Genomic DNA, 57,671 nt, shown 5'->3' with positions numbered 1-57,671 from the left:
AATACGAAACAGTTGGTGATGTACGTGGGCTTGGAGCAATGGTGGCAATAGAATTTGTGAAGGATTCTGAGACAAAAGAGCCGAATAAAGAATTAACAGCGGCAATTTTGCAAGAATGCCATCAACGCGGTGTCATTGTCATGAGCGCTGGCATATACAGCAACGTCATTCGTCTATTAACACCGCTTGTGATTACAGATGAGCAGTTAGAGGAAGCGTTGGATGTGATGGAGGAAGTTATTAGTGAATTGGCATGATGTTCTAAGGTAAAAAAGTATGAAGAAAGAGGGGGAAACGATGAAAACAGCGCTGGACAAAAAGAAACTCTATATTAACGGTGAATGGGTGGAAGCGAAATCGTATACAACGCTGACATCCCCGTACTCCGGCGAGGCGCTGGCGGAAATCCCTGTAGCGACGGAGGAAGAAGTCGAGCAGGCCATCGCCGCGGCTTATGAAGCAAGAAAAACGATGGCAAGCATGCCGGCGTACAAGCGGGCGGAGATTTTAGAAAAAGTCGTCTCGCAGCTGCAAGAGCGCGCAGAAGAAGCGGCGCGAATCATTGCGCTCGAAGCAGCCAAACCGATTACAACGGCAAAAGGAGAAGTGGCGCGGACGATTCAAACGTACAAATTTGCCGCTGAAGAAGCAAAACGGATTCATGGCGAAACGATTCCACTTGACGCGGCCCCAGGCGGGGAAAATCGCGTCGCGTTTACTGTAAGAGAACCGATCGGCGTCATCGGTGCGATTACGCCGTTTAACTTTCCAATGAACTTGGTGGCGCATAAACTTGGCCCGGCCATTGCTTCGGGCAATACGGTCGTGTTAAAGCCGGCAAGCCAAACTCCGCTTTCTGCATACTTTATCGCTGAGCTATTTGAAAACGCAGGGCTACCAAAAGGAGCGCTAAACGTTGTAACAGGAAGTGGCAGAACGGTCGGCGATAAAATTGTCACCGATCCGCGCATCAGCATGATCACCTTTACTGGCAGTCCGGAAGTCGGAATCGGCATCCGCAACAAAGCGGGCTTGAAACGAGTCACGCTCGAACTTGGTTCGAACTCGGCCGTCATTATCGATGAACAGGTGGATATTGACCGCATTATTCCACGATGCGTTTTTGGTGCGTTTTCGTTCCAAGGTCAAGTATGTATCTCGCTTCAGCGCATTTACGTGCATGAGAAGCGGTACGATGAGTTTGTTGAAAAATTTATTGCCGCTGCGAAACAACTAAAAGTAGGAGATCCATTGGATGCAAACACGGATGTTTCCGCGTTAATCACGCCAAAAGACGTCGACCGGGCATTGCAATGGATTGAAGAAGCCAAACAAGGTGGAGCAACGGTTGCCCTCGGCGGCGAACGAGAAGGAAATGTGCTGCTTCCAACCGTTATTTTGGACGCAAAACCGACGATGAAAGTATCGTGTCAAGAAGTGTTCGCCCCAATCGTTCTCATTAACCGCGTTCGTTCGATCGAAGAGGCGATTGAGCTTATCAACGACTCACGCTACGGATTGCAAGCGGGCGTATATACGGATAACGTACATGTCGCCTGGGAAGCGGCAGAAAAATTGCATGTTGGGGGCGTGCTCATTAACGACATCCCGACTTTCCGTGTCGATCATATGCCATACGGCGGCGTGAAAGAAAGCGGATTCGGTCGCGAAGGGCTTCGCTATGCGATTGAAGAGATGACAGAATTGAAACTCGTTATTTTCAATCGCAATCGGTAATCATGAAGAGGCTGTCTCAAAAGGTCGTTAAACCGACCTTTTGGGGACAGCCTCTGTTTCTTTTCTTTACTATTTGGTTATTTATTCCTTTTTTGAAGCAGGAATTTCTCCTTATTTCTGAATTTTATCCTGTTTTTTCTTTGTTAGATCAGTTGTTTTTCTTTTCTTAGAAAAAAGAATAGGGTGGCTGGTTAATTCAGAAGTGAATTTTTTTAATTCTAAAATGAATTAAAAATGGTCATCTCAGTGATTGATATAAAAATGAATAACAAATAACACGGAAGGCAGATTAGATGAAGTACGCACAAGTGGAATATGGAGGCGAGAAAATTAGCTGCTCTCTATCTTCTCTAAAATGATTCTGAAATTTTAGAGAATAGAAAATAGGTTGTTATGAGAATAAAACGGCGCTAGAAAAATTCATAAAATTTTTAATTATATAAATGTTGGTATGAAATTTGCATTTTATTTTTATGGGCAAACTGATTTGCTAAAGGGGAGAATGTACATGACAGAGAACAACTGGATACACCTCTTTCACAAAATGTCGGATTTACTTGCGCCAACGATGGCCAAAGACCATCCGAACTTGCCAGTGGTGAAAGAAGAAGGATGCTACTACTATGGATTGGATGGAAAAAAATATCTTGATTTTACTTCCGGTATTGCAGTGGCCAACACAGGACATCGCCATCCGAAAGTAGTACAAGCAATCAAAGATGCTGCAGACCGCCTTATGCATGGGCCGAGCGGAGTAATCATGTATGAATCGATCCTTCGTTTGGCTGAAGAGTTAACACATATTCTACCTAAAGGGTTGAATTGTTTCTTTTTTGCGAACAGCGGAACGGAGGCGATCGAAGGAGCTATTAAATTGGCAAAACATGTGACGAGAAGGCCATATGTCATTTCGTTTACGGGATGTTTTCATGGTCGTTCTTTAGGGGCGCTGAGTGTAAGTACGTCCAAAAGCAAATACCGAAAATATTTACAGCCAAACGGATTGACGTATCAACTGCCATATGCCAATTCAAAAGATTGTCCGGACGGGGAAGATCCGGATGTGTATTTTGCGAATAAGCTTGAAAAAGACGCGGCTTCTTTGTTTGCTCACCAAGTCACTCCGGAAGAAGTGGCGTGCATGATTTTGGAACCGGTGCTTGGAGAAGGCGGGTATATTGTGCCTCCTAAAGGCTGGCTGCGCAAAATAAGAGAAATTTGTGACCGTCACGGAATTTTACTCATTTTCGATGAGGTGCAGACAGGTTTTGGACGCACTGGTGAATGGTTTGCGGCACAAACATTTGGTGTCACTCCGGACATTATGGCGATCGCCAAAGGAATTGCTTCCGGCCTTCCGCTAAGCGCGACGGTTGCCTCGAAAGAGTTGATGCAGCAATGGCCGCTAGGGAGTCATGGTACGACATTTGGAGGCAATCCAATCGCATGTGCGGCAGCGCTTGCCACATTAGAAGTATTTAAAGAAGAAAATTTGCTGGAAAATTGTCGGGTAGTTGGGAAATATGCTCGCGAAAAGCTGGAAACGTTAAAAGCGAAGCATCCAGTGATTGGAGACGTACGATCAATTGGGCTCATGATCGGTATTGAGATTGTTCATCCACATACTGGCGAACCGAACGGAGAGGGAGTGATGAATATTTTGAACCGCTGCCTGCAAAAAGGAGTTCTTTTCTATCTATGCGGAAATAAAGGAGAGGTCATTCGCATGATCCCGCCGCTGACTGTGACGAAAGAGCAGATTGACGAAGGATTAAACATGCTAGACGAAGCATTGACAGAATATGAAATAGAAATTGGCGCACATCCACTGGTGACGAAAATGACTGGGAAATAACAGCAGTTCATTTGTTTAAAAATAAGAGGATGGGGGGAATTTTCATGAACATACTTGATACAGGGGTTATTCTATTTTATTTTCTTCTTTTAATTATCGTGGGTATTTTTGGAGTGAAAAAAGCGAAAACGGTAGAAGACTACGCGCTTGCAGGCAGAAATCTCGGATTGTTTATCTATCTTGGTTGTCTGTCTGCGGTCATTCTTGGCGGCGCCTCGACGATTGGAACAGCTAAATTAGGGTATCAATTCGGGCTTTCAGGTATGTGGTTTGTATTTATGATAGGTCTTGGAATTACCGTACTCGGTTTATTTTTTACGAATCAAATTTATGGTGCGAATGTTACTACGATTAGTGAATTGCTTGGACGTCGGTACAATAAAGAAACACGTTTGATTAGTGCGCTTGTAGCAGCCATTTACACGATGATGGTCTCTGTTACGCAAGTAATAGGAATGGGCACCATTATTCATGCCGTGCTAGGTTGGAATATGGCTGTTTCGATGTTAGTCGGTGGGGGAATCGTGCTGTTTTATACGATTCTCGGGGGAATGTGGAGCGTTACCATGACAGATATTATTCAGTTTATCATCATGACAGTCGGCATTTTTTTCGTTATGCTGCCGATGAGTTTGTCCTATGTTGGCGGATGGAAATCGCTCTCTGAACAATTGCCTGCCACGCATTTTGATCTGACGTCAATGGGATGGACGAATATTTTTCAGTACTTTTTGCTATATACTTTAGGAATGGTTGTATCGCAGGATATTTGGCAGCGGGTGTTTACGGCACGTACAACAAAAATTGCCCGAAGCGGTGCGGTATACGCTGGTCTATACAGCTTTGCCTATGCATTAGCATTAAGTATTATTGGTATGTGTGCGGTAATTGTTTTCCCAACCATTAATGATCCGCAAAATGTATTTGCAAAAATGTCGCTAACGATCTTGCCGCACGGTTTGTTAGGACTCATTTTGGCAAGTGTTTGTTCTGCGCTCATGTCTACTGCTTCTGGGACATTACTCGCTTCTTCAACTCTTTTATCACATGATATTTTGAAGCAATATTGGCTAAAAGACATTAGTGATCAAAAGTTTGTTTTTCTGTCAAGAATGATCACTTTAGCCATTGGAGTTATCGCAATTACGTTTGCCATCTGGATTCAAGATGTGCTCGTCGCATTGGATGTGGCTTATGCGATTTTATCTGGCGCAATTTTTGTTCCTGTGGTTCTCGGTTTCTTCTGGAAAAGGGCGACAGCGAAAGCCGGTTTCTATTCAATTATTATTAGTTCGTTGGTCGTGCTTATCGGTTTGGCGATGGAAGGATTAAGTTCTACTAATCCGATTATGTATGGGATTGCAGCTAGCATTATTTCTATGATTATCTTTTCTTATCTGCAACCATCTTCCAACATACAAAAAGGTGACATCGTATTGGAAGAGTTGGAAGATGAACAAAGCGCGTTTTAACGTATTTTATTTGGAAATCCGTATCTCCTTTTAGGTGATACGGTTTTTTTCTTGAAAAATTAAAGGAGTTTTACAATAAAATGAGGAATTTAATATAAGAAATTTGGACAAGCAAGGGGGATAAACATGGAAACGGTCGTCCTATCATTTTCAGGGAATGTGGCGGTATTGGAGCTGAACCGCCCAGATTCGCTCAACGCGATGGATGTGCAAATGCTCAACGAACTGGTCGAAGCGTTGCGGCAAATTGAACAAAGCGATGCATCCATCGTCGTGATCCGCGGCAGAGGAAGAGGATTTTCCGCCGGCGGCGATATTAAGACGATGCTCAGCGTCGATGATCCAGGCCAATTTCACGGTGTGATGAATACGATCAAGGAAATGATCATGGCGTTGTACACGATGCCGAAAGTCGTTGTCTCGGTCGTTCACGGACCGGCAGCGGGACTCGGGCTAAGCTTTGCTTTAGCGAGCGATTATGTCATCGCCACGAAAGAAGCGCGTTTGGCGATGAACTTTATCGGCATCGGCCTGATTCCAGACGGCGGGGGCCATTTCTTGTTAGCGAAACGGGTCGGCGAAGTGAAAGCAAAGCATATCATTTGGGAAGGAAAACCGATGAACGCTGACGAAGCGTATGAACTTGGCATTGTTGATTTCGTCGTCGAAGACGAACAGCAAGTTGAACAAAAAATCGCCGAATGGCAGACAAAACCGCTGCAAGCAATGATCGCAACGAAGACGTTATACGCCAAGTTGACAAAAGACGAATTGTTAAAAGTGCTTCAGCTCGAAACAGAAGCGCAGCAAAAAATGCGGCAAACGGAAGACCATCGTGAAGGCGTCCGCGCCTTTTTAGAAAAACGGAAGCCGAAGTTTCAAGGGAAATAAACGAAAATGCTGAACGGCTCTTGCCTAAAAAAGTTTTTAGGTAAGAGTTGTTTTTGTGGAAAAAATTATTTTATTAATTAGCACGGAAGAAAGAACGGCAAATAAAAAACTTTTATTTAACAGGATTTAAACCATTTTTAGAAATCCCGATCAATCCAACCGAATCCATCGTCAAAAATTTGGATAGCGAAAAAATTAGAAACTATTAAATTTACGAGCGTCTGCTTCCCATTGACTTCTTTCAGTTTTCGGCTGTATGTATCGAATATGTAGAGCAAATTCAGCCAGATGTGGTTATATCGCTTGATCTTGCAGTAGGGAGTACAAAAATTAAGCCTAAACGGGTCGCAATCAATGTAAAGACGGCAGGACTGATAACCTGGAGTACGGGTACAAGATGAGATGATTACACACGACAGGACTGCTGCCTATTTCCTGACATTGCTGATTCGGTGCTTCATCAATGTGCTAAATGAAAAAATATTGAAAAAATAATAAAAAGAGATTGAAAAAAAGTGGAAAAAGGATTACACTTTTAAATAAAATAGAGCAAGCGCTTTCTCACTATTTAAAATACTGACAAGCGAAAGACTGGTGAAATATGAAAGTAACAATTTATGATGTAGCAAAACAAGCAGGTGTATCTATATCAACTGTATCCAGAGTTATCAATAATACAGGACGCATTAGTGAAAAAACGAGAAAAAAAGTATTGCAAGTAATGGAAGAGTTACATTATCAGCCCAGTATGGTAGCGTCTGCATTGACTGGAAAACGGACACGTACGATTGGTCTTATTATTCCGGACGTAGCGAATCCGTTTTTTTCTGAAATTGCCAGAAAAGTAGAAGATCGCGGGAGAGAACTGGGTTTTAATGTGTTAATGTGCAATACTGATAATAATGCAGAGACAGAAGAAATGTATCTTTCTCTCCTAAAACAAAAAAGTGTAGACGGTATTATTATCGGGACAACCACAAAAAACTATACTGTTTTAAATCAATTATTACAAGAAAAATTCCCATTGGCGTTTATTGCTCAAGATATCCCTGAGTTAGCTATTAACGTTGTTAGAGTTGATGATTTCTTAGGCGGATATCAAGCTGTATCCCATTTAGTATCTTTAGGTCATAAAAAGATTGCCATCATGTTAGGTAACTTAAGCAGAACAAGTGATAAATACCGCTTGCAAGCTTACCGTCAGGTGATGGAAGAGAACGGATTAAAGTATGATGAAAAATGGATTGTGTGTACGGATTATTCACTAAAAGATGGAAAAAGAGCGGCATTAGAATTACTTGAATCCTCGCCGAGACCAACCGCTATTTTTGCATGCTTTGATTCGTTGGCCATTGGCGTTTACCAGGCTGCAAAGGAGTTGGGGCTTAACATTCCAAATGATTTATCCATCGTAGGATTTGATAATACTATACTGTCTACCATTGTAGATCCGCCGTTAACGACAGTAGCGCAACCGATTGATGAAATGGGACGGCAAGTGGTGGATTTGCTAATTGATGAGATAGAAGGAAATAATGGTACAAAGCAGCGAATAATTTTACCACCTGAATTAATCATACGACAGTCTACAAAATCGCTATAAATTATATTAGTAATCGGGGAGCTGATGATAAATTGCTCCTTTTTTTTATTTTGTTAATGAATATTCGTTTTATAACAAAAATTTTATAAATTCAGAAAAAAATAGTTGATATGATGAGATGTTACAGATAAAATAAAAGTAAATGAGAAAGCGCTTGCTCAAAAAATGATCTTTTATTCATTAATAAAAACTAAATATAGTAGTTTTGCTTAGCAAATTCAAATAAAAAAGCTGAAGTATTCGGGAAAGCGCTTCCTTTGATAAGTTGGCATGTGTTTTTGGACTGAATCTACAAGAAAGGAGAAAAGCAAGTTATGACACAAGTAAAGGTAGGGATCTTAGGTGCAGGAGGAATCGCTAAGGTACATACGTCAATTCTCAAAAGAGATGAGCGAGTTCAGATTGTTGGAGTAGCAGATATTGTAGAGGAACGGGCGGCGGCACTGGCAAAAGAAGCTGGAAGTGCGAAGCCAGTTAAAAGTTTAGAAGACTTGTTCGAACTTGGTGTGGATGCGGTTTATGTGACAACTCCAAACACATTGCATGTGGAACCTGTGTTGAAATGTTTACAACAAAATGTTCATGTGTTTTCCGAAAAACCAATGGCTACTTCCTTAGAAGAGGCGGAACAAATAAAAAAAGCGACCAAGACATCAAAAGCAATATACAATTTAGGAATGAATCGCCGATACGCGTCTGTTTATAAAAAGGTAAAAGAGCTCATTGCTTCGGGAGAAGTAACTCCATATTTAGCAAACGTCAAAATGAATCGTGGTGAATTATTAAATCCTGCGTGGACAGCGGATCCAAAAGTTACAGGTGGATTTTTATATGAAACTCCTTTTCATTTAATGGATCTGTGTCGGTATTTATTTGGGGAAGTACAAACGGTTTATTGTGAAGCTAGACAGAATATTTCCAAGGCGGAGTTAGATACATTTGCAATTATGATCACTTTTGCATCAGGAACTCTTGTTAACTTTGTGACTTATGCTCATGCCGGATGGAGTTTCCCATTTGAGAGTCTAGAAGTTTACGGAAAATATTGTACGATCGCGACACAAGAGCTCGAAAAGGTCATGTATGCGCCAGGTTTGCACCAACCAGCACAAATCAGTGATTTTTATCAATTGTCCATTGAAGAAAAATGGGGATATGCGGAGGAAGATCGTTTATTTATCGATGCCATTATTCACGGAACGAAGCCTCCGGTCACAGCTGAAGATGGCTTCCGATCCATTCAACTGTTAGAAGCAATATATGAAAGTGCAAAGACTGGAAAAATGATTGATTTCCGTCAAACGACTTCTACTCCGTAAACAAGTAGGTGATGATATGGGGAAAAAACAAGTTCGGATTGGAATGGTAGGTTATAAATTTATGGGGAAGGCTCATAGCCATGCTTTTCGCGATATTCCCTTTTTCTTTGATACTGAAGTTGTTCCGGTTTTACAGGCAATTGCCGGAAGAAACGAACAAGGGGTAAAACAGGCAGCTGAAAAGATGGGATGGGCCTCTTATGAAACCGATTGGCGACGCCTCATTGAACGTGATGATATTGACGTCATTGATATCGTTACACCGAACAATACGCATGCTGAGATTGCTATTGCTGCTGCGAGAGCAGGAAAACATATTATTTGTGAAAAACCGCTGGCGTTAACTTTGGAACAATCTTTAGAAATGCTTGAGGCCGTGAAAAAAGCTGGTGTCGTCCATATGATTTGTCACAATTACCGATTTGCCCCGGCTGTCCGGTTTGCCAAACAACTAATTAAACAAGGCCGGTTAGGGAAAATCTATCATATTCGTGCGACATTCTTGCAAGATTGGCTGATGGACCCTAATTTCCCATTAATATGGCGACTGAAAAAAGAAGTATCCGGCTCAGGCACGCACGGGGATCTCGGGGCACATATTATTGATTTAGCACGTTTCCTGGTAGGGGAATTTAGCGAAGTAGTCGGAATGATGGAAACGTTCATTAAAAAGCGTCCATTAGGCGATATGGACATTCATCTAAAAGGACAAGCGGAAAGTGGCGAATGGGGAGAAGTTGACGTGGACGATGCCTCTGCATTTTTAGCTCGCTTTGAAAATGGAGCGTTAGGTGTATTCGAAGTGACCCGTTTTAGCAGAGGAAACCGTGCCGGAAATCGCTTCGAAATTAATGGAGAGCGCGGTTCGATTCGCTGGGATATGGAAAATATGAACAACCTGCAAGTCTATTTAGAAGAGGACGAACGTGGTTTACAAGGATTTCGCACAATTAACTGTACGGAAGTAGAACATCCATACGCATCAGCTTATTGGCCGGCTGGTCACATTATCGGTTATGAGCACACATTTATCAACCTATTGGCTGAAATGATGAACGGGATTGCAAACGGGTATAGTCCTGCCCCTAATTTCGAAGATGGTGTTCGCAATCAGGCAGTATTAGAAGCTGTCGAACGTTCTGTGCAAACAGGCAAATGGGTCAAAGTATCTGAATTATTAAAATCGGCACAATTACAAACGAATTGACGTGAAGGAATGTTGTTAGTAGATAATTCAGGATCTTCTTTACTATGTTAAGAAAGCGATTACATTTATTTGAAAGGTGTGTTGTTTGATGACAGTTCGGTGTGCTGTTCTCGGCTTAGGCCGGTTAGGTCATCATCATGCCAAAAATTTAGCTACCCATCAGATTAGCGGTGCGCAATTAGTCAGCGTTGTAGATCCGATGGAAGACCGTGCTGAACAGTTTGCCAAAGAATTTGGAATTGAACATTGGACGAAAAATCCAGATGAAGTTTTTGAAGACCCACACATTGATGCGGTCATTATTGTGACTCCGACAAGCACCCATGCGGATATGATTCAACGCGCAGCGAGAAATGGAAAAGCGATCTTTGTTGAAAAGCCACTTACCCAAAGTTTAGAAGAAGCAGATGAAATTATTCAAACTATTAAACAATATAATGTCATTTGCCAAGTTGGTTTTATGAGAAGATTTGATCCTGCTTATGCCGAAGCAAAGCGAAGAATTGAAGCAGGAGATATTGGAAAACCTATCTATTTTAAAGGAATTACTCGCGATGCTGGTTCGCCGCCTGCGGAATTTATTAAACATAGCGGGCGTGTGTTTTTAGACGTCTCTATTCATGACTACGATATTGCGAGATATTTGATGGGAGCCGAAATTACGTCCGTTTCTGCGCATGGAAGAGTGTTATTGCATCCATTTATGGAAGAGTTTAAAGATGTCGATCAAGCGATTACGTATGTACATTTTGATTCTGGTGCAGCAGGCGATATTGAAGCAAGCCGCAACTCTCCTTACGGTCACGATATCCGCACTGAAATTATTGGTACAGAAGGGTCGCTTTTTATCGGGACGCTTCGCAACCAAAATGTGACGTTGTTAAATTCGAAAGGCAGCACATATGAGATTATCCCGGACTTTCAAACGAGATTTAACGATGCTTACCGCTTAGAACTTGTTCATTTTATTGAATGTGTTCAAAATAATCAAATGCCAAAAGTAACAGAAATAGATGGCAAAGTAAATTTAAAAATCGCTATTGCAGCGACGGAGTCTTTTGATAGTGGCAAAACGGTTTATATCAAGGGAGAATGTCTAGAAAAAAGTTATTAATTCAGAGAAGGTAACGATGCTGTCACAAGCTCGTTTACCATATAAAAAACAAGGGGGAGAAGGATAAAATGAAGGTCCAAAAGAAGTGGGTTTCGTTTATGCTTTTATTACTGCTTAGTTTTACTTTGTTAGTCGGGTGTAGCGGAAAGCAGGAAACTGCCCAAACATCAGGGGATAAGTCAGGGAAAATTGTAATTGGGGCTGCTCTTCCGGATTTTGATGACAAATGGCTAAGCTATTTGCAAGATGGAATGAAAGAATATGCCAAAACGCAAAAAGATGTCGAAGTAATCTATGTCGATGCAATGAATGATGCTAGTAAACAGTTATCTCAAGTCGAAAATTTCATTCAGCAAAAAGTCGATGCGATTGTATTAATACCGGTAGACACGGTTTCTGCGCCGGAAATGGTCGATAGAGCGAATCAAGCTAATATCCCGATTGTGGTCGTTAATAGAATTTTTGATGGTGTAGATAAAGCTACTGCTTATGTTGGTTCAGAGTCCATTAAAGCAGGTATCATGCAAATGGAAGAAGTGGCGAAATTACTTAACGGAAAAGGCAATATTGCGATTATGAACGGACAGATGGGGCATGAGGCACAAATAAAAAGAACAGAAGGAAATAAACAAGTTATTAAAAAATATCCGGATATGAAAGTTGTACTGGAAGGAACTGCAGAATGGGATAGAGCGAAAGGTATGTCTTTAATGGAAAACTGGCTTCAGTCTGGAAAGAAAATTGATGCAGTGGTGTCCAATAATGATGAGATGGCGATCGGGGCTATTATGGCATTGGAAGACGCAGGGAAGCTCGATGACGTCATTGTAGCAGGAGTTGATGCTACGCCAGACGCGTTAGAATACGTAAAAGAAGGAAAATTAAAAGTTACTGTTTTCCAAAACGCCAAAGGGCAAGGACAAGGTGGACTAGAAATTGCGATTAAAGCGGCAAAAGGAGAAAAAGTAGAAAAGTTCAATTGGATTCCGTACGAATTAGTAACGAAAGATAATGTAGAAGAGTACATCAAGAAGTGGCAATAATATCATTTTTATAGTTAAGGGGAAGGATATTGCTGCGGTCAATATCCTTCCTAAAAAGAGATAATCTTAGCGAAAATGAGGGAAAGCCTATGAGCAAAGATTATGTGTTAGAAATGATTGATATTACAAAAGAGTTTCCAGGAGTTAAGGCATTAGATGGTGTGCAACTTAAAGTGAGAAAAGGAACTGTTCATGCGCTAATGGGGGAAAACGGTGCGGGGAAATCGACATTAATGAAGATACTGATAGGAATTTATACTCCAGATAAAGGAAAAATGATATTTGATGGAGAGGAATTAAAATTTGCCAATATTAAGCAAGCTCTTGATAAAGGTATTTCTATGATTCATCAAGAACTTAGCCCGATCCCAAATATGACAGTAGCAGAAAACATTTTTTTAGGAAGAGAACCTAGTTATCGCTTTACAGGATGGGTGAAAACGAAAGAGTTGGAAGAAAAAACAAGAAAGTTATTTGAAAGACTTGGAATTCATATTGATCCAAATACTAAAATGTCGGACCTTAGTATTGCTAATACACAAATGGTAGAAATCGCGAAAGCTATTTCTTATAACTCTAAGCTAATTATTATGGATGAACCTACATCCGCTATTACGGAGAAGGAAGTTCACCATCTGTTTAACATTATTCGTGCCTTGAAAAAAGAAGGCGTGTCAATTATTTATATTACCCATAAGATGGATGAGGTAGAGCAGATTACAGATGAAGTAACTGTATTAAGAGATGGAAAGTATATAGGAACGAGACCAAGCAATCAGATTTCGAAAGATGAATTGATTCAAATGATGGTGGGAAGAGAATTAAATCAAATTTTTCATAAACAACCTGCCCAAATAGGAGAAGTGGCATTATCAGTAAAAGGACTAACGAAAAAAGGAAAGTTTGAGGATATTAGTTTTGAAGTACGGAAAGGGGAAATTGTAGGATTTGCCGGTTTGATGGGGTCAGGGAGGACAGAAGTGTTAGAGAGCATCTTTGGAATTACCCGGCTTGATTCTGGCGAAATTTACATTAATGGCAATAAAGTAAACATTCGCTCCACAAGAGATGCGATCAAATATGGAATGGGATTATTGACAGAAGATCGAAAGTTGACGGGATTATTTTTACCATTATCCGTTCAAGACAATATGATTACTGTAACTGTCGATCAATATGCAAAAGCAGGATTTTTACAACAAAGAAAAATTCATGATGACTGTCAGAGACTGGCTGAACAACTTGCTATTAAAACACCTAGCTTGCAACAACTTATTAAATATTTAAGTGGAGGAAATCAGCAAAAAGCGTTAATTGCTAGATGGCTGCTTCATGACCCTGACATTTTGTTCCTCGACGAACCAACAAGGGGAATTGACGTTGGTGCAAAATCAGAAATTTATAATTTGATTTTTGAGCTAGCGAGGAAGGGAAAAGCGATTGTTGTTGTTTCTTCAGAACTGCCAGAAATATTAGGATTAAGTGATCGGGTTATCGTAATGCATGAGGGAAGAAAAACAGGTGAATTAACTAGAGAAGAAGCAACACAAGAACGCATTATGCAGTTAGCAACGGGGGAATTGGCAGAAAACAAGCTATAACGATTGGGGGAATGAACATGGAAAGTCAAATTTCTGTTACCAATAAACGAGAAAAATCGAGTGTATCTTCTACCTCTAAAGAAAAAGTCTATCGATTTTTAAATCGATATGGCATGTTAATGATCCTTGTTGCGTTGATCATTTTGATGTCAATCCTTTCACCGACTTTTTTCACAACAGGAAATTTATTAAACATCGTTAGACAGATGTCTGTCGTAGGGATCGTCGCTATCGGCGTGACAATCGTTATTATTACCACTGGAATAGATTTATCGTCAGGATCTGTAATTGCTCTTGTTTCTGTTGTCGCGGCTAGTTTCGCACATCCAGATACGTACCCGGTTGTCGTCCCGATTATCATTGGGCTAGGCTTGGGACTTCTTACAGGTATTATCAATGGAACCATTATTTCCAAAGCTAACATTGCTCCGTTTATTGTCACGTTAGGAATGATGACGGCTGCACGAGGAGCGGCATTATTGTTCAGCGATGGGAGACCAATCGGAAATTTATCAGATTCTTTTAAATTTATTGGCCAAGGAACGTTGGCGGGGATTCCTGTTCCAATTATTATCTTTGGGTTAGTAGGGTTTATTTCATATATTCTCTTAAATAAAACAAAATTTGGCAAATATGTATATGCTATCGGTGGCAACGAACAAGCCGCTATTATTGCTGGCGTTAATGTAGATAAGTATAAGATTTTCGTATATGGATATGCCGGTTTGTTGTCAGGGCTTGCTGGAATTATTTTAACATCACGTATATCATCTGGTCAGCCGACAGCAGGGTTGATGTATGAATTAGACGCAATCGCAGCGGCTGTTATTGGCGGTACAAGTCTCTCTGGTGGGATTGGCACGATTGGCGGTACGATTATTGGTGCGCTTATTATTGGTGTGATGAATAACGGACTAGATTTGTTAAATGTTTCTCCATATTGGCAACAAATTTTAAAAGGAGTCATTATTACTGTTGCTGTATTTATTGATTCTCGTAAAAATCGCAAATCGTAGGGTGGGGAAATCATAATGAAAATCGCGTTTAACGAAGCGACTACGCTGAAAAATTCCACATTAAAAAAGAACTTAGAACTTTGCGAAAAATATGGATATGACTTGATCGAAATCCGACTTGATAAGTTAAGAGAGTTTCTCGTTGACCATACCGTAGAAGACTTAAAAACATTTTTTGAACATCATCGAATCAAACCGTATGCATTTAATGCATTAGAGTTTATTACATTCAGAGATCAAGAAGGATATGAACAAATACGAAACGATTTGCAATTTTTATGTCAGATTGGCGAAGTAATTAATTGTAAAACGGTGATTGCTGTTCCGACCTTTGACATTGGTGATTATACAAAATTGGAAATAAAAAAAGAAACGGTTCGAGTGTTACACGAGCTAGCACAATTAGCAGAACCATATGGAATACGGTTGGCATTGGAATTTTGTGGGTACCCGAATTGTTCAGTCAATACTTTTGCTCAAGCGTATGATATCGTCCAAGAAGTGAATCGAGATAATGTTGGTATTGTGCTAGATTGTTTCCATTTTCACGCAATGAATTCCCGTATCGAAGATTTACAAGTGGCAGACCCGTCGAAAATTTTCGTATTTCATATTGATGATTGTGAAGATTTACCGGTTGGAGCGCTGCGCGACCATCACCGTGTATGGCCGGGAGATGGGGCTATTGATTTAAATCGAATTTTGCATGCTTTAAAGGAGATTGGTTATGACGAAATGGCTTCAGTAGAACTGTTTCGACCGGAGTATTGGGAATGGGATATAGAAAAAACGATTAAAACAGCTAAAGAGAAAACGGAAAAAATATTAAGCAGCTATTTTGAATTAAGCAAAACGTGAGAAAGGTGGGAAGAAAAATTATGGGGACAGTTCGGATGACGACAGCACAGGCGTTGATTAAGTTTTTGAAACAGCAATATGTCGAATTCGATGGGAAAGAACAAAAATTTGTCAAAGGAATTTTTACAATTTTCGGACATGGGAATGTACTTGGAATTGGCCAAGCGCTTGAAGAAGATCCTGGGGAATTAGAAGTATACCAAGGTCGCAATGAACAAGGGATGGCCCACGCTGCAATTGCTTTTGCAAAACAAAAACACCGAAAGCAAATTATGGCATGTACTTCTTCGGTAGGACCAGGATCAGCAAATATGGTAACAGCTGCAGCAACTGCTTCGGCCAATAATATTCCAGTTTTGTTACTTCCAGGGGACACGTTTGCAACAAGACAGCCTGATCCAGTTCTTCAGCAAATTGAGCATTATCACGATTTAACGATTTCTACAAATGATGCATTCCGTGCGGTCAGTAAGTATTGGGATCGAATCAGCCGTCCGGAACAACTCATGACAGCAATGATTCATGCGATGAGGGTACTGACGGACCCGGCCGACACTGGTGCAGTCACTATTGCCCTGCCGCAGGATGTCCAAGGTGAAGTCTATGATTTTCCAGAATACTTCTTCCGAAAACGTGTCCATCGCATCGAGCGTCGGGTGCCGACCGCATCGGATATAAAAGATGCAGTAGATCTCATTTGTAAAAAGAAAAAGCCGATTATTATCTGCGGCGGCGGTGTCCGATACTCGGAAGCAGCCGAAACATTAAAAAGATTTTCTGAAAAGTTTCATATCCCTTATGGTGAAACACAGGCCGGCAAAAGCGCCATTGAAAGCACCCATCCTTACAATCTCGGAGGAATCGGGGTAACCGGCAATCTGGCCGCGAATATGATTGCCAAAGAGGCAGACCTTGTTATTGGTATTGGTACACGGTATTCCGATTTTACAACCGGTTCAAAACTGTTGTTCCAAAATCCAAACGTAGAGTTTTTAACCATTAACGTATCGGAATATCATGCGTATAAGCTAGATGCGGTGAAAATCGTGGCAGATGCCAAACTAGCGCTTCTTGCCCTTGAGCGGGAACTGGAGAAGGTCGGTTATCGCTCAGGATATCAAAATGAAATAGAAATAGCAAAATCAAAATGGGACGCTGAATTAAAACGCTTGTATGAAGTAAGATACACCGGGAAGGATTTTGTACCAGAAATCGCCGGGCATCTTGATGAAGCTTTACCAGAGTTTTCCGAAACATTCGAATCCCGTTTAACGCAAACCGAAGTAATAGGTGTGATCAATGAACTTATTGATGAAGATGCGATTATCATCGGAGCATCAGGAAGCTTACCTGGCGATTTACAACGAATGTGGGTATCGCGTAAACCGAATACGTATCACATGGAATACGGCTATTCGTGCATGGGGTACGAAATCTCTGGGGCTCTTGGAGTAAAAATGGCAGAGCCGGATAAAGAGGTATACGCGTTTGTAGGCGACGGTAGTTATTTAATGCTTCATTCAGAGTTGATTACGAGTATTCAAGAACAGAGAAAAATCAATGTTGTACTATTTGATAATGCTGGTTTTGGATGCATTAACAACCTACAAATGGAAAATGGAATGGGCAGCTTCGCCACAGAATTCCGCTATCGTAATACGGAAACGGGACGGTTGGACGGAAAGTTCATCGCCATCGATTTTGCGCAAAGTGCTGCGGGCTATGGCGTGAAAACGTATAAGGTACACACGCTTGAACAGCTAAAGGAAGCAATCGAGGATGCGAAAAAACAAACTGTATCAACGTTAATTGATATTAAGGTTCTACCAAAGACGATGACACATGGCTATGAATCGTGGTGGCATGTTGGAATTGCAGGGACCTCCCGTAATCCAAAAGTAAGGGAAGCCTATATGAGAAAAGAGAATGAGCTGAAAAAGGCACGGAAATACTGACAAAACGAGGTGTACAAAAATGGAACCAAAAAAGCAAATAACCAATCCATTTCGAATCGGTATCGCCCCAATCAGCTGGGTTAACGATGATATCCCTGGTCTTGGCGACCATTATACGCAGGATCAAGTATTATCGGAGATGGCGTCGCTGGGGTATATTGCAACTGAAATGGGGAGGCTTTTTTCACAAGATCCTCCATCATTAAAATCGAAGCTAGAAAAATACGGAATTCAACTAGCAAGCAAATTTATAGGTGTATTATTTTCTGATGAAACGCGTTTGGAAGAGGAGCTGCAGTCGTTTCAGACATGGGTGAATTATTTGCATGAAATGGGTTGTAAGTACGTTATTGTGTGTGAAATGGGAGGATCGATGCACTGGGATCCTCGCCGTTCCTCAGAGGATAAAACGATCAAAAAATTAACGGATAACGAATGGAAATCATTGGTAGAAGGATTACATAGGGCAGCTCAACTATGCCAGACTTTAGGAATGAAGTTGGTTTATCATTTCCATGCTGGTACTGTAGTAGAAACAGCAGATGAGATTGATCGTTTAATGGAGTCAACAGACCCGAACCTTGTCCATCTGCTGTATGACACGGGTCACGCTTTATACGGAGGCTATAATCCGCTAGAGTTATTGCGTAAATATGAAGATCGTATTCAATATGTCCACTTAAAAGATGTTAGACTTAACGTCCTGGAGCAAGTGCGAAAGGAAAAGCTTGATTTTCGTAGCGCTGTATTACGCGGGATGTTCACTGTGCCGGGAGATGGTTGCATTGATTTTGCTCCAATTTTGGAAAGATTAATGGAAACCAAATACGATGGTTGGATTATTGTTGAAGCGGAACAGGATCCTGCTGTTGCGCACCCATATAAGTATGCAAAAATGGCAAAGGATTATATTGATTCGACCGTTCAGGCTTTGATGGCTGCTAGACAACAATGAAGGGGTGAGAAAATAAATGAGTCGGTTAGTTATTTCGAGTCACACGCCGAATGGAGAAGGGAATGTAGTGCGGGTGACACCAGAATCTGCCGGATGGAAATACATTGGATTTGAAGTGTACGTTTTGCAAAAAGGGCAAAAATTACGGAGAGAAACGAAAAATCAAGAAGCTTGCCTTGTTCTTCTCGGCGGAAAAGCAAATGTATTGACCTGGCATGAACAGTGGGAAAACATCGGTGAACGAATGAACGTTTTTGAAAAAATCCCTCCTTATTCTGTATATGTTCCATCGGGAGATTTCTATGAAGTAGAAGCGGTTACTGATCTCGAATTAGCTGTCTGTTTAGCGCCAGGGAAAGGCACCCATTCTGCGCGGCTAATTCACCCAAGTGAAGTGGAAGTAGAAGTAAGAGGTGCGGGAAATATTGAACGGAGGGTGCACAATATCCTTCCGGAACAAAAACAGGCTGATAGTTTACTAGTAGTGGAAGTATTTACACCAGAAGGCAACTGGTCAAGCTATCCTCCACATAAGCATGATCAAGATAATCTACCTCATGAGTCATATTTAGAAGAGACATACTATCATAAAATTAATCCGGAACATGGATTTGCTATACAAAGAGTGTATACTGACGATCGTTCGTTGGATGAAACAATGGTAGTCAAAAACGGGGATGTTGTTTTAGTGCCGAAAGGATATCATCCTGTTGCAGCACCGCCGGGATATGAAGTGTATTACTTAAATGTCATGGCGGGACCAGTTCGAACATGGAAATTCCACAATGATCCAGACCATGAATGGGTAATGGAAAGCAAGTTAGCAGCCAAACATTCATCATCCATATAAAGAAAAGAGAGGCGGTTTGATGAAATATTTAACATTTGATCCGCAGAAACCGATAGATTTTATCGCAATCGGCAGGTTATGTATTGATTTAAACGCCAATGAAATTAACCGTCCGATGGAAGAAACGATAACATTTACGAAATATGTAGGAGGTTCTCCTGCTAATATCGCGATTGGAATGTCTCGACTTGGAATGAAAACAGGATTTATTGGTCGTGTGGCAGACGATCAGATGGGGAGATTCATTATCAATTATTTGAAAAAAAATAATATTGATACATCAAACGTTATTACTGATAAATCAGGAAGTGTGACGGGACTTGCGTTCACTGAAATTAAAAGCCCAACTGATTGCAGCATTCTCATGTATCGGGATAATGTCGCTGATTTAAAACTAGAACCAAAGGATGTTAAAGAGGACTATATTAAACAAGCAAAAGCTCTCTTAATTTCGGGAACGGCTTTGGCGAAAAGCCCATCAAGGGAAGCGGTATTCTTAGCGCTCGACTATGCAAGAAAACATGGTGTTGTCGTCTTCTTTGATCTCGATTATCGTCCTTATACGTGGAATTCACAGGAGGAAACTGCTATTTATTATAATCTAGCGGCAGAAAAATGCGATGTCATCATCGGAACACGAGAAGAATTCGATATGATGGAGCAATTTGAGAGCAATCGAAATGATGATGAGAAAACGGCGAAAAGATGGTTTAATTATCAGGCAAAAATCGTCGTTATCAAACATGGGAAAGACGGTTCGATTGCGTATACAAAAGAAGGCGAGAAATTCAAGGGCCCGATTTTCCCAGCGAATGTTATCAAAACGTTCGGAGCGGGAGACTCGTATGCAGCCGCCTTTATTTACGGATTAATGCAAGGATGGGATATTCCTAAAGCAATGGAATATGGGGCAGCAGCTGCTTCCATTGTTATTTCTAGCCATAGCTGCTCAGACGCGATGCCGACATTACAGCAAATTGAAGAATTTATTCAGAAATATAAGAATGATCAAATAGTAGTGAAATAAAACAAGGAGGAAGAATAGCATGACAACAACGGCTGGAGTACAAACATTAAAAAACTATATTGGTGGACAGTGGGTGGAAGCAACTTCCGGAAAAACGGAAGTGGTTCCGAATCCAGCTACAGGAGAGGTTCTAGCTTATGTTCCTATTTCCAGTAAAGAGGATTTAAATAAAGCTGTCGCAGCGGCGAAAGAAGCATTTAAAACTTGGAGTAAAACGCCCGTACCACGTCGAGCTCGGATTTTATTTAAGTACCAACAACTGCTTGTTGAACATTGGGAAGAGCTTGCTCGCTTAGTAACGTTAGAGAACGGAAAAAGCTATAACGAAGCATATGGGGAAGTCCAACGCGGTATCGAATGTGTCGAGTTTGCGGCGGGAGTGCCTACGCTGATGATGGGGAGACAGCTCCCTGATATTGCAACAGGTATTGAATCAGGGATGTACCGTTATCCAATTGGAGTAGTTGGCGGAATTACTCCGTTTAACTTTCCGATGATGGTGCCGTGCTGGATGTTTCCATTAGCCATTGCCTGCGGAAATACGTTTGTCTTAAAACCATCGGAACGTACGCCAATGCTTGCCAATCGTTTAGCTGAACTGTTTAAGGAAGCAGGGCTTCCAGATGGTGTTTTGAATATTGTTCACGGGGCACATGAGGTGGTGAACGGATTATTAGAGCATCCTGATGTGAAGGCCATTTCCTTTGTTGGTTCCCAACCTGTCGGCGAGTATGTGTATAAGACAGCAGCTGCATATGGAAAACGTGTTCAAGCTCTCACTGGGGCGAAAAATCACTCCATTGTGATGCCAGATGCAGACTTAGATTTAGCGGTTCAACAAATTATAAATGCAGCGTTTGGATCGGCTGGCGAAAGATGTATGGCTGCTTCGGTTGTTGTGACCGTTGGAGACATCGCTGACACATTTGCAGAGAAATTAGTAAAAGCGGCGAATGAGATTAAAATTGGAAATGGATTAGATGAGGATGTATTTCTAGGACCAGTCATTCGCGAATCGCATAAAGAACGGACAGTAAAATATATTGAGCTTGGGGAAAAAGAAGGGGCACTTTTAGTGAGAGACGGCCGCAAAGATGCTGCAACAAATGCTAATGGTTATTATATCGGTCCAACGATTTTTGATCGGGTCACAACGGATATGACAATTTGGAAAGATGAGATTTTTGCTCCTGTTTTATCCATTGTGCGAGTAAATACATTGGACGAAGCAATTGAGGTGGCTAATAAATCTCCATTTGCTAATGGAGCCTGCATATATACGAGAGATGGCAGCAATGTTCGCAAATTCCGCGATGAAATTGATGCGGGGATGTTAGGAGTAAACTTAGGCGTGCCGGCACCGATGGCGTTTTTCCCATTCTCTGGATGGAAAAATTCGTTTTATGGTGACCTTCATGCAAACGGAATGGATGGGGTCGAATTTTATACACGTAAGAAGATGGTTACAGCACGTTGGTAATTGTATAGAGTATCAAGCGTTTTGAGCTTGATACTCTTTCCTTATTGTTGACAATGGTGTTTTCGACAGAAATAACACTCTCTATTATTTATTCAAAATGGAAAACTTCTAATAGAAACAGACGTTTGTCAGAAAGGGGAAAGAGAGATGCCATTAGTATCGATGACAGGTATGTTACGTAAAGCGTTGGAGGGCAAATATGCGATTGGCCATTTTAATATTAATAATTTAGAATTTGCCCAAGCTATTCTTTTGGCGGCTGAAGAAGAAAAGGCTCCAGTGATTTTGGCCGTAAGCCCAGGGTATATTCCTCATTTAGGCGGACTGCGAGTAGCCGCAGCAATGGTGAGAGAATTAATAAAGGAGTATAACATTACGGTTCCGGTCGCTCTTCATTTGGATCACGGATCGTCGTATGAACAATGTTTGCAGGCGATGGATGCAGGGTTTACTTCTGTCATGATTGATGCTTCACATCATCCTTTAGAGATGAACATTGCGGAGACAAAAAAAGTAGTGGAAGCCGCACGGGTTTTCGGTGTTTCTGTAGAGGCAGAGGTAGGAAGAATTGGGGGACAAGAAGACGATATGATTGTTGATGAGGCAGAGGCGATGTATGCAGTTCCAGAAGAATGTGAACGATTTGTCAAAGAAACTGGTGTGGATTGTCTAGCTCCTGCATTAGGATCTGTTCACGGCCCGTATAAGGGGAAGCCAAAGCTAGGATTTTCACAAATGGAGCAAATTCAGCGATTGACAGGCGTCCCACTTGTTTTGCATGGCGGAACGGGAATTCCCCTTCATGATATTCGCAAGGCAATCGCGCTAGGGACGGCCAAAATTAATGTAAATACAGAAAACCAATTAGCATTTACTCGTGCCATTCGCAGTGCATTGAGTGAAAATGATGCTTTATATGATCCAAGAAAATATCTTGGTTTGGGAAGAGAAGAAGTAAAAAATACCGTAAAGCAAAAAATACGTGAATTTGGTTCATCAGGGAAAGCAGGAGAAATTATGCATTGTTTAATTAACGTTTAACCAAGGATAATGAGGGGGAGAAGGGTGCATAAATATTCGTCTAGGATAGACCGCATTATATTTCTGGCAGTTTCGTTTTTCTTTTGGCTTTCTCTTTTTATTTATATGCCTATCTTATCACCGTATATTGAGTTATTGGGAGGAACATATATATTTGTTGGGGCAGTTTTAGGCAGCTATGGTCTGATGCAATTTTTATTTCGTATTCCTATAGGCGTAGCTTCTGATTTTGTAAAAAGAAGAAAGCCGTTTATTATCCTTGGTATGTTGATGGCAATGATGAGCGGTTTAATGTTTGCATTAACGGATAGTTTAGGATGGGCACTTATTTCGCGGTCGTTTGCTGGAATTGCTGCTGCAACATGGGTTGCTTTTACGGTATTGTATTCCAGTTATTTTCGATTTGAGGAAGTACATCAGGCAATGAGCAAAATTTCCTTTATAGTTGTTTTGGCCCAACTAATAGGTATGACATGCAGCGGCTATATTGTGGATAAATGGGGATGGCATGCCCCGTTTTGGATAGGAGGAGCCTTAGGGATTATTGGCACACTCTTTTCCTTTTTCATTTATGAACCGCGAAAGGCAGGCAATCAACAATCATCTATCCAAATAAGGGATCTTTTAGTAGTAATGAAGGAACCGTTGCTATTAAAGGTTTCCATACTTTCTATTTTAGCTCATAGCATCATTTTTACTACCATGTTTGGATTTATACCAGCATACGCATTAAAGATAGGACTTCAAGAGCGCGATTTAAGTATCATTGTGTTTTCTTTTATGATTCCTCATGCGCTAGCAACGTTTTTTATAGGGAAGGTGATTGTACCGCTATTAGGCAAATGGAAATCATTAACGTTGGCGTTTTTCTGCAGTGCCATTTTTACTCTTATTACTCCTATTATTGAGGAAAAAGCACTTTTATGTATTATACAAGCATGTAATGGATTTTCGCTAGGATTACTATTTCCATTATTATTAGGAATGTCTATTGAATCGATTGATGATGACAAGCGAGCAACGGCAATGGGAACGTATCAGGCAATTTACGCTATCGGGATGTTTGGAGGCCCCTATTTCGCGGGGGTGTTAAATTCAATGATGGGAATTCGCTCCAGCTTTTATTTTGCAGGCATATTGGCAATAGTAGCAATGGTCTTGATATTACTTTGGAATAATAAAGAAATGTTAGCAGTGAATGATTTTGAACTCAAAGGAAGAGAAAAAGGATGAGGAAGACGTTCTTTTTCGTTGCATGAGTCGGCTTTTAGCAGGAATTTTGCTGACATATTGCGAAATTTTATAGGAAACAAAATACAAGAAAAGAGGAGAAAAGATGTTGCACTCCCTTTCTGTTCCTATTATTCAAGCGCCAATGGCCGGTGGGGTTTCGACGCCAGCGCTAGCTGCGGCGGTATCCGAAGCTGGTGGACTTGGCTTTTTGGCCGGCGGTTATAAAACGGCGGAAGAGATGCGTCAAGAAATTGTCGCGCTTCGAGCGCTGACCGATCGGCCGTTTGGCGTTAATGTGTTTGTACCAAGCGAGAATGATGTAGACGAGAACGTGGTGCGCCGCTACAAAGAGATGTTGGAAGAAGAGGCAAAGCGGTTAGGAGTGTCCCTTGGTGAGCCTAAATGGGACGATGACGATTGGGAGGCAAAACTGACGGTTTTGTATGAGGAAAAAGTTCCTGTCGTCAGTTTTACGTTTGGCTGCCCTTCATCTGAGATCATCAGCAAATTCAAAGACAATGGCTCTTTTGTCGTTGTCACCGTTACCTCCAAAACTGAAGCGCAAATCGCGGCACAGCAAGGAGCGAACGCGCTATGTGTGCAAGGGCCGGAGGCGGGAGGACATCGCGCGACATTTCGCAATGATGAAACGGCGGATGAGAATGTAAGTTTGCTTGTTTTGCTGCAGCAAATTCGCGAGGCAGTAGACCTCCCCCTCATTGCCGCTGGCGGCATCATGCACGGGCGCGATATTGCTGCGGTGCTGGCGGTGGGGGCGTGTGCTGCCCAATTAGGGACAGCTTTCTTGCGCTGTCCGGAAAGCGGAGCGAGTCTACTGCACAAAAACGCCCTCGTCGACCCACAGTTTCAAGCAACCGCCGTCACCCGCGCGTTTACAGGCCGTCCTGCGCGCGGACTAGTCAACCGTTTTCTCGCCGAATATGACGTGCTCGCCCCTGCAGCGTATCCGCATATTCATCATATGACAAAACCCCTTCGCAGCGCCGCCGCCAAGGCCAATGACCCACAAATGATGTCCTTATGGGCAGGGCAGGGGTATCGTTTGGCAAGGAATATGCCGGCTCGGGAGCTTGTAAGGGAGTTGATGAAGGAGATGGAAGAGGCGGTACAAGGATTGATAAGAAAATTCGAGCATCTCGGAAGCGATGATGGCTGTCATTCGATCCCTCCTTTACAATGGTGAATGATTTCACCAGGCGGTGAAAACGGTCACAATGCATTTATTTCGCTGTTGCCATGATTTTTCCTTTTTAATGGTGAATTTTTTCATCATGTTTATAAGAAGATAGATACTAATTTTATTAGATAAACATGCTTTTTCAGATTGGTACGGTATTTGCATAGAAAGAAAGTGTGGAATGATGTTTGCATTATCGGTTGGAATAGTCGAAAGTGAGACCGGAAGATATCCGCTATGTTGCCGATTCTCATTTGCATTTAGACCATGCTAGATGTTTATAAATGCCCCTTCATTACGAAGATGGGACTAAAAAGTTTCGCCAATCAACGGAAGGGCATTATAAATAAGAAAGGAGCAAGAACCAAATGTCAGTCGCACGCATCGTATTTACACCGCTTAGCTATGTCGGCTGGGGAGCGTTGGAACATTTAGTCCCGGAGGTGGAACGGTTTTCGGCGAAAAAGATATTAGTTGTCACCGATCCAGTGCTAGAGAAAATCGGCCTTGTCGGGCAAGTAACAAAACCGCTTCAGGAAAAGGGCTATGATGTTCACGTTTATACGGATGTCGTACCAGAGCCGCCGTTAGAAACAGGGGAAAAAGTGGTCACTTTTACCCGGAAAGGCCAATTTGACCTCGTCATTGGCATCGGCGGCGGAAGCGCGATGGATTTGGCGAAATTGGCTGCGGTGCTTGCCGCACACGAGGGCTCGGTTGCCGATTATCTTAATTTGACAGGAACTAGAAAGATTGAAAAAAAGGGCTTGCCGAAAATATTAATCCCGACCACATCCGGAACGGGATCGGAGGTCACGAACATTTCCGTGCTATCGTTAGAGACAACGAAAGACGTTGTCACTCACGACTACTTATTGGCGGATGCCGCCATTGTCGATCCGCAATTAACCGTTTCCGTCCCGCCGCGGGTGACGGCCGCAACCGGGATTGACGCGCTAACCCACGCGGTCGAAGCGTATGTATCCGTCAATGCCAGCCCAACGTCAGACGGATTGGCGCTGCAGGCGATTCGTTTGATCGCGCGGTCGTTGCGCAAAGCGGTCGAAAACGGGGAGGACAAGCAAGCGCGCATTGATATGAGCAACGGCAGCTATTTAGCAGGATTGGCGTTCTTCAATGCGGGTGTCGCGGGAGTTCATGCGCTTGCTTATCCACTCGGCGGACAGTTTCATATTCCGCACGGCGAATCGAACGCCGTATTGCTTCCGTATGTGATGGGATACATTCGTAAAAGCTGCACGAAGCGGATGGCCGATATTTTGAATGCATTAGGGGGAAACTCGAGCTATCTTTCCGAAGAGGAAGCTTCCTACCGATGCGTCGAAGAACTGGAGCGAATCGTACGCGATGTCGGTATCCCAAGAACGCTCGGCGGCTTTAACATCCCAGAGAGCGCATTGGAAAGCTTAACGAAAGATGCTGCCCAGCAAAAACGGCTGCTGGCGCGCAGCCCGCTGCCATTGCTGGAGGACGATATACGGTCGATTTACCAATCTGCTTTTAAAGGTGTGGTGACAGAGCCGAAATAAGATAGACGAATAAGCAGGAAGAATATTGATAGAAACGGCCGCTGTGCTACGGTGAAGAAAAGGGAAGCCTGATCCGGCTTTCCTTTGCATTTTTATTTGAAACGGTTCATTTGCTGCAAAACACTATTTATCGTAATGATTGAAGTCGCTTCTTGTTTAGTTAAAATGAGCTGCATTTTAAAAACCATGGAATGGAGGATGCCAATGTTTACAACTGTCATTGTTCCAAGAGTTTCCGAAACGGACGGCGTCGGCCATATTAACAACACGACGATTCCGGTCTGGTTTGAAGCCGGGAGGGAAGAAATTTTTAAAATGTTTACTCCCGACCTTTCCTTTAAGAATTGGAGAATGGTGATTATCCATATGGAAGTCGACTATGTGAATCAAATTTATTATGGCAAGGAAGTGACCGTTTATACAGGAATCGAGCGTATCGGCAACACAAGTCTAACTATTTACGAAGAAATTCATCAAAGCGGGCGGCTTTGCGCGAAAGGAAGATCGGTTTACGTCAATTTTAATTTTGAAACGCAAAGGCCGGAGCCGATTCCAGACGAAATAAGGAAGAAATTAAACGAACATTTATGGCGCCCGCAAGAATGAGAGAAGATGTGCATGAAACAAAGTTGGGGGGATGCGATTACATACCTAGGCATATGAACCTCTCCCACCTACACTCTGTTTAGAGGTGGGAGACTTCTCGGTGGACATGTTAAATTGCAGGTTATTGGTTGGTTGAAAAACTAGGGGAGGGAGATGATTAGGATGGAAGGTCAGACGAGCTCGTTTTGGGATCAGGTGAAAGAGAAAATCGCAGCGAAAATATCTGTTCCTTCCTTTGAAACGTGGTTCAAAAACACGACCGCAACTATTGACAATGACTGGGTCATCATTGAATGCACCAATGAACTTCAGTGCGACTGGATTAAGGCCAGGTACAGCGAATTGATTCATCAAGCGATTTATCAGGTGCTTGGCAAAGAGATGCGCATTTTTCTTGCGGTAAACGGAGAACGGGAACAGCTAGAGCAGCAACTCGAACAGAAGCTCCAAACTCCTATTACCATCCGCGAATATATATTATCATTAGAAAAAAAGACCGACGAATTGGAAGAACGAGTCAAGCGCTGTGAACAGATCATCGACAAATTATTAAACCATCGTCCTGTTCATTAATCAGAGGAGCTTGTATTCATACGGTTTTTGGATGATTACTGCGGTTTGGATTATTCATAAGATGCAAAAGAACAGGAAGAACTGCAGGCAAGCAAAAAAGAAAAGGACAGCGTCCAGCTGTCCTTTTCTGCCGTTATATACGGTTTTGGACGAAACGTAGCACTTCGTAAGCGTGCTCTCCGATTAATTGAATTAATTGTTCAAACATCGCGTCGCGCTGCAAATCTAATTCGACGATCCGTCTGGCCAGCTCAAGAGCTTTTTGGTCCATGTTCATTCCCCCGCTTCTTCATTCGCATTCCGTACCGTTCGTATTCGCTCTGCAATTCGCTCACCGTCCATTGTTGCAGTGCGGCAGAGTCATGAAACAAGCCAGTTTGCAACAGCCTATCAATATAAAAGCGCTTTTGCTTCGTAATTGCTGTGCGCATCAGTTTTCCCATCATTTTCCCTCCCCGTATTTATTTCTTAATATACGGTGTTTTTCTTCATATTACATTTATTTTGTTAAGCCACTTTACAATAAAATTAAAAAATATGTTAATTTTCCTTACAAAAATAATTATGAATGGCGAAAAATCAGTATAATTATGTTAGAAAATATGACATAGGGGTGAAGAGGATGACGAATAAAGAGGATTCCTATAAATTCAAAAAAGTCATCTCTATCGGCATCGTCAGTGAATTAACCGGGTTATCGCAACGGCAAATCCGCTATTATGAAGAGCGAAAGTTGATTTTTCCGGATCGCTCGAACGGAATTCGCAAATATTCGTTCGCCGATGTCGAACAGTTAATGGAGATTGCTGATAAGCGGGAAGAAGGGGTTCCGACACGGGAAATCCGCCAGGAAATGACGAAAGAGCTGCGGGAAAAAATGTTAAAGGGGCAGATGAACGCCCATTTCCGTTTTCGCCCTTAAACAGCCCTTTACATTAGATGACGTACCATTCAGGTCTGTCTAAAAAGACGGACCTTTCCTTTTGTCGGTTGCAGGATCGTTTGCGCCGAGAAATAATGGCTTTTTCAAGGAAGCGAGCTTAGTGTAGAGCAAAGCTGCTGGGTGCTCGGCAGAAAGCTGGCGGTGGTATTGTTCGACATGGTCGTAATAGTGCGTGATTTGCGGAGAGTGAAGAATAGAAAGAATGGCATTGGAAATATTACGCAACTCCTTCCAGTTTAAAAAATCAAACACGAGATGATGCCGTTTCAATATGCGAAAGTTGATTTCCTCTTGTCCCGGCAGCGTATCATAAATAAAAATCGGCAGTCTTTTATATAAACATTCACTAATGGTTACGCCGCCTGGTTTGGTTAAAATAAAATCTGCTTGATCATAAAGCGCATTCATCTCCTGGCGTGATGAAATGTAAGGGAGCGGAATAAGGCGCGGGTGGTTTTCGCTTTGCAGCTGCTTGTACATTCGTTCGTTTTTCCCGCAAAGGACATAATAATCGATTGGATCGTCGGGAGAAATTTTTTTCCACATATGCTTAAGCGTGCCAATACCTAAACTGCCGCCGGAAATAAGCCCGAAATAGCGGGAGCGATTCATTTGTTTTTTCTTTTTTCCGCTCGTTATGTCAGGGTGAAGCGGAATGCCGGTTACACAAATGCGGTTTTCCGGAACTCCTTTTTTACGCAGCTGCATTTTCATATAAGGATGGCTGATAAAATGGCAATCAATCGCTTCCGTTCCCCATAAATCATGAACAAAATAATCGGTATAGACGTTGACGACCGGATTGGTAAGTTCCCCGTTTTTTTTGAGCTGGTTTAACAAGTAGGAAGGAAAGGAATGTGTACAGACGATGATATCTGGCTGGACATGTTTCACTATATTTTTTATATGTTCACGAAAAAGCAGTTCGTAATGCGGAAATGATGGTTGTTTCTTTTTCTGGCGGACGACGGAGTAATAGTACAAGGTGTTGTATGTTTTAGGAAAATGACGAATCCAGTTTACATAAATATGGGAAACGAGCTTTTCCCCTCTTCCTAGCCGCGATGAGAGCAGTTCTACTTTATGGCATTGTAACTGTGGATCAATAGCCAGAAGTCCTTCTTTTAACGCATCCGCCGCCTGGTGATGCCCGGAGGGGATTTGTAACAATGGAAGAAAGAGTACAGTTTTCATGTCAATCACCTGATAAACAAGATTATTATCGAGTTTGTACAAAATATGAATTTTTATGTGTTTTGTCTATCCCCTTTTTTATCCATTCATAAACCGCGGGAAAATGTTTCACAATGTAAATGTACATCAGCAATAACTGGAAGAGGGGAGCATATGAAGGAAAAAGCAAGACAATGCGTTTTGGCGGTTTGGGGGGCGCTTGATCCGATTTATTACGCATGTACCAGGCTTGAGTATGTTGGAAGGACAAGGAGCGGCTGCCAGCCGATTTTTCGCGTCCGCATAACGAGATATAAAGGAAGGGAAGTGGTGTTATCAGACGGAACGAAAATACAAAAAAATGACCTTCTCTTAAAAATTCATTTGCATAACGTCCGTCTTATTCGCGAACTGCTTCGTTTCGATAGCGAAATTAAAAAAGGCCGTTATATTTTTGAACAAGTAAAAGCCGGGCTTCCTTACGTTGCCCATTATGTCCGCAATCATGAACAATTTCCGGAAATCAAAGGGATTATCGGCATTACAATGTTAAACAAAGGATGCGAGCGATTAGGATTTGAAACCTTTTCTATCGTCAACCCATTTTATAAGTGGTTTAAAACAATCGTGCTCATTCCGATGACTGCAGTTGCTCAACTCCGTTTTCAACCGGTGGGGCGGCCGCCGAAATATTTATTCATGTCGAAAAAGAAGCTGTTGACATTATACGGTTACCAGCCGATCCATTAACTCCCTCTTTTTTCTTTCTTCCCATTTACTATAATGGTAAATAGGGAGGAGAGAGCATGATATTCTTTTTTGTCTTTATTATTCTAATGCTTCTTTTATTTATGGTTTATAAAGCGCACCGCAATACGTATGAAGCGGTTTTGCATAAAGTGGAAGTACGCTGCCGCGAGAATGATCAAGACGTCGTCCGTATTTTGCATTTATCGGATCTTCACTTAGAAAAACTATCGATTTCCCCTGACTACCTATATAAGAAACTAAAAGATGAGCCAATCGATTTGATTGCCTTAACCGGCGATTTTCTTGACCGTGAAACAAGCATTCCCAAACTTGGTCCGTACTTGACGGCATTGCAAAAACTAAACCCGGCATACGGCATGTATGCGGTGTTCGGCAACCATGACTACGTTTTACAAGGAGAGCAGTTCGAACATTTACAAGCAACGCTAGAACAATATGGATGCATCGTTTTGCAAAATGAAACAAAGACGGCTTTCATTAAAGGAAAAACGGTGAATATCATCGGCATTGATGATTTTTATACAGGGCGCAGTGACATCGAAAAAGCGTATGCCCATGTAAACGATGGCTTAAATCTCGTACTCACGCACGACCCGAATATTGTATTGCATATGCGCCATTATCATTTTGATTATTTGCTTTCCGGGCATTTTCACGGCGGACAAATTCATTGGCCAAAGCCGTATCATCTCGTCAAAATGGGAAAACTAGTGCGGATGAATATGATTAAAGGCTATCACGAATTCGACGGCAAGCCGTTTTACATTAGCGAAGGATTAGGGCAAACGGGAGTAAACATCCGCATTGGCACAAAACCGGAAATTACGCTGCACACGTTGTCGTTAACATCGTTGCATCAAAGTGAAGCGGTGAAGGCTGTCTAAGGCGACAGCCTTTTTTGTTTATTGGGACGATTCCTCGTCTCTGATGATCCCTGTGCTTGTTCCTATTAATACTTCTTTTCCGTGTTGATTTCGATACACCGTCTTCATCGCCACTTTTTTGTATCCGTCCATCGGGACGACATCGGTGATCGTCAGTTCGCATGTGATCGTATCGCCGGAAAACACGGGGCGGATAAACTCACTATGCATTTCTCTCGCAATGTAGTTTAAATCCCCGCCGATTTTTGTGCCGATGCTGGCGGTGAATAATCCTTGAACCATCAGCCGGCCTTTCTCATCTCGTTCCATATGGTGTCTTCCTTTGTCGCCAGATAACTCAGCGAATTGCCGTATTTCTTCTTCTGTAAATGTGCGCTGCCAAGTAAATACATCCCCAGGTTTTATATTCACTTCTTCCTCTCCCCCCTTCTACTTTTTCATCATTTATATTACAAAATTTTTTTTAATAATAGGAATATTAATTAACGGTTTAGGCGTTTTTGCATGAAAATAAATCGCAATGCACTTACTATAGCATAGAGAAACTGATCGATGCCCATACTTTAAAGAAGAAAGAAAAGGAGTGAAGGAATTCATGGAACCTTCATGGAAAGCGTTGCTTCCGTTTTTAGTGGTGATTCCGATATCGATCTGGACAAAACAAGTGATCCCTGGCTTGTTTGTCGGGCTGCTTTTAGGCAGTTATTTAATGAGCCCGTCGCTGCTTGGCGGCTTGCGTACGATGCTTTCGTATTTAGTGGAGAATATTATGCAGACGAATAATATTCGCATCATGATTTTTCTGTATGTCTTTGCCGGGCTGGTTAGCATGATTAAGTATACGGGCGGGATTAAAGGATTTGTGCATCTGATTAGTAAAAAAGTAAAATCAGCAAAAAGCGCGTTAATGTTAACATGGGTTTCGACGATGGTGACGTTTAGCGACCCTGATTTCCGCATTGTGACGATTGCGCCGATTATGAAGGCGTTAAAAAAACGCCTCGGATTATCTTCGCAGCAAATCGGGTTTGCGATTGAAGTGACGTCCAACCCAGTGGTAGCGCTTATTCCGCTGGCGACGGCATTTGTCGGCTATATGGTTTCCGTGATTGATAAAGCGCTAAAAACAGCGGGTATTGGCGCACAGCCATATATAGTGTATGTCAAAAGCATTCCGTTTAACTTTTTTTCCTATACGATTATTATCGTTGGGCTTTATTACAGCTTTTTTAAATATTCACGGAAAGTACAAACACGAGCCGCGGCAGAGGGTGAAGGAAAGAATGCGCCGATCCGCCAATGGAACGAACGGCTAAACTTTGAGTTTGCCGAAGAAAATCAAGTCCATACGAATAAACAAGAGAAGGAAAGTCCGAACGAGGCGCAAGGGGAAGAAGGAGAAGAAATGCAAACTTGCCCGCGCGCGTATGATAAGGAAACACCAATCAAGCCGTGGAATTTAATTGTTCCGTTATCCATTGTGCTTGTGCTGACGTTGTTTTTAAGCTGGTGGGACGGACATAAAGGGGCCAAAACGTTTTTTGATGCGTTTTTGCGCAGTGATGCGCTTGGTGCTATGTTAGAAGCATTATTTTTAACAGTAATCATTGCGTTCGTTTATTTTCTCTTGCAAAAGTTTAAATTAAATGATTTGTTGACACATTTTGTGAAAGGCGGAAACGAATTAATTTCCGTGATTTTAATGCTGGCTCTTATTTGGGCGCTTTCGGCGGTGTCGGAGGATTTGGGATTTTCGCAGTATATTACCGATCATGTAAAAGGGTGGATTCCGCAATATTTTGTGGCCCCTGTGCTGTTTTTGCTTGGTGCGGTCATTTCCTATTTTATCGGCTCCTCATGGGGGACATGGGGAATGTTAATGCCGCTTGGCATCACGCTCGCGCATCAGTCAGGTACGAATATTTTGCCGGTGATTGGCGCCGTGTTTGCGAGTGGGACGTTCGGGGCATTTGCCTCGCCGCTGAGCGATAATACGGTGACGTTATGTACGATTTTAGATTTGCCGGTGATGGAATACGCGCGAACCAAATTAGTCCCTTCATTCATCGCGGCGGGGATGGCTGCCGTTCTGTTTGGCGTCACGTCGTTTATAATGCGCTAGGCCTTATCGGTAAAGTTCGCTCAAGGGTTGGGAGCGGACTTTATTTTTTTGGCAACGAAATAGTGCGAACGTGGTAAACTGTAATACAAAGGGAAAAGAGGGAGAAAGGTGAAACGAATGGAGGACATACAGAAGCAATTAGAAGAACTGCAGCAATGGCAAGGGGATGATCCATGTGAGCAATTGGACGTCTTGCAAGAGCATCTCAAGCATATCGAAGAACAAATGGATGTGTATTACAATGAACAGGCAGACATCCAAGCGATGCATCGGTATTACCGTCGTGTGCCAATAGAAGGGGATGGACTTACGCTGTTTGTGAAATATCATGAACTCGTTTCGCGTACGCACAAACGGCGGCTGCCTTATTTTTTCAGCAAAGATGAATATTTATATACATGGGTCGATTTGCAGCCGGATGGGACGGTCAGAAGCATTTATTCGGGAGAGAAGAAAGATCCGAAGACATTAATCCTTCAAGATTATGAAACGATGAAAAAGCGCTATGATGAATTTCGGCAATTGCTGAAAAAAGCGAGAGAATGGAAGAAGGAGGAAGGGAATCGGATAAAAAAGATCGAACAGCAATGGAAGTTTAACGCGGAGCATGTCGTGCCGCAATCATGGTTTGGCGCAAGGGAGCCGATGAAAGGGGATTTGCATCATCTCTTTGTTTGCCAGCCGGAATGCAATACGCTGCGTTCAAACTTTCCGTACGCCGATTTTCCGTTTTATAATCCGGAATCACCGGAAGAACAGATTCAAAACCGCTGCGGCGTCGTACAAAATGGCTATTTCGAGCCGGAATACGGAAAAGGAACGGTGGCGCGGGCGACGCTCTATTTTTTGCTGCGCTACCCGCATGCCATCGCCAAAGCGTTTCGGGGCAAAATCGACGTTCCGCTTCTGATTCGCTGGCATCGGCAATTTCCAGCGACCATTTATGAGAAACACCGTAATAGCGCTATTTTTTTCATTCAAGGAAATCGCAACCCATTTATTGACATTCCAGAGCTTGCGGAACGAATTGTGTTTCCGTTAAACTTAGCCTCATAAAAAACGGGCTCCTCGCCGGGGACCCGTTTTTTAAGCAGAAATTGTGGGTTGATCCACTTTTTCCTTCTCACTTTTTTTGCGGAAATATCGCATTGTATTTTTGAACTTATTGTGACGATAAAAAAAGTGTGAAAAAAATCACTTGCAAAATCGTAAATTGTGGTATTATATTAATTGAGAAAAATAATCATTATTGTTCTACGATGAAAACCATTCTTACTTAAATTAGGAAAATGCCAAACACCACTTTATAAATTTTCCCGCGTTACATATTGCTAATTGAAAAAAAGAATCATTATTGTCTGGGGGATGGAAAAGATGGTTTTGACTGATCTTCAACAAGGGCAACAGGCCGTTATTACAAATCTAGCAGTAGCCAATGAAGTAGTGAGACAACGCCTTCTTCATATGGGGATGCATGAAGGCGAAAAAGTTTGCGTGAAATGTGTAATGCCGTTTGGCGGACCGGTAATGGTAGAGGTCGATGGGCAATACATTTGTCTGCGGCGTAAAGAGGCTGCTTGCATTGGGGTGAGATAATCGATGTCATCATATATTGCGTTATTCGGCAATCCTAATACGGGAAAAACTTCATTGTTTAATAATTTGACTGGCTCCTATGAATATGTCGGAAACTGGAGCGGAGTAACGGTAGAAAAAAAGGTCGGCGTATTGCGGCAGCACGGTGTTCCAATCGTCGACCTTCCAGGAATCTATTCGCTGCAGCCGCTTTCCCGCGATGAAGGGGTGGCGACCAACTTTTTACTAACAGAACCTTGTTCTGCGATTGTCAACATTGTCGATGCTTCCCAGTTGCGGCGGAATTTGCATTTAACCGTGCAGCTTCTGGAGTTTGGCAAGCCGTTGATTGTCGCGTTAAACATGGTGGACGTAGCAGAAAAGCGCGGCGTCAAAGTTGATGCGGAAAAACTGTCGCGATGCATCGGCGCTCCTGTCGTTCCGGTGATTGCCCGCACTGGAAAAGGAACGAAAGAGCTCGTTCGCACGATTTTGTCCCTGTCCAAACAAAGCGGGGGGCATGTTGCGATCGATTACGGCCAAGATGTGGAAACGGCCGTGCAAAAAATTGGTGAGCAGCTGCCTGACGATTTGCCGGCAGCGAAACGCTGGCTTGCGCTTCAGTTTTTAGAAAGAAATGAGCGTATTCACGCCTATTTGCAAACGTATATGGACATCGCTCCGCTTATGGCGATTCGCGATGAGGCGCAGCAAGCGCTCGGCCGACCTTTAGCCGAACATATTTATGACGCGCGCGACAAATGGATTGCGCATGCCATCGAAACATCAACGGTTATATTCCAGCAAAAGCCGCTTACATTAACGGAGAAAATCGATGCCGTCGTCACCAATAAATATTTAGGTTTGCCGATATTTCTAGCATTTATGTATATCATGTTTATGTTAACGTTTGACTGGCTTGGTTCGCCGCTCGCTGATTTGCTGGATCAGTTTTTTTCCGGCCCGTTAACGGATTGGCTGTCTAAGCTGTTGGCGCTTGTAGGAGCATCGCCGTTCATTCAAGCGCTCGTATTGGACGGAATCGTCTCCGGGGTTGGCGGGGTGCTTGTCTTTGTGCCGCAAATTTTCATTCTCTTCTTTTTCATCTCGTTGCTGGAGGACTCCGGATACATGGCGCGCGTCGCCATGGTCATGGACCGGTTTATGGAGGCGATTGGCTTAAACGGGAAGGCGTTTATTCCGATGATTATCGGCTTTGGCTGCAACGTTCCCGGCGTCATGGCCGCACGAACGATTGAGCAACCAAAAGAGCGGCTGTTGACGATTTTGTTACTGCCGTTTATGTCTTGCTCGGCGCGCCTGCCGGTATATGCGTTATTTGCTGGCACCTTTTTTACGAAAAACCAAGCGCTCGTCGTGTTTTCGCTATACGTGCTGGGCATTGTCGTCGCGCTTAGCTTGGCGAAGCTGTTTTCCTCTACATTATTAAAGAATGAAAGCTCCATTTTTGTGATCGAACTACCGCCGTATCGGATGCCGCAAGCGTTGACATTGTGGCGAAGCACGTGGGACAAAGGAAAAGGATTTGTTCGAAAAGCTGGTACGTTTATTTTCGGCGGATCGGTTGCGATTTGGTTATTGACGTATGTTGGACCAAAAGGAATTGGCGTTTCCATGGATGACAGCTTTCTTGCGGTGATAGGCGGTGTGCTCGCGCCGATTTTGATGCCGATCGGCTTTGGAACATGGCAGGCGGGTGCGTCGCTCATAACAGGATTTTTAGCAAAAGAAGTCGTTGTTTCGACGATGAATATTATTTACCATGCAAAAGATATGGACTTGTTGCAAGGGGCAATCACGCAACACTTTACGCCGCTATCGGCGCTTAGCTTTATGGTGTTTGTGCTCCTTTATATCCCATGTCTAGCAACGGTGGCGACGATCCGTAAAGAAACTGGTTCAAGAAAATGGACGTTTATTTCGATCGGTTGTGCGTTAAGTATTGCTTATATGATTTCTTTCATTATTTATCAAGGTGGAACGCTGCTTGGATTTTCATGAGTAATGTAGTCTCGAAGACTAGTTATGTTAGTCATCGGAAAAAGTGACTTCCTTCTTTCATTAAAAATTTTTGGAAAAAGAGGCGAGAACGATGATCGCAAATATTGTGATCGGCGGAGTTATTTTTAGTTATGCCGGTTGGATGCTTGTCCGCCACATTAAGAAAAGTTCAAAAGGAAAATGTGCTAGTTGTTCTCTTGCTGACAATTGCCAAGGTTCTTGTGCGTCTTACCAACAAGAAAATCGTATATAAATGCATTAAGGATTCCCTGTCAATAGTATAGGGGATCCTTATTTTTGTGCTTACAATGGTAAACAGATGATGAAAATGTCGAATTTAGTTGGGAAAATTGTCTAATAACCATGAATTTTAGGGAAAATAGAAAAAAATTACTAAAATTAGCCTAAAAGTACTATTTACATTGTCGGAAAAAATCGATATTAATGAATTATAGAAGAAAATGGGTTTTGAAAACACAGAATCTTCTGTGTATGTAATGATGAGGAGAAAACATAATGGTTTATGATGGCATTTTACTATCGCTTGTGATCGGCTTTTTTCGTGGAGGAAGTTTGAAAGGCCTCGCCAATATGAAGCTGTGCGGGGGATGGTTGTTTCCATTATTGTTGGCGGTGCAGTTCGTTATTTTTGCCTTGCAAGATAAAGTTGCGATCATTGCCAAACTAAGCAACGCCTTATTTCTTCTTGTATATGTGATTGGTCTCCTTTTTCTCTGGCTTAACCGAAACCAACCTGGATTTATCGTTATTTTTGCCGGAGTGCTATTAAACTTTATCGTAATGGCGCTCAATGGGGGAAGGATGCCGGTATCGATCGAAGCGGCGCAATTTCTTGGCCGCGAATACATAGACGCGCTTAAAGCGGGAGTATATGGCAAACATCAGGCGATTACATCAGAAACATTGTTGCCGTTTCTAGGCGATATCATTCCACTTTCACCGCCATACCCGCGCCGGCAAGTCATCAGTATTGGCGATGTTGTGATGAACGTAGGAGCGTTTTTCTTTATCCAGCATCTAATGCTTAGCGCGCCAAGCAAAAACACATCTACAGCTCCTGCGAGTAAATAAATTAAAGGAGGCAAAAAACATGAGTGTCAAAGTAAAACAAGTACTTATCAATCTTTTCATTATTGGCTCTATCATTGTAGCATTAACTTCAGGATTTAGATTGACAGGTATAGATTCTTAAGGTGTAGATTTTTTAGATTGACGTATATATTGCTATATAATTATTAAAGGGAGATGAGAGATCACTTCTCCCTAAATAAAAAGGGAGAATGAGAGAGATCGCTTCTCCCTAAAATTTTTTAAATGAGAGTTGATAAAGAATGTCGGCAAGTTGTTTAAAAAATTACGTCAAATGGTATGTAATGTTTATTTATCTTTTGGGTATATTCCTCTATTTTTGGAAAAGTGATTTGTTTACTCAATCCGTAGAGGATTGGGTTTTAATTTATATGTTATCAGCGTCTATTCTTTTATTAAGTTATTTTACTATTCATCTTCCTCCGAAAGATAATTCGTTTTCTATGGACTCAGCGATTTATTTAGCTTCTATCTTTTTATATGGAATCTCTTTAACAATCAATGTACTATTTGTAAGTATTATTATTGAATTAATGTATAAAAAAAGAGTTGCTTTATGGAAGCATATTTATAACTTTTCTATGTATTGTCTAATGATAGTAGGGGCGTATTATTCTTTCTTATTGTTCGGTGGAAAGATTGGCGAAATCAATATCTATAATTTATTTCCATATATGATTAGCCTATTAGTATATTTTAGCTTAAATATTTTGTTAATGTTTCTCTTTTTCTTTTTTTCTGGACAGATGTTTAAAGGGACTTTTGATTTAGGAATTTTAAAAGAAGCTTGTATTAGTTATTCTGTGACCTTGTTGCTGTCTTTAGTATTAACAATCTTATTGAAAGAACAAAGATTTTTCGGTTTGTTTTTATTCACGATTCTAGTTGTGTTACTATCGTTTGCATTCCGTAAGTTTTTATATTTGTATCAAGATGTTTCAGAAAGAGCTAACAAAGACCATTTAACCGGTTTGTATAATCATGGATTTTTTAAGGAAACATTAAATGAACATTTCTCCGATGCGAAAAAGTTGAAACAGCCATTTTGTTTAGCGCTACTGGATCTAGATGATTTTAAAAAGTATAACGATCGAAATGGTCATTTGCGTGGGGATGCACTTCTGCAGTTTTTTGGGGAACTGTTAAAGATGGAAACGAAAGAAAAAAGATATGTAGTGGCGCGATACGGAGGCGAAGAATTTGCTATTTTGATGCCGAATACAAGAAAAGAAGAGGCGTTTTCTTTTTTAGACAGATTGCGCAAAAAGGCAAACGATACATACTTTGCTGGGGTAGAGCATATTCCTTCTCGTTGCCTTTCTTTTTCATGTGGAATTGTAGAATATGAAAATGGAATATACGATAGTGGTGAGTTGATTCATAGAGCTGACCAAGCGCTTTATTATGCGAAAGCCCAGGGGAAGAATAACGTCCAAGTGTATAATGAGCATAATATTTTGCTAGATACGATTCAGTTTAAAGAAGATTTAGATGCGATGGAACAAAAACTGAAAATTTTTTTGTCGAAAGATGTCTATACATATCGTCACAGTAAACGTGTTTTTAAATATGCACTTGAGTTTAGTGAAAAGTTAGAGTTAACCGATCATGAAAAACAGACGCTTATTTTAGGAGCGTTAATTCACGATATTGGAAAAATCGAAGTGCCACGGGATATTTTAAACAAAGAAGGAAAATTGGAACGACACGAATGGGAAATTGTGAAAAAGCATGTTACATGGGGAAAAGAAATTTTAGCTGCTGAAAAAAGATTTGATGACTTAATCCCATTAGTGGAGCTTCATCACGAACGATACGATGGAAAAGGGTATCCATACGGGCTGAAAGGGGAAGAAATTCCAAAGCTGGCTCGCATTTTATGTGTTATTGATTCGTTCGATGCGATGACGACAGAACGACCGTATCAGCGGACGAAAACGTTTGAAGAAGCGATTGTGGAGATCGAGCGTTGCGCTGGGACGCAGTTTGATCCTTTTTACGCTAAATTATTTACAGAGTTTATCCAAGAAAAATACTTATCTCATGTTCAAGAACAAGCGGAGAAATATCATGATAACAAAGCTGTCCAATGATAAAGGGACGGCTTTTCTTTTTGTAAAAAAAATGATTGAATTTGAATGTTTTTTGATAAAATGTGAATGATTTTGATAGAAAATGATTGAAAATGATTGATTTTTAAAGCGCTTTCGTTTATGATGAAAGTACAAAGTGATCATTTCCATCCGAGGAGGTAGAATATTTGCTCACAGAGGAACGTCACCGTATTATATTAGAACTTCTCGCAGAAAAAGAAGTAGTGAAGCTGCAAGAGCTAGTTGAGGCGACCAATTCTTCCGAGTCCACCATCCGCCGTGATTTAACGCAGTTGGAAAAAGAGAAAAAATTGCGGCGTATTCACGGTGGCGCAACATTGCTTCACCAGAAGCGGGAAGAATTAAGCGTCTTAGAAAAATCAACAAAACACATCGAAGAAAAGAAACGGATTGCCGAATATGCGGCGAGCCTTGTTGAGCACGGGGATTGTATTTATTTAGATGCGGGAACGACGACGTTTGAGATGATTCCGCACTTGCGCGGCAAAGATATCGTTGTTGTGACAAACGGGATGATGCATCTAGAACTGCTTTTAGAACATGACATTGCGACGTATTTGCTTGGCGGTTTGTTGAAAAAGAAGACGAAAGCGCTCATCGGCCGCGGCGCATTACAGTCGCTGCAAAGCTACAGCTTTGATAAATGTTTTATCGGCGCCAACGGGGTTCACTATGAATACGGATATACGACACCGGATCCGGAAGAGGCGATGGTGAAACATACGGCGATGCAGCTATCTCAAAAAGCGTATGTGCTTGCCGATCATTCGAAGCTGAACGAAAGCACGTTTGCCAAAATTGCCGATTTGCATGAAGCAATATTGATCACCGATCAGTTGGATGAAGAGTGGCAAGAACTATACAAAGCAAAAACTGTAGTAGAGGTTGTGACAAAATGATTTATACATGTACGTTAAATCCGTCTGTCGATTATGTGGTGCACGTCGATGAACTTCGCGTGGGCGAATTAAACCGCGCGGTGAAAACGTTGACATTCCCTGGCGGAAAAGGGATTAACGTGTCGCGGGTATTGAAACGGCTCGGTGTCGACAGCACCGCGCTCGGGCTTATCGGCGGTTTTACCGGCGAGTTTATCGAAAAAGAGCTTGGCAAAGAAAGCATTATATGCGATTTCGTGAAAGTTTCGGGAAATACGCGCATTAATGTGAAGTTAAAAGCGGGGCTAGAAACGGAAATTAATGGCCAAGGGCCGACAGTAGAGGCGGAACACGAGATGCAGCTTCTTGAAAAAGTTCGCTCGCTGACGGAAAATGATATCATCGTTTTGGCAGGAAGCGTGCCGTCTTCCATGTCTTCCGACGTTTATGCGAAAATTTGCGATGGGGCAAAAAAACGGAATGCAAAAGTGGTTGTCGACACAAGCGGGCCGGCATTAAAATCGTTGCTTACATGGAAACCATTTTTGGCCAAGCCAAATCATAAAGAATTAGGCGAGCTGTTTGATACGACCTTTCAGTCGAAAGACGAGATAATGGTTTATGGCCGCCGGCTAGTAGAATTAGGAGTGGAAAATGTTATCGTTTCGATGGCTGGAAATGGTGCTTTCTATTTTAATAAAGAAATGACATTATTTGCTGAGGCGCCGAGAGGAACGGTGAAAAATTCCGTTGGTGCCGGTGATTCCATGGTGGCAGGATTTCTTGCCGCATATACGAGCGGAAAAAGTTTAGAAGAAGCGTTTGCTTATAGTGTTGCATCTGGAAGTGCCACAGCATTTTCCGAAGATTTATGCACGAAAGACCGTGTCGAACAGCTGGTACATGAAGTAAATGTTATACGTTTCTAATGGTATGTGAAAAAGGGGGATCATTTTGATGAAAATTACCGATTTGCTCACAAAGGAAACGATTATTCTCCATCTTAAAGCGAAAACAAAAAAAGAAGTGATTGACGAACTTGTCGCGAAATTGCAGGAAGCAGGAGTATTAGCGGATGCCCAAGCATTCAAAGAAGCGATTTGGGCGCGCGAAGCGCAAAGCACGACAGGCGTAGGCGACGGCATTGCCATTCCGCACGCCAAAACTACTACGGTAAAACGACCGGCAGTTGCGTTTGGCCGCTCGAAAGCGGGCATTGATTATGATGCATTAGACGGAAAACCGAGCCACTTGTTTTTTATGATCGCGGCGCCAGAAGGAGCCAACAACACACATTTAGAGGCGCTTGCCCGCTTATCGTCGATGTTGATGGATACATCGTTTCGCGCACAGATTGAAAGCGCTTCAGACGAAGAGGAAGTGCTTCGCTTGATTGCCGAAAAAGAAGGAGAGGAGAAAGCGGAAAAAACCGTTTCTTCGACAGCAAAGCGCCCGAAAGTCGTTGCCGTTACCGCGTGTCCAACGGGAATTGCCCATACGTACATGGCCGCCGATGCGTTAAAAGCGAAAGCGGCCGAAATGAACGTCGACATCAAAGTGGAAACGAACGGCTCTAGCGGCGTGAAAAACGAATTGACAAAACAAGATATTGAGGAAGCAGTCGCGGTTATCGTGGCGGCGGACAAGCAGGTTGAAATGGAGCGGTTTAACGGAAAACATGTTATTCAAGTGCCAGTGGCGCAGGCGATTCGCAAGCCGAAAGAACTGATTGACCAAGCTCTCCGCCAGGATGCGCCAATTTACCAAGGAAGCGGCGCCAAAGAAACGCCAGGGCAAGGAAAGCAGCGCACCGGATTTTATAAACATTTAATGAACGGTGTTTCCAACATGCTTCCGTTTGTCGTCGGCGGCGGGATTTTAATTGCGATTTCGTTTATTTTTGGCATTAAGGCGTTTGACCCGAAAGATCCGTCATATCATCCAATCGCCAAAGCGTTGATGGATATCGGCGGCGGCAATGCTTTCGCCTTAATGATTCCGGTGCTTGCCGGATTTATCGCGATGAGCATTGCCGATCGTCCAGGGTTCGCGCCGGGAATGGTCGGCGGTTTTATGGCGGCTAACGGTGGAGCGGGATTTTTAGGCGGATTAATTGCCGGATTTCTTGCGGGCTATTTAGTCGTTGGCTTGAAAAAGCTATTTGGCCGTCTGCCGCAGTCTCTCGAAGGAATTAAACCGGTCTTGCTTTATCCATTGTTTGGCATTTTTATTACCGGAATGATTATGATGTATGTCGTTATCGATCCTGTCAAGGCGCTGAATGAAGGATTAAAACATTGGCTCGAACATATGGGAACGGCGAACTTAGTATTGCTCGGTGCGATTCTTGGCGGCATGATGGCGGTCGATATGGGCGGTCCGATTAATAAAGCAGCGTTTACGTTCGGCATTGCGATGATCGACGCCGGCAACTACGCGCCGCATGCGGCGATTATGGCGGGCGGAATGGTGCCGCCGCTAGGGCTCGCGCTGGCGACAACCTTCTTTAAAAAGAAATTTACAAAAGCGGAGCGGGAAGCGGGAAAAACGTGCTACATCATGGGAGCGACCTTTATTACCGAAGGCGCGATTCCATTTGCGGCCGCTGACCCGGTGCGGGTGATCCCTTCTATTATTGTCGGTTCCGCGGTGGCCGGAGCGTTGACGATGTTGTTTCACATCGGTCTTCCGGCGCCGCACGGCGGAATTTTCGTCATTCCGATCGTCAAAGGCAGCGCTTGGTTATATGTATTGGCGATTTTGATCGGCTCGCTTGTCACGGCGCTGATGGTCGGATTGTGGAAAAAAGAAGTGGAAGAGTAACGAAAGGAAAGCTGGAGCGGTTAGTTGCCGCTCCATTTTTTATATAAAAACAATATTCTTATCAAACTTTCATGAAAGAAGGAATGTTTCATGGTACAATATACGGTTGTAATATGAAAAAAGGAGAGCCTACAAACCAATGAAGACATTTCTCCAGCTAAATACGATATTTATTAGTATATTAATAGAATCATTGCCATTTGTCGTGCTTGGTGTGTTTATTTCCGGCATCATTCAAATGTTTGTTACAGAAGAAATGGTAGAGAAATGGGTGCCGAAAAATAAGGTGTTGGCTATCATCTATTCGGCGTTGATCGGTGCGCTGTTTCCTGCCTGCGAATGCGGAATTGTGCCGATTACGCGCCGGCTTGTCGCCAAAGGCGTGCCGCTGTATGCCGCGATTCCGTTTATGTTAACCGGCCCGATCATCAATCCGGCTGTTTTGTTTTCAACCTATATTGCGTTTGGAAGCAACTGGACAATGGTATTTTATCGCTCTATTTTTGCTTGTATCGTGGCCATTGTGATTGGTTTAGTTATCGCTGTACAATATAAAGAGAATCAATTGCGCCACTTGACGCCGGCTCCGAGCATCGCGGCAAAATCATGGAAAGAAAAGATCATTGGGACGCTAGAGCATACGATTGAAGAGTTTTTCACGACCGGAAAATATTTAATCATTGGCGCTTTTTTTGCTTCAGCGATGCAAACGTATGTAAAAACATCCGTGTTGCTGGCGATCGGACATGGGAAAGCGTCTTCCGTGCTCGTGATGATGGCGCTGGCCTTTGTCTTGTCATTGTGCTCGGAAGCGGATGCGTTTATCGCTTCCTCGTTTCAAAATACGTTTCCGTTTAGCGCGCTGGCCGCGTTTCTTGTATACGGACCGATGTTGGATATCAAAAACACGATCATGTTATTGCAGTCGTTTAAAACGCGTTTTGTATTGATGCTCATTTTGTATATAACAATATTCGTATTTATCGGTTCGCTATTGATATAAAGGGGGTGAAATGGCGTGTTGCGTATGTATATTTTACTCGGATTTACGTTTTTATTCTTTCATTTATATATTACAGGGGAAATCAGCAAATATATTAATATGCGCTATTCGTATTTATCCTTTAGCGCCATCTTTGTTTTTGCCTTGTTGACGATCGTTCAATTTATTTTTGCCAGCCGGAAAGAAGAACATGATCACTGCGATGATGACGCGTGTTGCCACCATCACCATGAAGAACAAGCGCGTTGGAAGCGAGCGGTCAACTATTTGGTATTTATTTTTCCGATTGTATCGGCGCTGCTGTTTCCTGTTGCAACGCTCGATTCGGAGATGGTGAAAGCGAAAGGATTTCATATTCCCAAATTGGCGGCCGACAGCGGCGATCCGTTTGTCCAGCGGCAATTTTTGCGTCCCGACACCAGCATTTATTACGGGAAAGATGATTATAATGATTTAATGCGAAAGGAATTAAAAAAATACGGGAAAGTGTCGCAACTAAAGCTTAATGCACAAAATTATTTAAATGTGATGGAGACGATTTATCAATTTCCAGGCCAGTTTGATGATCGAAACATCGAATTCGATGGGTTTGTGTATCATGATGAGACGACGAAAGCCAATCAAGTTTTTGTGCTCCGTTTTGGCATTATTCATTGTGTAGCCGATTCAGGGGTATATGGGCTGTTGACCGAGTTTTCAGAGCAGCCGCGGCTGAAAAATGATGAATGGATTCATGTCAAAGGAACGCTTTCCACTGTTTATTATCAGCCGTTTCATATGAACATCCCATATGTGAAAGTCACATCATGGCAGCGGATCAGCGAGCCGAAGGAACCATACGTATTCCGTCAATATAATCAGTGAAAAGGAGCCGATGGCTAGGCTCCTTTTTTATGTATTACAGTCGAACACTTCCCCAAGCTTCAAGCATTTTAAGCGCCCATCATCCAACCCGCGCCGCTTCCATTCAGCGAATAAGCGGTCGAGCGCTTCTTTCGGCGTATCGTCCGCCAAGCGAAAAGCCCCGTAATGCATGGGAATAAAACAGTGGGCTTGACAATCAAGGAAAGCTTGCACGGCTTCTTCGGGAGTAACGTGCTGCGGCCCCATAAACCATTCCGGCTCATACGCGCCGATTGGCAGAAGCGCATAATCAATCGAAAAGCGCTCGCCAATCTCACGAAATCCGCGGAAGTAGCCGCTATCACCGGCAAAATAGATGGTCGGCTTTTCGTTTGCCTCGATTACCCATCCGCCCCAATGCGATGTATTCATATCCCATAGCGTCCGTCTTGTCCAATGCTGGGCCGGGACAAACGTAAACGTAACACCATGAAGCTGCTGCGTTTCCCACCACGCCAATTCCGTTACCTGTTTGTATCCTCTTCTGCGGAACAGGCGGCCAAGTCCGACCGGCACGAATAGATGAGGATTTCCTTTTAGCTTGCGAATGCTTGGAAAATGCAAATGATCGTAATGGCCGTGGGAGATAAGGACGACATCCACTTCCGGCATTTCGCTTAACGCAATACCTGGTTCGGAAAGCCGCTTTGCCGTTCCCATCCGTTTGGCCCATACCGGATCAGTGACGATCGTGATGCCGTTCATCTGAATGACAAAGGTCGAATGCCCAACCCAAGATAGCAGCGTGCGGCCGCGGTTCGTATGAAGCTGTTTGTACTGTGGCATGGTGACGCGTGGAACTTGGTAGGATAAATCTTTCTTTTTGCTTTTCCGTTCCTTTTGCCAGCGGCGAAAATCGGCAAATGTTTTTTTCATCGAAACCCCATCTAGATTTTCGTATCTTTTCATTTTATTCCTCACCTTATTTGTGCGCTATAATATAAAAGTAGCAAAAATCTTTTTTCGAAACAAAATATGTTGCTTGGTGGTGAACATCATGCTTCGCACTTTTACCATTCGCACGACAAAACGGGATGAAATGATCGAGATTACTTCGTTTGTCGCGGAAACGGTTCGTGAGTCAGGCGTAACGGAAGGGGTTGCCATCGTGTATTGCCCACATACGACGGCGGGAATCACGATTAACGAAAACGCTGATCCAGATGTAAAACGGGATATGATGCGCCGCTTTGACGAAACGTATCCGTGGGAGCACCCGCTTGACCGCCATCTAGAAGGAAATACGGCCGCACATATGAAAGCAAGTACGGTCGGCGCGTCGCAGCATGTCATTATTACGGATGGTCGGCTTCTTTTAGGAACGTGGCAGGGCATTTATTTTTGCGAGTACGACGGTCCGCGCCAACGCACATTTTATGTGAAAGTTTTGCAAGGATAAAAACGAATCAAATCAAGCCATGGCGCAAACGGGTACACAAGTTGTTTGTTTCACAAAACTGTAATATTATTATGTAAACTTTAAAGAAGCAAAGGACTAGCCAAAAGCGGCTAGTCCTTTGCTTTATATTCCAACGTTTCTTTCTTAAGTGCAGTGGGATTAGGAAAGGGTCGTTAAAATGAGCGGGCCGTTTTTGGTGATCGCGATCGTATGTTCATATTGTGCGGAATAGGAGCCATCGATTGTCCGCGCGGTCCAGCCGTTTGGGTCCATTTTGCTTTGCCATGCGCCGATATTGACCATCGGCTCAATCGTGATCACCATTCCTTCTTTTAAGCGCATGCCCTTTCCCTTTTCCCCAAAGTGCGGAATATATGGCTCTTCGTGAATCGTCGGTCCGATTCCATGTCCGGTGAAATCGCGGACGACGGAGAAGCCGTTTGCTTCTACATATGTTTGAATGGCGTGGCCGATATCGCCGATCCGGTTGCCGATGACCGCCTGCTCAATCCCTTTATAGAGCGATTGCTCTGTCACATGAAGCAATTTTTGCACTTCTTCGCTCACGTTGCCGACGGCGTAGGTCCATGCCGAATCGGCAAGGGCGCCATGCAGGTTGACGACAAAATCGATCGTGACAATGTCGCCTTCTTTTAACGGCTCGTTGCGCGGAAAACCGTGGCAAATTTCGTCGTTAATCGAGGCACATGTTGCATAAGGATATCCACGATACCCTTTTTGCTCTGGCGTTGCTCCGTGCTTTGCCAAAAATGTTTCTACAAAATGGTCAATTTCCATGGTTGTGATCCCAGGCTCGATGAGCTTGGCGACTTCTTGATGGCAAGCTGCTAATAATTTTCCCGCTTCGTGCATTAGCTTTATTTCTCTTTCCGTTTTCACATGAATCATGCCAAATTCCCCTTTTCATTCATATTTGCCGGCTTGTGAAACCGCAAGTCTATTGTGTATTGTAGCAGAAAAACAATATGGAGATAATTGAACTACCCCCACTTACCGGCTAAAGCCGGTAGAAGTGGGGGATTCTTGTTTCCTCTGGCCGTAGTTGCTCAAAGGTCCCAAGAACCCCCTCCGTTCAACGAGAGGAGTAGCCATACGAGATGTCCGAAGTGTCCTTTCGGGACGACCAGCTATATGCCTATGGAAGCACATATAGAAGGTACACCATCTTTCATTCGTATGGCATCCAAAGAACGCATTGCAATGCACCCAGCTCCTAGAATCGCCATCTGCTCCGGTGACGAGAGTAAGATACTGGTACAATGCGCTCTTGAATGAACAACATTTTTATATTAATAGGTATTCATTATGTTGTTATGCCAAAGTTTTTATTAGCTGCCGTTTTTCTTCTTCTAACAAGGATGGATGAAATACATCTATCTCTTGATATGGTTGATTCACATTAAAAAGATGGTATAGTGTATGTGTACGAACAGAAAACTTCTTATCTAAAATAGACCAATGCTTCCAATGATGAGAAGCATCTTTCGGGACATACTTTTTCAGCACCTTTGGAGCTTTTTCTTTATATCCTAATCCTCGACGGCCAATCGTAAATGCAGCTGCTTGGTGGATAGAGATACCGAATTTACGCATATACTTCAGTTTTCCAGAGACAGAAGTAAAAGCCGGATTCACTTCTATCACAGCAACACCCATTTTGTCGGCACGGCTTTTGATTGCTTGTATCATTTTTCGATAGGCGAACATACTCTTCATCCGATTTGCTTTCTTGTTACCGTATCGATCCCCTGTTTTGGATAAGGTGGTATCCAACTTCTCCAAAACAATAGGTTTTTTCTTTCGAACCGCAATATCTACTAAAGTAATGGCTTCTGCTTCGATGATTTTTGTAATCTGGCCCGAAGTTTTATCTTCTATCGAAAACGAAAATTTCCCATTTTCCAAAAAGTTACCATCTTTCGAAACATTTGTCCAAGCGATGTGATGGTAGTTACAATCTACACCAATAACTCCATCGGAAGTAGAAAAATGAATATATGGATTCGATTCCACATCCACCAAACATTTGATGATATAGTATTCCCCGTGATCTTCAATCGACCAAGAAATTGGTTTGCCATACTCTTTTTTGTTTTTACATTGGATTTGATCTGTCACCGTTTTATTCACCATTTCTTGGCCGTAAGGGAATATTACTCCCGAAAAGGTAACTACTTTTCCTGTTATCGAGTTCATATGAAGTTCTTTTGTAATTGGATTATAGTGAAACACAAAGTTTCCAGAACCAGCATCTTTCCGGCCGGAGATGATCATTTCTTTATTTCGGGCAGCTAAAAAGAGTTTTCTCCAAGCTTCGTGGTCTTTTATAAATTCTTCTTTCGTAAATTGTTGTTTGAATAGTTTTTTACCGCCAAAAACAGCACTTGGAATATGTTCTTTTAATTTGGTCTTCTTTTGTTCTAATCGATATAAACGATGTGTTAAACGACCGATTTTGGCTTTGGTTCGTTTGATTTCTACATCGAGATAGCAATGTTCAAAAAGATATGTGTTCATCCAAATGAAAGAACGGTCTTTTAATCCTAAAGAAATGATTCCGCTCTTATGCAAAACAAAGTTTGTATTTTTCGGAAACCGTAAGTTTCCTTTGATACAACTTTCTTTGATTTTGCGTAATTTCGTCAGTTTCGTTCGTTCTGTTTTCCGTTTTTTCTTCACATCTTTTATTTTTTCTTCTGTCTGTTGAAGGTGTATTTTATTTAATTCCATTAGAGAAGAGAAAAGAGCATTGGCTTCTCGAACGGCACTGTTGGCAAAATAGTCATTCAGTCCGTATTTTTTCTTCACAACGATATGCAGACTTTCTTGATGCAATTTTCGTCCCCATCGTTTTTCCCGGACCAGTGTTTGAAAAGCGAAACGCTTTGCGCGATGGAATAACTCTAATGCATAAGATGTTTCCGTCACATGAAGAATATCCATTTTGGATTTATACAATCTTCTTGAAAAATACGCTTTTTTCATCTTTTCTCCACCTTAACAGAACGTGAGTTCGGTATATTTGTTTATATTTTATGACAGAAGAAGAACGTTTTTCAACTATTACGATTACTAAAAAAATGCCGATTCATCCCCCACCTATGCCCCGCTTAGAGGTGAGGATCTTCTCGACAAAAAAAATAAAGGGGGGCTTTTTTTATTGTGAATATTTTATTTCGACCTGGACTATTTCTTTTAAATTGACTTCTATTTGGAAAGAAATTTCTTTTATTATTCCTCATCTTTGCGTTTCCAACATCATCAATACGCAATTATTGACGGCAGATGAAATAACGATCGACACGAAATCGTTTTATGAAGCGACAAGCCCAGCGCGGGAAAAAATGTTTGCCGCAGCCGGGCAAATGGTTCAACTGCTGGAGATGCGCATTGCTGAAAAGTATGAACAATTGAACGTTGTAAAATGGGAAACGATTGTTGTGATTATCACGGTATCGCTAGCGGTGCTATATTTGTTTGCGGTGTTTTATCGTTCCGTCCATCAACATGTTACGTTTATTGAAGAAAGAACGTTACAAACGGCAAAAGGCGACTTAATGGTGCAGTTACACATTCATACGAAAGATGAGTTTGCCCGCATCGCCCATTCGTTTAATTCGCTCATTCATTTGTTTCGAACGATCATTCGGCCGGTCGAACAGTTTCAACTGTAATGAAAACGGCTATCCGTTTTGCGAAGGATAGCCGTATTTTTGTTGCTGCGTATTTTGAACTCTATTAAATTCGCACACTTCTCTTCTGTTGGATATATATACGACGTCCTAGTTTATGACGTGGCAAAAATCTTTTTTCTTTCCGAACCTCATGTGGCAAGTGGGGGGAAGAAAGCGGCAGATAAATGGATACTTCGGTTCCTTTATGTACTTCACTTTGGATATGAATCGTTCCATTCATTGATTCAATAATGCGGTATACGACCATCATTCCTAATCCGGTGCCTTTCGTCCCTTTCGTTGTAAAATACGGCTCCCCAAGCCGCTCTATTTGTTCTTTTGTCATGCCGACACCGGTATCGGAAATACGGATCAGCACATGCTGCTTTTCAATCGAAACGTAAATTTGCAGCACACCGCCGTTTGGCATTGCTTCGACAGAATTTTTCATAATATTCAGCAAACATTGGCGAAATTTCTCGCGTTCTCCTGTGATTGAAAACGGAGCTAAGGTTGCTTGCACTTCCACGCTGTTCATATTGGCGAACGGGCGTATAAGATCAATCACGCGTTCGATTTCGGTTTTGACATTCAGCTTTTCTACCGATTCCGGTGCCGGTTTGGCAAAAGTTAAGTAATCGGTAATAATTGTTTCGGCTCGGTCTAACTCTTCGATCGCGATTCGCGCGTATTGCTTCCGTTTTTCCGGCAGAAGATGGTGTTGCTCTAGCAATTGCATAAACCCGCGCGCGGCCGTGAGCGGATTGCGGATTTCGTGGGAAATGGATGCCGCTAGATGGCTTACCGCTTCCATTTTTTCCGCGCGGATAATTCGTTTCCGCAAGGTGATATTGTTATAAATCATTTCTTTTAATGAACAGGCGATGAACATACATATTGGCTGAACGAGCAAATAGGTCAGAGAAAGGAGAACAGACGGTGATGGAATGCCATAAAATAATTCGGCCAGTCCGATCGTTAAAATCCCAGAAAACGCAGACAGCGCTGTTGCCAGCGATATACGGTGTTTGGACGGCAGCTGCAAAAACTTTTTTGACAATACTATGCTTGTAATCAGAACGACCGCGGAAGTAACAACGGTAACAAAAAGCTCCATCCCTTCAAATAAAGAACGATAACCAACCGTTACTAAACAGAGAAACACGCTCGTTGCCATTCCTCTATATAAACTTCCTAGCCAAAGCGGGATTTGACGCAAGTCGAAGATAAGCTTTTCGTCAGCGCCGACAGGAATGGTCATACATAGAATAATGACAAAGGCATAAACGACGACAAGCAAATGTTGTTTAATATGTTTCGGCACATTTCGTTGTTCGACCCAAATCGGAATAATAAAAATAGGAAGAAGGATAAAAAACAAATTTAACAAAAAGTCTTTTACAATATTAAGCATTGCTGCACCTTCTTTCACGTAATGCGGTACGTTCGAAGCAAATTCAGCAATTACTGCTAATATACTAAATTGTAAACAGAAAAAGTGGCGAATGTTAAGGGCGAATTCATAGTGTTTTTTTGACATAAATCTTCGTTTTTCAACAAAAAATTATAGGCCGAAAGCATCATTTTATTTATAGCAGGAAATATCTTTTGATTTTTTCTACTATTCTATAATATTTTAATTATAAAAAATTTACATTTTAGGGGGGAGTTTTTTTGAAAAAGCGGTCTATTTTTTCGGCGGTGATGGCGCTGTCATTGGGGGTAGGGTTATGGAGCGTGCCGAGTGTGGCCGCACCGAACGTACAGGCGAAAGAGCCGGCGATGTATGCAGCACAGCAAGGAGGGCCGGTGGATTTAGCGATTGCGAATGAAGAAAAGCTGGTAGAAATGCTGAAAAAAAGCGGAAAAATTTCTGCCAATACGACACCGGTTGAAGCGGAAGAAGCGGTTCGAACTTATTTAAAAGAAAAAGTGTCACACACTGTAAGAGAAAAGGGAGAATTGTATAAACAAGAAGCAAAACGAGAAAAAATGCTGCAAGAAAACTATCAGAAAAATAGCGTTTTAAATGGAAAAGGAAAGAAACTAGGACAATCGAAAAATACAACCGTTCCTTCTGTGCAAGAGGAAGCGTGGAACGGAGGAAAACGGGTCGACCGGGTACTGGTGCTTTTAATAGAATACCCGGATTTTCCGCATAATTCGATTCAGCCGGGCGAAACAGACATGTATTATAAAGATTATTCGAAAGAACATTATTATGATATGATTTTTGGTGATCAAGACGGCTATTATGAAGGACCGAATGGCGAAAAATTAATTTCAGTGAAAAAATATTATGAACAGCAGTCTGGAGGAAGCTATTCGATTGAAGGTGCAGTCGCTGGCTGGTATAAGGCAAAATACCCGGCCAAATATTACGGCGGCAACGTGCCGGATCCTGATGGGAGTGATGCCAATGCCCGTGCGCTCGTAAAAGAGGCGCTTGCGGCCGCCGCCAAAGATCCAAGCATCGATTTGCGGCAGTTTGACCAAGAAGACCGTTACGATTTGGATGGAGACGGCAATTACCGTGAGCCGGACGGTTTAATTGACCATTTAATGATTGTTCACTCTAGTGTTGGAGAGGAAGCAGGCGGCGGACAGCTTGGCAGCGATGCGATTTGGTCGCACCGTTGGAATTTAGGGGGAGTATTCCGCATTCCGGATACATCGACTGATGTCCCGTATTGGAGCGGACAGCTTGCTGCGTATGACTACACGATTGAACCGGCCGACGGCGCGGCAGGGGTGTTTGCTCATGAATATGGTCATGACCTAGGCTTGCCGGACGAGTATGACACGCAATATTCAGGATTAGGCGAACCGATCGCTTACTGGTCGATTATGTCAAGCGGCAGCTGGGCGGGAAAAATTCCTGGTACAGAGCCGACCGGCTTCAGCGCATGGGCGAAGGAATTTTTGCAAACCACGATGCCGGGAAGCAACTGGCTGACAGGAACGACGGTCGATTTCAATGAAATTACGAAAGACGGCGTCGAATTCTTGTTGGATCAGGCAAGCACGAAAGGAACGAACAACGATGCTGTTCGCATCAACCTGCCGGATAAAGAAACAGTCGTCACGACTCCAGCGAGCGGAACGTATGCTTACTTCTCCGGAAAAGGAAATAATTTGGACCAATCGATGTCGGTAACGTTAGATTTAACGAAAGCAAAACAAGCGAAATTAACGTTTAAAACGTGGTATCAAATTGAAAAAGATTGGGATTATGCGTCTGTCGAAGTGAAAGAAAACGGTTCTAACAAATGGGTAACCGTTCCAGGCACAATTACAACAACGGACAATCCGAACGGACAAAATCCAGGAAATGGGATTACCGGTTCTTCCAACGGCTGGGTGGACGCGCAATTTGATTTATCCGCTTATGCAGGAAAAACGATCGAGCTTCGGTTCCACTATGTGACCGATGTTTATGTTGCCGAAGCAGGCTGGTATGTCGACGATGTGCAAGTGACGGCGGACGATGTGACAGTGTTGAAAGACGACGTCGAGAAAGAGCCGCTCTTTACTTTGAATGGTTTTACAAAAAGCAATGGAAAATGGTATTCGAAACATTATTATTTGCTCGAATGGCGTAACCACCACGGAGTCGATGAAGGATTGGCTCATATTCTCCGCGGCGATCAATTGTTATCATACGATCCAGGGCTTGTTGTGTGGTATGTCGACGAGTTGTACGACAACAACTGGACAGGCATTCATCCAGGCGACGGATTCCTCGGCGTTGTCGATGCGGACCAAAAAACGTTGAAATGGTCAGGCAACACGCCGGCCTCAACACGTTACCAAGTCCATGATGCCGCGTTCAGTGTGCAAAAAGGGGAGAAATTCCGCCTCGAGCTCAACGATTCGAAGTTAATCGATAATCATACATCGCCATTGCCGCTATTTGACGACAGCAGCTCTTACGAAAATAAAGAGGTTATCGATGCGGGAAGAAATGTTCCAAATTATGGATTGAAAATCCGTGTCATTGGCGAAAGTGCCGATCGTTCAGCGGCGCGTATCTTGTTGTATCGTTAAGTTAGAACATGGACGCAGGACAGTCCCCTGCGTCTCTTTTTATCGACAATATTTTCGGAAATGGGTATAATAATTTGTTGATTTTTCTTCATTCCTTCTCCCGCCATTTGTTTTTATAATTGTAAGCAAATGCTATATCAAGGGGGATTTTTTCGATCATGCGGGAGCTGTATAAGCAGTTGATGGTGTGGATTGAAGAAAAGCAGCCGGTTAAAATTAAAACAAAGCAAGGAGAGGCAACGTTTTTGCCTGTAAAACTTTACAAAGATGGGCGGAAATTATTTGTCTATAACCGCAACATGAACTTGATCAACATCTCGTTAGACCATGTGGTTTCCATTGAGCCGACGCGCATTTACGGGTCGTTTGATCGAAGAGAAAAATACATGGTACATACTCGTTAGGCAAGAAGGAAAAGAGCGTGCTCCTAAAGGACCGCTCTTTTTTGTATTGCGTGGCAGAAAGGCGGTATTTTACAATAAAGGTATTCGTATCTAGGGAAGGAGAGGGGAAAGATGCGTGGAAAACGTATTGCGTTATGCGCGTCACGGAAGCTGGAAGAAATGTCGACGCTGATTGAAAAACAAGGCGGAATTGCAGTCGTGCGGCCGGCGCAAGGAACGGTATTTTTGAAAGAGAAGGAGCTAGAAGAGGAAATGCGCGCGGTAATGGCCGTGTGCCCGGATTGGTTTATTTTTACAACAGGTATCGGAGTGGAAACGTTGCTGGAGGCGGCAGAGAGAGGAAACATAAAAGAAGAATGGCTGACCGCCATACAAAAGGCGCACGTAGCGGCGCGCGGCTATAAAACGGTCGCGGCGCTGAAAAAAATCGGCATTTCTCCTATCGCTGTCAGCGATGATGGCACCACAAAAGGGCTGATCCGCTCCTTGGCAGAATTTACATTGACAGGGAAACAGGTCGTAGTGCAACTGCACGGCGATACCGCGCCGGCGCTTAAGCAATATCTAACCGAAAACGGCGCATCCTACAGCGAATTGCTTCCATATCGCCATGTAGCGCCAGATTCGCAAACATTGGAAACGCTGTATGAGGAAATCGTGCGCCGCGAAGTCGATGCCGTTTGCTTTACAGCGGCGGTGCAAGTCCGCTTTTTATTTTCTTTTGTAAAGGAGCAAAAAGATATCGAGCTGTTTCGCCGAACGCTGAATGAGCATGTCGTTGCCTGTGCGGTTGGAAAAGTCGCGCAAGAAGCGCTTCAAGAAGAAGGAATTACTAGAGTGATCGCTCCTAAACTGGAGCGAATGGGGGCGATGATTGTCAAGTTATCGCAGTATTTTGAACAGAAGAAAACTTTTGCATAAACAGCGCTGAAGGATTTCATCCTCATAAACTTATTAGCATGATAAAAAATCACGCAAGGAGGCTCTCTTGCGTGATTTTTTATCTATCGGTGTGATATTGCTCACAACGTGTTTGTGAGAAACAAGGTACAATCATAACAAAGAAATGATAGCAGGTATAAGCAGTTTGATAAACATCTATAAAAATGTGTGAAATCATGTCAATATCTTCTGTTATTGGATGTGGAGAGGCGGATGTTCTCCATCTTTTCCACCCTCTCCTGTCTGATGATAAAAAATTATCTCCTCCTTCCCTATGTTAAAAGGAAATGAAGAAGAGTTGGCGAATATATGTTCTGAAGGATCCAAACAAGGGGGAAGGCAAGGGGATGAAAACGGCTCGGGGGATGAAAATCGTTTCTCATGATGAATCACAACTTCGCTCATTGGATGAGTTGATGCGCGTCTTTGGTTCCGCGAAGCGATACGCGTTCAACCGTTTGCTGGAGGGAAGGAACGCAAAAGACATCATCCAGCACCTTCCGCGCCCATTTCGGCTTAACAAACGGTTTGCCGAAGATGCGGTCTTGCTTGCTCAATCGCTGATTTCTTCCCAACGTGAGTTGCTTCCAATAAGGCTGGAGGATGTGCAAGCGAAAATCGAAAAAAACGAAAAGAAAATCGATGAGTATCAACATGGTAGAAAAACACCGAAAAAAGT

The 57,671-nt window shown here is 42.6% G+C and carries 54 protein-coding genes (1 of these 54 running past the window's edge); 46 read left to right on the top strand and 8 right to left on the bottom strand.

All coding sequences use genetic code 11. The features are described from left to right. The 25 genes from gabT to AC1WMD_RS08535 all read left to right on the top strand — a co-directional run. On the top strand, window positions 1-257 hold the final stretch of the coding sequence (gene gabT, locus AC1WMD_RS08655; protein WP_494256769.1) for a 4-aminobutyrate--2-oxoglutarate transaminase. Its footprint begins 1,090 nt before the window's first position; 257 of the gene's 1,347 nt are visible here — the last part of the coding sequence; the start codon falls outside the window, past its left edge; the stop codon is at window positions 255-257. Between the two features lie 40 nt (window positions 258-297). Then, the gene (locus AC1WMD_RS08650) at window positions 298-1,737 is read left to right on the top strand and encodes an aldehyde dehydrogenase family protein (RefSeq protein ID WP_494256768.1); all 1,440 of its coding nucleotides are present in this window, start codon (window positions 298-300) and stop codon (window positions 1,735-1,737) included. A 508-nt stretch (window positions 1,738-2,245) separates the two neighbouring features. Then, window positions 2,246-3,592: an aspartate aminotransferase family protein gene (locus AC1WMD_RS08645; protein WP_494256766.1), complete on the top strand. Its 1,347-nt coding sequence runs from the start codon at window positions 2,246-2,248 to the stop codon at window positions 3,590-3,592. Window positions 3,593-3,636: 44 nt separating this feature from the next. After that, window positions 3,637-5,064, top strand: coding sequence for a sodium:solute symporter family protein (locus AC1WMD_RS08640; RefSeq protein WP_043904475.1), 1,428 nt, complete (start codon window positions 3,637-3,639; stop codon window positions 5,062-5,064). Between the two features lie 126 nt (window positions 5,065-5,190). Continuing rightward, window positions 5,191-5,955, top strand: a complete 765-nt coding sequence (locus AC1WMD_RS08635) for an enoyl-CoA hydratase (protein ID WP_043904476.1) — start codon at window positions 5,191-5,193, stop codon at window positions 5,953-5,955. 209 nt (window positions 5,956-6,164) lie between these two features. Continuing rightward, window positions 6,165-6,356 carry a pyroglutamyl-peptidase I family protein gene (locus AC1WMD_RS08630; protein WP_494256948.1) on the top strand — a complete coding sequence of 64 codons (192 nt, stop codon included), beginning with the start codon at window positions 6,165-6,167 and terminating at the stop codon, window positions 6,354-6,356. Window positions 6,357-6,556: 200 nt separating this feature from the next. After that, window positions 6,557-7,558, top strand: coding sequence for a LacI family DNA-binding transcriptional regulator (locus AC1WMD_RS08625; protein ID WP_494256764.1), 1,002 nt, complete (start codon window positions 6,557-6,559; stop codon window positions 7,556-7,558). 314 nt (window positions 7,559-7,872) lie between these two features. After that, complete coding sequence (locus AC1WMD_RS08620; protein WP_494256762.1) at window positions 7,873-8,877, top strand: Gfo/Idh/MocA family protein; 1,005 nt, start codon at window positions 7,873-7,875, stop codon at window positions 8,875-8,877. 16 nt (window positions 8,878-8,893) lie between these two features. After that, window positions 8,894-10,084: a Gfo/Idh/MocA family protein gene (locus AC1WMD_RS08615; protein ID WP_494256760.1), complete on the top strand. Its 1,191-nt coding sequence runs from the start codon at window positions 8,894-8,896 to the stop codon at window positions 10,082-10,084. 88 nt (window positions 10,085-10,172) lie between these two features. Next, on the top strand, window positions 10,173-11,198 hold the full coding sequence (gene iolX / locus AC1WMD_RS08610; RefSeq protein WP_494256758.1) for a scyllo-inositol 2-dehydrogenase: 1,026 nt from the start codon (window positions 10,173-10,175) through the stop codon (window positions 11,196-11,198). Between the two features lie 98 nt (window positions 11,199-11,296). Next, complete coding sequence (locus AC1WMD_RS08605) at window positions 11,297-12,241, top strand: sugar ABC transporter substrate-binding protein (RefSeq protein WP_494256757.1); 945 nt, start codon at window positions 11,297-11,299, stop codon at window positions 12,239-12,241. 89 nt (window positions 12,242-12,330) lie between these two features. Beyond that, on the top strand, window positions 12,331-13,842 hold the full coding sequence (locus AC1WMD_RS08600; RefSeq protein ID WP_043904482.1) for a sugar ABC transporter ATP-binding protein: 1,512 nt from the start codon (window positions 12,331-12,333) through the stop codon (window positions 13,840-13,842). A gap of 11 nt (window positions 13,843-13,853) precedes the next feature. Then, window positions 13,854-14,858 carry an ABC transporter permease gene (locus tag AC1WMD_RS08595; RefSeq protein ID WP_494256754.1) on the top strand — a complete coding sequence of 335 codons (1,005 nt, stop codon included), beginning with the start codon at window positions 13,854-13,856 and terminating at the stop codon, window positions 14,856-14,858. A gap of 15 nt (window positions 14,859-14,873) precedes the next feature. Next, window positions 14,874-15,716 carry a sugar phosphate isomerase/epimerase family protein gene (locus AC1WMD_RS08590; RefSeq protein ID WP_494256752.1) on the top strand — a complete coding sequence of 281 codons (843 nt, stop codon included), beginning with the start codon at window positions 14,874-14,876 and terminating at the stop codon, window positions 15,714-15,716. Window positions 15,717-15,736: 20 nt separating this feature from the next. Then, entirely contained in the window at window positions 15,737-17,671 is a 1,935-nt protein-coding gene (gene iolD / locus AC1WMD_RS08585; RefSeq protein WP_043904485.1) for a 3D-(3,5/4)-trihydroxycyclohexane-1,2-dione acylhydrolase (decyclizing), read from the top strand. A 19-nt stretch (window positions 17,672-17,690) separates the two neighbouring features. After that, on the top strand, window positions 17,691-18,626 hold the full coding sequence (gene iolE, locus AC1WMD_RS08580; protein WP_494256750.1) for a myo-inosose-2 dehydratase: 936 nt from the start codon (window positions 17,691-17,693) through the stop codon (window positions 18,624-18,626). Between the two features lie 16 nt (window positions 18,627-18,642). Then, window positions 18,643-19,476, top strand: coding sequence for a 5-deoxy-glucuronate isomerase (iolB, locus tag AC1WMD_RS08575; RefSeq protein WP_494256749.1), 834 nt, complete (start codon window positions 18,643-18,645; stop codon window positions 19,474-19,476). Between the two features lie 19 nt (window positions 19,477-19,495). After that, the gene (gene iolC, locus AC1WMD_RS08570; RefSeq protein ID WP_043904488.1) at window positions 19,496-20,503 is read left to right on the top strand and encodes a 5-dehydro-2-deoxygluconokinase; all 1,008 of its coding nucleotides are present in this window, start codon (window positions 19,496-19,498) and stop codon (window positions 20,501-20,503) included. Between the two features lie 19 nt (window positions 20,504-20,522). Then, window positions 20,523-21,983, top strand: coding sequence for a CoA-acylating methylmalonate-semialdehyde dehydrogenase (locus tag AC1WMD_RS08565; RefSeq protein WP_494256747.1), 1,461 nt, complete (start codon window positions 20,523-20,525; stop codon window positions 21,981-21,983). Between the two features lie 147 nt (window positions 21,984-22,130). Then, window positions 22,131-23,024 carry a class II fructose-1,6-bisphosphate aldolase gene (fba, locus tag AC1WMD_RS08560; protein ID WP_494256744.1) on the top strand — a complete coding sequence of 298 codons (894 nt, stop codon included), beginning with the start codon at window positions 22,131-22,133 and terminating at the stop codon, window positions 23,022-23,024. Between the two features lie 24 nt (window positions 23,025-23,048). After that, a complete protein-coding gene (locus AC1WMD_RS08555) occupies window positions 23,049-24,257 on the top strand; it encodes an MFS transporter (RefSeq protein ID WP_088124125.1) in 1,209 nt (402 codons plus the stop codon). Between the two features lie 103 nt (window positions 24,258-24,360). Then, on the top strand, window positions 24,361-25,461 hold the full coding sequence (locus AC1WMD_RS08550) for an NAD(P)H-dependent flavin oxidoreductase (RefSeq protein ID WP_494256742.1): 1,101 nt from the start codon (window positions 24,361-24,363) through the stop codon (window positions 25,459-25,461). A 362-nt stretch (window positions 25,462-25,823) separates the two neighbouring features. Further along, window positions 25,824-27,005, top strand: a complete 1,182-nt coding sequence (locus tag AC1WMD_RS08545) for an iron-containing alcohol dehydrogenase (RefSeq protein ID WP_494256740.1) — start codon at window positions 25,824-25,826, stop codon at window positions 27,003-27,005. Window positions 27,006-27,209: 204 nt separating this feature from the next. Continuing rightward, window positions 27,210-27,611 (top strand): acyl-CoA thioesterase, encoded by a 402-nt coding sequence (locus tag AC1WMD_RS08540; RefSeq protein WP_043904494.1) that lies wholly within the window; start codon window positions 27,210-27,212, stop codon window positions 27,609-27,611. 162 nt (window positions 27,612-27,773) lie between these two features. Next, window positions 27,774-28,184, top strand: a complete 411-nt coding sequence (locus AC1WMD_RS08535) for a DnaA N-terminal domain-containing protein (RefSeq protein ID WP_494256738.1) — start codon at window positions 27,774-27,776, stop codon at window positions 28,182-28,184. A gap of 133 nt (window positions 28,185-28,317) precedes the next feature. Here AC1WMD_RS08535 and ykzB read toward each other — a convergent pair whose 3' ends face one another. Next, window positions 28,318-28,455, bottom strand: coding sequence for a protein YkzB (gene ykzB / locus AC1WMD_RS08530; RefSeq protein WP_494256736.1), 138 nt, complete (start codon window positions 28,453-28,455; stop codon window positions 28,318-28,320). Further along, window positions 28,436-28,627 (bottom strand): Fur-regulated basic protein FbpA, encoded by a 192-nt coding sequence (locus AC1WMD_RS08525; RefSeq protein WP_494256735.1) that lies wholly within the window; start codon window positions 28,625-28,627, stop codon window positions 28,436-28,438. Before AC1WMD_RS08525 ends, ykzB begins: the two co-directional genes overlap by 20 nt. A 179-nt stretch (window positions 28,628-28,806) precedes the next feature. Between AC1WMD_RS08525 and AC1WMD_RS08520 the strand changes: the two genes are divergently transcribed. Continuing rightward, complete coding sequence (locus AC1WMD_RS08520) at window positions 28,807-29,106, top strand: MerR family transcriptional regulator (RefSeq protein ID WP_017434246.1); 300 nt, start codon at window positions 28,807-28,809, stop codon at window positions 29,104-29,106. Between the two features lie 39 nt (window positions 29,107-29,145). On the opposite strand, the gene AC1WMD_RS08515 is transcribed toward AC1WMD_RS08520, so the two are convergent. Further along, entirely contained in the window at window positions 29,146-30,321 is a 1,176-nt protein-coding gene (locus tag AC1WMD_RS08515; RefSeq protein WP_494256733.1) for an MGDG synthase family glycosyltransferase, read from the bottom strand. 153 nt (window positions 30,322-30,474) lie between these two features. On the opposite strand from AC1WMD_RS08515, the gene AC1WMD_RS08510 reads away from it, so the two are divergent. Continuing rightward, window positions 30,475-31,050: a YkoP family protein gene (locus AC1WMD_RS08510; protein WP_043904498.1), complete on the top strand. Its 576-nt coding sequence runs from the start codon at window positions 30,475-30,477 to the stop codon at window positions 31,048-31,050. 56 nt (window positions 31,051-31,106) lie between these two features. Further along, a complete protein-coding gene (locus AC1WMD_RS08505) occupies window positions 31,107-31,955 on the top strand; it encodes a metallophosphoesterase (RefSeq protein ID WP_043904499.1) in 849 nt (282 codons plus the stop codon). Between the two features lie 18 nt (window positions 31,956-31,973). Here the strand turns inward: AC1WMD_RS08505 and AC1WMD_RS08500 are convergent, their stop codons facing one another. Next, window positions 31,974-32,366 carry a MaoC family dehydratase gene (locus AC1WMD_RS08500; protein ID WP_494256731.1) on the bottom strand — a complete coding sequence of 131 codons (393 nt, stop codon included), beginning with the start codon at window positions 32,364-32,366 and terminating at the stop codon, window positions 31,974-31,976. A 184-nt stretch (window positions 32,367-32,550) separates the two neighbouring features. Here AC1WMD_RS08500 and AC1WMD_RS08495 point away from each other — a divergent pair, with 184 nt between their 5' ends. The 12 genes from AC1WMD_RS08495 to AC1WMD_RS08440 all read left to right on the top strand — a co-directional run bounded on the left by AC1WMD_RS08495 (window position 32,551) and on the right by AC1WMD_RS08440 (window position 46,466). Continuing rightward, window positions 32,551-34,077, top strand: coding sequence for a Na+/H+ antiporter NhaC family protein (locus AC1WMD_RS08495; protein WP_494256730.1), 1,527 nt, complete (start codon window positions 32,551-32,553; stop codon window positions 34,075-34,077). Window positions 34,078-34,194: 117 nt separating this feature from the next. Continuing rightward, on the top strand, window positions 34,195-35,133 hold the full coding sequence (locus tag AC1WMD_RS08490; RefSeq protein WP_043904502.1) for an endonuclease I family protein: 939 nt from the start codon (window positions 34,195-34,197) through the stop codon (window positions 35,131-35,133). 318 nt (window positions 35,134-35,451) lie between these two features. Then, window positions 35,452-35,673: a FeoA family protein gene (locus AC1WMD_RS08485; RefSeq protein WP_043904503.1), complete on the top strand. Its 222-nt coding sequence runs from the start codon at window positions 35,452-35,454 to the stop codon at window positions 35,671-35,673. A gap of 3 nt (window positions 35,674-35,676) precedes the next feature. Beyond that, window positions 35,677-37,674, top strand: a complete 1,998-nt coding sequence (gene feoB, locus AC1WMD_RS08480; protein WP_494256728.1) for a ferrous iron transport protein B — start codon at window positions 35,677-35,679, stop codon at window positions 37,672-37,674. 91 nt (window positions 37,675-37,765) lie between these two features. Then, window positions 37,766-37,927 carry a FeoB-associated Cys-rich membrane protein gene (locus AC1WMD_RS08475; protein WP_494256727.1) on the top strand — a complete coding sequence of 54 codons (162 nt, stop codon included), beginning with the start codon at window positions 37,766-37,768 and terminating at the stop codon, window positions 37,925-37,927. Window positions 37,928-38,190: 263 nt separating this feature from the next. Continuing rightward, a complete protein-coding gene (locus AC1WMD_RS08470; RefSeq protein WP_494256725.1) occupies window positions 38,191-38,766 on the top strand; it encodes a DUF5317 domain-containing protein in 576 nt (191 codons plus the stop codon). Window positions 38,767-39,026: 260 nt separating this feature from the next. Beyond that, window positions 39,027-40,877, top strand: coding sequence for a diguanylate cyclase (locus tag AC1WMD_RS08465; protein WP_494256724.1), 1,851 nt, complete (start codon window positions 39,027-39,029; stop codon window positions 40,875-40,877). 167 nt (window positions 40,878-41,044) lie between these two features. Beyond that, complete coding sequence (locus AC1WMD_RS08460; RefSeq protein ID WP_494256723.1) at window positions 41,045-41,797, top strand: DeoR/GlpR family DNA-binding transcription regulator; 753 nt, start codon at window positions 41,045-41,047, stop codon at window positions 41,795-41,797. After that, window positions 41,794-42,705, top strand: a complete 912-nt coding sequence (gene pfkB / locus AC1WMD_RS08455; RefSeq protein ID WP_494256722.1) for a 1-phosphofructokinase — start codon at window positions 41,794-41,796, stop codon at window positions 42,703-42,705. Before AC1WMD_RS08460 ends, pfkB begins: the two co-directional genes overlap by 4 nt. 28 nt (window positions 42,706-42,733) lie before the next feature. Further along, the gene (locus AC1WMD_RS08450) at window positions 42,734-44,599 is read left to right on the top strand and encodes a PTS fructose transporter subunit IIABC (protein WP_494256721.1); all 1,866 of its coding nucleotides are present in this window, start codon (window positions 42,734-42,736) and stop codon (window positions 44,597-44,599) included. Between the two features lie 139 nt (window positions 44,600-44,738). After that, window positions 44,739-45,602: a permease gene (locus tag AC1WMD_RS08445; protein ID WP_494256720.1), complete on the top strand. Its 864-nt coding sequence runs from the start codon at window positions 44,739-44,741 to the stop codon at window positions 45,600-45,602. Between the two features lie 15 nt (window positions 45,603-45,617). Beyond that, window positions 45,618-46,466 (top strand): TIGR03943 family putative permease subunit, encoded by an 849-nt coding sequence (locus AC1WMD_RS08440; RefSeq protein WP_494256718.1) that lies wholly within the window; start codon window positions 45,618-45,620, stop codon window positions 46,464-46,466. Between the two features lie 27 nt (window positions 46,467-46,493). On the opposite strand, the gene AC1WMD_RS08435 is transcribed toward AC1WMD_RS08440, so the two are convergent. Further along, window positions 46,494-47,414: an MBL fold metallo-hydrolase gene (locus AC1WMD_RS08435; protein ID WP_494256716.1), complete on the bottom strand. Its 921-nt coding sequence runs from the start codon at window positions 47,412-47,414 to the stop codon at window positions 46,494-46,496. 88 nt (window positions 47,415-47,502) lie between these two features. Between AC1WMD_RS08435 and AC1WMD_RS08430 the strand changes: the two genes are divergently transcribed. Continuing rightward, the gene (locus tag AC1WMD_RS08430; RefSeq protein WP_494256715.1) at window positions 47,503-47,904 is read left to right on the top strand and encodes a secondary thiamine-phosphate synthase enzyme YjbQ; all 402 of its coding nucleotides are present in this window, start codon (window positions 47,503-47,505) and stop codon (window positions 47,902-47,904) included. 159 nt (window positions 47,905-48,063) lie between these two features. Here the strand turns inward: AC1WMD_RS08430 and map are convergent, their stop codons facing one another. Both map and AC1WMD_RS08420 read right to left on the bottom strand, forming a co-directional pair. After that, window positions 48,064-48,813 (bottom strand): type I methionyl aminopeptidase, encoded by a 750-nt coding sequence (gene map, locus AC1WMD_RS08425; protein ID WP_494256713.1) that lies wholly within the window; start codon window positions 48,811-48,813, stop codon window positions 48,064-48,066. A 423-nt stretch (window positions 48,814-49,236) separates the two neighbouring features. Further along, on the bottom strand, window positions 49,237-50,910 hold the full coding sequence (locus AC1WMD_RS08420; protein WP_494256711.1) for an IS200/IS605 family accessory protein TnpB-related protein: 1,674 nt from the start codon (window positions 50,908-50,910) through the stop codon (window positions 49,237-49,239). A 215-nt stretch (window positions 50,911-51,125) separates the two neighbouring features. Between AC1WMD_RS08420 and AC1WMD_RS08415 the strand changes: the two genes are divergently transcribed. Continuing rightward, window positions 51,126-51,599, top strand: coding sequence for a hypothetical protein (locus AC1WMD_RS08415; RefSeq protein ID WP_494256709.1), 474 nt, complete (start codon window positions 51,126-51,128; stop codon window positions 51,597-51,599). Window positions 51,600-51,663: 64 nt separating this feature from the next. Here the strand turns inward: AC1WMD_RS08415 and AC1WMD_RS08410 are convergent, their stop codons facing one another. Further along, window positions 51,664-53,013, bottom strand: a complete 1,350-nt coding sequence (locus AC1WMD_RS08410; RefSeq protein ID WP_494256946.1) for a sensor histidine kinase — start codon at window positions 53,011-53,013, stop codon at window positions 51,664-51,666. A gap of 260 nt (window positions 53,014-53,273) precedes the next feature. Here AC1WMD_RS08410 and AC1WMD_RS08405 point away from each other — a divergent pair, with 260 nt between their 5' ends. The 4 genes from AC1WMD_RS08405 to AC1WMD_RS08390 all read left to right on the top strand — a co-directional run. Further along, a complete protein-coding gene (locus tag AC1WMD_RS08405; RefSeq protein ID WP_043904518.1) occupies window positions 53,274-55,646 on the top strand; it encodes an immune inhibitor A domain-containing protein in 2,373 nt (790 codons plus the stop codon). A 158-nt stretch (window positions 55,647-55,804) separates the two neighbouring features. Further along, complete coding sequence (locus tag AC1WMD_RS08400; protein WP_494256708.1) at window positions 55,805-56,050, top strand: hypothetical protein; 246 nt, start codon at window positions 55,805-55,807, stop codon at window positions 56,048-56,050. Between the two features lie 111 nt (window positions 56,051-56,161). Continuing rightward, the gene (locus AC1WMD_RS08395) at window positions 56,162-56,971 is read left to right on the top strand and encodes a uroporphyrinogen-III synthase (RefSeq protein ID WP_494256706.1); all 810 of its coding nucleotides are present in this window, start codon (window positions 56,162-56,164) and stop codon (window positions 56,969-56,971) included. Between the two features lie 368 nt (window positions 56,972-57,339). Next, the coding region (locus AC1WMD_RS08390; protein WP_518525021.1) for an SSO2105 N-terminal domain-containing protein at window positions 57,340-57,671 on the top strand (332 nt) is incomplete at its 3' end.

The sequence above is a fragment of the Parageobacillus sp. NEAU-HV-2 genome, assembly GCF_059115485.1.
This window is presented reverse-complemented; position numbering and strand designations above follow the sequence as displayed.

What these genes read in the sequence shown, in the direction of transcription:
- AC1WMD_RS08650 (WP_494256768.1), top strand. Translation starts at nt 298, where the DNA reads ATGAAAACAGCGCTGGACAAAAAGAAACTCTATATTAACGGTGAATGG.
- AC1WMD_RS08645 (WP_494256766.1), top strand. Translation starts at nt 2,246, where the DNA reads ATGACAGAGAACAACTGGATACACCTCTTTCACAAAATGTCGGATTTA.
- AC1WMD_RS08640 (WP_043904475.1), top strand. Translation starts at nt 3,637, where the DNA reads ATGAACATACTTGATACAGGGGTTATTCTATTTTATTTTCTTCTTTTA.
- AC1WMD_RS08635 (WP_043904476.1), top strand. Translation starts at nt 5,191, where the DNA reads ATGGAAACGGTCGTCCTATCATTTTCAGGGAATGTGGCGGTATTGGAG.
- AC1WMD_RS08625 (WP_494256764.1), top strand. Translation starts at nt 6,557, where the DNA reads ATGAAAGTAACAATTTATGATGTAGCAAAACAAGCAGGTGTATCTATA.
- AC1WMD_RS08620 (WP_494256762.1), top strand. Translation starts at nt 7,873, where the DNA reads ATGACACAAGTAAAGGTAGGGATCTTAGGTGCAGGAGGAATCGCTAAG.
- AC1WMD_RS08615 (WP_494256760.1), top strand. Translation starts at nt 8,894, where the DNA reads ATGGGGAAAAAACAAGTTCGGATTGGAATGGTAGGTTATAAATTTATG.
- iolX (WP_494256758.1), top strand. Translation starts at nt 10,173, where the DNA reads ATGACAGTTCGGTGTGCTGTTCTCGGCTTAGGCCGGTTAGGTCATCAT.
- AC1WMD_RS08605 (WP_494256757.1), top strand. Translation starts at nt 11,297, where the DNA reads ATGCTTTTATTACTGCTTAGTTTTACTTTGTTAGTCGGGTGTAGCGGA.
- AC1WMD_RS08600 (WP_043904482.1), top strand. Translation starts at nt 12,331, where the DNA reads ATGAGCAAAGATTATGTGTTAGAAATGATTGATATTACAAAAGAGTTT.
- AC1WMD_RS08595 (WP_494256754.1), top strand. Translation starts at nt 13,854, where the DNA reads ATGAACATGGAAAGTCAAATTTCTGTTACCAATAAACGAGAAAAATCG.
- AC1WMD_RS08590 (WP_494256752.1), top strand. Translation starts at nt 14,874, where the DNA reads ATGAAAATCGCGTTTAACGAAGCGACTACGCTGAAAAATTCCACATTA.
- iolD (WP_043904485.1), top strand. Translation starts at nt 15,737, where the DNA reads ATGGGGACAGTTCGGATGACGACAGCACAGGCGTTGATTAAGTTTTTG.
- iolE (WP_494256750.1), top strand. Translation starts at nt 17,691, where the DNA reads ATGGAACCAAAAAAGCAAATAACCAATCCATTTCGAATCGGTATCGCC.
- iolB (WP_494256749.1), top strand. Translation starts at nt 18,643, where the DNA reads ATGAGTCGGTTAGTTATTTCGAGTCACACGCCGAATGGAGAAGGGAAT.
- iolC (WP_043904488.1), top strand. Translation starts at nt 19,496, where the DNA reads ATGAAATATTTAACATTTGATCCGCAGAAACCGATAGATTTTATCGCA.
- AC1WMD_RS08565 (WP_494256747.1), top strand. Translation starts at nt 20,523, where the DNA reads ATGACAACAACGGCTGGAGTACAAACATTAAAAAACTATATTGGTGGA.
- fba (WP_494256744.1), top strand. Translation starts at nt 22,131, where the DNA reads ATGCCATTAGTATCGATGACAGGTATGTTACGTAAAGCGTTGGAGGGC.
- AC1WMD_RS08550 (WP_494256742.1), top strand. Translation starts at nt 24,361, where the DNA reads ATGTTGCACTCCCTTTCTGTTCCTATTATTCAAGCGCCAATGGCCGGT.
- AC1WMD_RS08545 (WP_494256740.1), top strand. Translation starts at nt 25,824, where the DNA reads ATGTCAGTCGCACGCATCGTATTTACACCGCTTAGCTATGTCGGCTGG.
- AC1WMD_RS08540 (WP_043904494.1), top strand. Translation starts at nt 27,210, where the DNA reads ATGTTTACAACTGTCATTGTTCCAAGAGTTTCCGAAACGGACGGCGTC.
- AC1WMD_RS08535 (WP_494256738.1), top strand. Translation starts at nt 27,774, where the DNA reads ATGGAAGGTCAGACGAGCTCGTTTTGGGATCAGGTGAAAGAGAAAATC.
- ykzB (WP_494256736.1), bottom strand. Translation starts at nt 28,455, where the DNA reads ATGGACCAAAAAGCTCTTGAGCTGGCCAGACGGATCGTCGAATTAGAT.
- AC1WMD_RS08525 (WP_494256735.1), bottom strand. Translation starts at nt 28,627, where the DNA reads ATGGGAAAACTGATGCGCACAGCAATTACGAAGCAAAAGCGCTTTTAT.
- AC1WMD_RS08520 (WP_017434246.1), top strand. Translation starts at nt 28,807, where the DNA reads ATGACGAATAAAGAGGATTCCTATAAATTCAAAAAAGTCATCTCTATC.
- AC1WMD_RS08515 (WP_494256733.1), bottom strand. Translation starts at nt 30,321, where the DNA reads ATGAAAACTGTACTCTTTCTTCCATTGTTACAAATCCCCTCCGGGCAT.
- AC1WMD_RS08510 (WP_043904498.1), top strand. Translation starts at nt 30,475, where the DNA reads ATGAAGGAAAAAGCAAGACAATGCGTTTTGGCGGTTTGGGGGGCGCTT.
- AC1WMD_RS08505 (WP_043904499.1), top strand. Translation starts at nt 31,107, where the DNA reads ATGATATTCTTTTTTGTCTTTATTATTCTAATGCTTCTTTTATTTATG.
- AC1WMD_RS08495 (WP_494256730.1), top strand. Translation starts at nt 32,551, where the DNA reads ATGGAACCTTCATGGAAAGCGTTGCTTCCGTTTTTAGTGGTGATTCCG.
- AC1WMD_RS08490 (WP_043904502.1), top strand. Translation starts at nt 34,195, where the DNA reads ATGGAGGACATACAGAAGCAATTAGAAGAACTGCAGCAATGGCAAGGG.
- AC1WMD_RS08485 (WP_043904503.1), top strand. Translation starts at nt 35,452, where the DNA reads ATGGTTTTGACTGATCTTCAACAAGGGCAACAGGCCGTTATTACAAAT.
- feoB (WP_494256728.1), top strand. Translation starts at nt 35,677, where the DNA reads ATGTCATCATATATTGCGTTATTCGGCAATCCTAATACGGGAAAAACT.
- AC1WMD_RS08475 (WP_494256727.1), top strand. Translation starts at nt 37,766, where the DNA reads ATGATCGCAAATATTGTGATCGGCGGAGTTATTTTTAGTTATGCCGGT.
- AC1WMD_RS08470 (WP_494256725.1), top strand. Translation starts at nt 38,191, where the DNA reads ATGGTTTATGATGGCATTTTACTATCGCTTGTGATCGGCTTTTTTCGT.
- AC1WMD_RS08465 (WP_494256724.1), top strand. Translation starts at nt 39,027, where the DNA reads ATGTCGGCAAGTTGTTTAAAAAATTACGTCAAATGGTATGTAATGTTT.
- pfkB (WP_494256722.1), top strand. Translation starts at nt 41,794, where the DNA reads ATGATTTATACATGTACGTTAAATCCGTCTGTCGATTATGTGGTGCAC.
- AC1WMD_RS08450 (WP_494256721.1), top strand. Translation starts at nt 42,734, where the DNA reads ATGAAAATTACCGATTTGCTCACAAAGGAAACGATTATTCTCCATCTT.
- AC1WMD_RS08445 (WP_494256720.1), top strand. Translation starts at nt 44,739, where the DNA reads ATGAAGACATTTCTCCAGCTAAATACGATATTTATTAGTATATTAATA.
- AC1WMD_RS08435 (WP_494256716.1), bottom strand. Translation starts at nt 47,414, where the DNA reads ATGAAAAGATACGAAAATCTAGATGGGGTTTCGATGAAAAAAACATTT.
- AC1WMD_RS08430 (WP_494256715.1), top strand. Translation starts at nt 47,503, where the DNA reads ATGCTTCGCACTTTTACCATTCGCACGACAAAACGGGATGAAATGATC.
- map (WP_494256713.1), bottom strand. Translation starts at nt 48,813, where the DNA reads ATGATTCATGTGAAAACGGAAAGAGAAATAAAGCTAATGCACGAAGCG.
- AC1WMD_RS08420 (WP_494256711.1), bottom strand. Translation starts at nt 50,910, where the DNA reads ATGAAAAAAGCGTATTTTTCAAGAAGATTGTATAAATCCAAAATGGAT.
- AC1WMD_RS08410 (WP_494256946.1), bottom strand. Translation starts at nt 53,013, where the DNA reads ATGCTTAATATTGTAAAAGACTTTTTGTTAAATTTGTTTTTTATCCTT.
- AC1WMD_RS08400 (WP_494256708.1), top strand. Translation starts at nt 55,805, where the DNA reads ATGCGGGAGCTGTATAAGCAGTTGATGGTGTGGATTGAAGAAAAGCAG.
- AC1WMD_RS08395 (WP_494256706.1), top strand. Translation starts at nt 56,162, where the DNA reads ATGCGTGGAAAACGTATTGCGTTATGCGCGTCACGGAAGCTGGAAGAA.